The 55,042-nt window shown below is 66.2% G+C and carries 56 protein-coding genes (2 of these 56 cut by a window edge); 36 read left to right on the top strand and 20 right to left on the bottom strand.

Annotated elements, in window-relative coordinates:
- Positions 1-1,400: the 5' portion of a ligase-associated DNA damage response DEXH box helicase gene (locus I6N89_RS15110; RefSeq protein WP_207019256.1), read on the bottom strand. The gene continues 1,024 nt to the left of window position 1, outside the view; only the first 1,400 of its 2,424 coding nucleotides appear in the window; the start codon lies at positions 1,398-1,400; its stop codon lies beyond the left edge, outside the window.
- Positions 1,401-1,552: 152 nt separating this feature from the next.
- Between I6N89_RS15110 and I6N89_RS15105 the strand changes: the two genes are divergently transcribed.
- Positions 1,553-1,984: a CBS domain-containing protein gene (locus tag I6N89_RS15105; RefSeq protein ID WP_207019255.1), complete on the top strand. Its 432-nt coding sequence runs from the start codon at positions 1,553-1,555 to the stop codon at positions 1,982-1,984.
- A 6-nt stretch (positions 1,985-1,990) separates the two neighbouring features.
- On the opposite strand, the gene I6N89_RS15100 is transcribed toward I6N89_RS15105, so the two are convergent.
- From I6N89_RS15100 to I6N89_RS15090, 3 genes are all read right to left on the bottom strand, one after another.
- Positions 1,991-2,884: an SHOCT domain-containing protein gene (locus tag I6N89_RS15100; RefSeq protein WP_207019254.1), complete on the bottom strand. Its 894-nt coding sequence runs from the start codon at positions 2,882-2,884 to the stop codon at positions 1,991-1,993.
- A gap of 125 nt (positions 2,885-3,009) precedes the next feature.
- Positions 3,010-3,861: a DUF6920 family protein gene (locus I6N89_RS15095; RefSeq protein WP_207019253.1), complete on the bottom strand. Its 852-nt coding sequence runs from the start codon at positions 3,859-3,861 to the stop codon at positions 3,010-3,012.
- A gap of 21 nt (positions 3,862-3,882) precedes the next feature.
- The gene (locus I6N89_RS15090) at positions 3,883-4,509 is read right to left on the bottom strand and encodes a TetR/AcrR family transcriptional regulator (RefSeq protein ID WP_207019252.1); all 627 of its coding nucleotides are present in this window, start codon (positions 4,507-4,509) and stop codon (positions 3,883-3,885) included.
- 521 nt (positions 4,510-5,030) lie between these two features.
- Between I6N89_RS15090 and I6N89_RS15085 the strand changes: the two genes are divergently transcribed.
- The 4 genes from I6N89_RS15085 (at position 5,031) to I6N89_RS15070 (ending at position 9,278) form a co-directional block, all read left to right on the top strand.
- Positions 5,031-6,500 (top strand): DegQ family serine endoprotease, encoded by a 1,470-nt coding sequence (locus I6N89_RS15085; RefSeq protein ID WP_328805886.1) that lies wholly within the window; start codon positions 5,031-5,033, stop codon positions 6,498-6,500.
- A gap of 203 nt (positions 6,501-6,703) precedes the next feature.
- Positions 6,704-7,564 (top strand): glutathione-dependent disulfide-bond oxidoreductase, encoded by an 861-nt coding sequence (gene yghU, locus I6N89_RS15080; RefSeq protein ID WP_207019250.1) that lies wholly within the window; start codon positions 6,704-6,706, stop codon positions 7,562-7,564.
- Positions 7,565-7,650: 86 nt separating this feature from the next.
- Complete coding sequence (purE, locus tag I6N89_RS15075; RefSeq protein WP_207019249.1) at positions 7,651-8,145, top strand: 5-(carboxyamino)imidazole ribonucleotide mutase; 495 nt, start codon at positions 7,651-7,653, stop codon at positions 8,143-8,145.
- A gap of 62 nt (positions 8,146-8,207) precedes the next feature.
- Entirely contained in the window at positions 8,208-9,278 is a 1,071-nt protein-coding gene (locus I6N89_RS15070) for a 5-(carboxyamino)imidazole ribonucleotide synthase (RefSeq protein WP_207019248.1), read from the top strand.
- A gap of 13 nt (positions 9,279-9,291) precedes the next feature.
- Here I6N89_RS15070 and I6N89_RS15065 read toward each other — a convergent pair whose 3' ends face one another.
- Complete coding sequence (locus tag I6N89_RS15065) at positions 9,292-10,431, bottom strand: alpha-D-ribose 1-methylphosphonate 5-triphosphate diphosphatase (RefSeq protein WP_207019247.1); 1,140 nt, start codon at positions 10,429-10,431, stop codon at positions 9,292-9,294.
- A 164-nt stretch (positions 10,432-10,595) separates the two neighbouring features.
- On the opposite strand from I6N89_RS15065, the gene I6N89_RS15060 reads away from it, so the two are divergent.
- From I6N89_RS15060 to I6N89_RS15035, 6 genes are all read left to right on the top strand, one after another.
- On the top strand, positions 10,596-11,540 hold the full coding sequence (locus I6N89_RS15060; RefSeq protein ID WP_207019246.1) for an ABC transporter permease: 945 nt from the start codon (positions 10,596-10,598) through the stop codon (positions 11,538-11,540).
- Entirely contained in the window at positions 11,537-12,352 is an 816-nt protein-coding gene (locus I6N89_RS15055) for an ABC transporter permease (RefSeq protein ID WP_207019245.1), read from the top strand. The genes I6N89_RS15060 and I6N89_RS15055 overlap by 4 nt, the downstream gene beginning before the upstream one ends.
- The gene (locus I6N89_RS15050; protein WP_207019244.1) at positions 12,349-14,034 is read left to right on the top strand and encodes an ABC transporter ATP-binding protein; all 1,686 of its coding nucleotides are present in this window, start codon (positions 12,349-12,351) and stop codon (positions 14,032-14,034) included. Before I6N89_RS15055 ends, I6N89_RS15050 begins: the two co-directional genes overlap by 4 nt.
- Positions 14,009-15,454, top strand: coding sequence for an aldehyde dehydrogenase family protein (locus I6N89_RS15045; protein WP_207019243.1), 1,446 nt, complete (start codon positions 14,009-14,011; stop codon positions 15,452-15,454). The genes I6N89_RS15050 and I6N89_RS15045 overlap by 26 nt, the downstream gene beginning before the upstream one ends.
- 25 nt (positions 15,455-15,479) lie before the next feature.
- Entirely contained in the window at positions 15,480-16,220 is a 741-nt protein-coding gene (locus I6N89_RS15040) for a glucose 1-dehydrogenase (protein ID WP_207019242.1), read from the top strand.
- Between the two features lie 117 nt (positions 16,221-16,337).
- Positions 16,338-17,342, top strand: coding sequence for a P1 family peptidase (locus I6N89_RS15035; RefSeq protein WP_207019241.1), 1,005 nt, complete (start codon positions 16,338-16,340; stop codon positions 17,340-17,342).
- Positions 17,343-17,393: 51 nt separating this feature from the next.
- Here the strand turns inward: I6N89_RS15035 and I6N89_RS15030 are convergent, their stop codons facing one another.
- Positions 17,394-18,185 (bottom strand): SseB family protein, encoded by a 792-nt coding sequence (locus I6N89_RS15030; RefSeq protein WP_207019240.1) that lies wholly within the window; start codon positions 18,183-18,185, stop codon positions 17,394-17,396.
- Positions 18,182-18,778 (bottom strand): uracil-DNA glycosylase family protein, encoded by a 597-nt coding sequence (locus I6N89_RS15025; protein ID WP_207019239.1) that lies wholly within the window; start codon positions 18,776-18,778, stop codon positions 18,182-18,184. Before I6N89_RS15025 ends, I6N89_RS15030 begins: the two co-directional genes overlap by 4 nt.
- Before the next feature lie 106 nt (positions 18,779-18,884).
- Between I6N89_RS15025 and I6N89_RS15020 the strand changes: the two genes are divergently transcribed.
- The 4 genes from I6N89_RS15020 (at position 18,885) to I6N89_RS15005 (ending at position 22,736) form a co-directional block, all read left to right on the top strand.
- A complete protein-coding gene (locus tag I6N89_RS15020) occupies positions 18,885-19,235 on the top strand; it encodes an ArsR/SmtB family transcription factor (protein WP_207019238.1) in 351 nt (116 codons plus the stop codon).
- The gene (locus I6N89_RS15015; protein ID WP_207019237.1) at positions 19,228-20,250 is read left to right on the top strand and encodes a permease; all 1,023 of its coding nucleotides are present in this window, start codon (positions 19,228-19,230) and stop codon (positions 20,248-20,250) included. Before I6N89_RS15020 ends, I6N89_RS15015 begins: the two co-directional genes overlap by 8 nt.
- A 169-nt stretch (positions 20,251-20,419) precedes the next feature.
- Positions 20,420-21,079: an ABC transporter ATP-binding protein gene (locus tag I6N89_RS15010; RefSeq protein ID WP_076701005.1), complete on the top strand. Its 660-nt coding sequence runs from the start codon at positions 20,420-20,422 to the stop codon at positions 21,077-21,079.
- A complete protein-coding gene (locus I6N89_RS15005) occupies positions 21,057-22,736 on the top strand; it encodes a capsule biosynthesis protein (protein ID WP_207019236.1) in 1,680 nt (559 codons plus the stop codon). The genes I6N89_RS15010 and I6N89_RS15005 overlap by 23 nt, the downstream gene beginning before the upstream one ends.
- A gap of 73 nt (positions 22,737-22,809) precedes the next feature.
- Here the strand turns inward: I6N89_RS15005 and I6N89_RS15000 are convergent, their stop codons facing one another.
- From I6N89_RS15000 to I6N89_RS14975, 6 genes are all read right to left on the bottom strand, one after another.
- Positions 22,810-23,376 carry an NADPH-dependent FMN reductase gene (locus tag I6N89_RS15000; RefSeq protein WP_207019235.1) on the bottom strand — a complete coding sequence of 189 codons (567 nt, stop codon included), beginning with the start codon at positions 23,374-23,376 and terminating at the stop codon, positions 22,810-22,812.
- Positions 23,377-23,602: 226 nt separating this feature from the next.
- On the bottom strand, positions 23,603-24,529 hold the full coding sequence (locus I6N89_RS14995) for an electron transfer flavoprotein subunit alpha/FixB family protein (RefSeq protein WP_207019234.1): 927 nt from the start codon (positions 24,527-24,529) through the stop codon (positions 23,603-23,605).
- Positions 24,529-25,287 carry an electron transfer flavoprotein subunit beta/FixA family protein gene (locus I6N89_RS14990; protein ID WP_207019233.1) on the bottom strand — a complete coding sequence of 253 codons (759 nt, stop codon included), beginning with the start codon at positions 25,285-25,287 and terminating at the stop codon, positions 24,529-24,531. The genes I6N89_RS14995 and I6N89_RS14990 overlap by 1 nt, the downstream gene beginning before the upstream one ends.
- 190 nt (positions 25,288-25,477) lie before the next feature.
- Positions 25,478-26,608: a M48 family metallopeptidase gene (locus I6N89_RS25780; RefSeq protein WP_207019232.1), complete on the bottom strand. Its 1,131-nt coding sequence runs from the start codon at positions 26,606-26,608 to the stop codon at positions 25,478-25,480.
- A 3-nt stretch (positions 26,609-26,611) separates the two neighbouring features.
- Positions 26,612-27,835 carry a DUF898 family protein gene (locus I6N89_RS14980; RefSeq protein ID WP_207019231.1) on the bottom strand — a complete coding sequence of 408 codons (1,224 nt, stop codon included), beginning with the start codon at positions 27,833-27,835 and terminating at the stop codon, positions 26,612-26,614.
- Between the two features lie 65 nt (positions 27,836-27,900).
- Complete coding sequence (locus tag I6N89_RS14975) at positions 27,901-30,324, bottom strand: DNA topoisomerase IV subunit A (protein WP_207019230.1); 2,424 nt, start codon at positions 30,322-30,324, stop codon at positions 27,901-27,903.
- Positions 30,325-30,516: 192 nt separating this feature from the next.
- Between I6N89_RS14975 and I6N89_RS14970 the strand changes: the two genes are divergently transcribed.
- From I6N89_RS14970 to I6N89_RS14955, 4 genes are all read left to right on the top strand, one after another.
- Positions 30,517-31,065 carry an SH3 domain-containing protein gene (locus I6N89_RS14970; protein WP_207019229.1) on the top strand — a complete coding sequence of 183 codons (549 nt, stop codon included), beginning with the start codon at positions 30,517-30,519 and terminating at the stop codon, positions 31,063-31,065.
- Positions 31,066-31,128: 63 nt separating this feature from the next.
- Positions 31,129-31,962, top strand: a complete 834-nt coding sequence (locus I6N89_RS14965; protein WP_207019228.1) for an SDR family NAD(P)-dependent oxidoreductase — start codon at positions 31,129-31,131, stop codon at positions 31,960-31,962.
- A 59-nt stretch (positions 31,963-32,021) separates the two neighbouring features.
- Positions 32,022-32,225, top strand: a complete 204-nt coding sequence (locus I6N89_RS14960) for a twin transmembrane helix small protein (RefSeq protein ID WP_076701047.1) — start codon at positions 32,022-32,024, stop codon at positions 32,223-32,225.
- Positions 32,226-32,227: 2 nt separating this feature from the next.
- The gene (locus tag I6N89_RS14955; protein WP_207019227.1) at positions 32,228-32,800 is read left to right on the top strand and encodes a cob(I)yrinic acid a,c-diamide adenosyltransferase; all 573 of its coding nucleotides are present in this window, start codon (positions 32,228-32,230) and stop codon (positions 32,798-32,800) included.
- 301 nt (positions 32,801-33,101) lie between these two features.
- Here the strand turns inward: I6N89_RS14955 and acpS are convergent, their stop codons facing one another.
- Together acpS and I6N89_RS14945 are read right to left on the bottom strand one after the other, a co-directional pair.
- A complete protein-coding gene (acpS, locus tag I6N89_RS14950; protein ID WP_076701056.1) occupies positions 33,102-33,512 on the bottom strand; it encodes a holo-ACP synthase in 411 nt (136 codons plus the stop codon).
- Positions 33,513-33,531: 19 nt separating this feature from the next.
- Complete coding sequence (locus tag I6N89_RS14945) at positions 33,532-34,284, bottom strand: pyridoxine 5'-phosphate synthase (protein ID WP_207019226.1); 753 nt, start codon at positions 34,282-34,284, stop codon at positions 33,532-33,534.
- Positions 34,285-34,479: 195 nt separating this feature from the next.
- Here I6N89_RS14945 and I6N89_RS14940 point away from each other — a divergent pair, with 195 nt between their 5' ends.
- Positions 34,480-35,637 carry a muconate cycloisomerase family protein gene (locus I6N89_RS14940; RefSeq protein WP_207019225.1) on the top strand — a complete coding sequence of 386 codons (1,158 nt, stop codon included), beginning with the start codon at positions 34,480-34,482 and terminating at the stop codon, positions 35,635-35,637.
- Positions 35,638-35,768: 131 nt separating this feature from the next.
- On the opposite strand, the gene I6N89_RS14935 is transcribed toward I6N89_RS14940, so the two are convergent.
- The 3 genes from I6N89_RS14935 to I6N89_RS14925 all read right to left on the bottom strand — a co-directional run bounded on the left by I6N89_RS14935 (position 35,769) and on the right by I6N89_RS14925 (position 38,725).
- Entirely contained in the window at positions 35,769-36,599 is an 831-nt protein-coding gene (locus tag I6N89_RS14935; RefSeq protein ID WP_207019224.1) for a hypothetical protein, read from the bottom strand.
- A 264-nt stretch (positions 36,600-36,863) separates the two neighbouring features.
- Positions 36,864-37,754 carry a LysR family transcriptional regulator gene (locus tag I6N89_RS14930; RefSeq protein ID WP_207019223.1) on the bottom strand — a complete coding sequence of 297 codons (891 nt, stop codon included), beginning with the start codon at positions 37,752-37,754 and terminating at the stop codon, positions 36,864-36,866.
- 95 nt (positions 37,755-37,849) lie between these two features.
- A complete protein-coding gene (locus I6N89_RS14925; RefSeq protein WP_207019309.1) occupies positions 37,850-38,725 on the bottom strand; it encodes a dioxygenase in 876 nt (291 codons plus the stop codon).
- A 195-nt stretch (positions 38,726-38,920) separates the two neighbouring features.
- Here I6N89_RS14925 and I6N89_RS14920 point away from each other — a divergent pair, with 195 nt between their 5' ends.
- The 13 genes from I6N89_RS14920 (at position 38,921) to I6N89_RS14860 (ending at position 51,540) form a co-directional block, all read left to right on the top strand.
- Entirely contained in the window at positions 38,921-39,292 is a 372-nt protein-coding gene (locus tag I6N89_RS14920) for a hypothetical protein (RefSeq protein ID WP_076706006.1), read from the top strand.
- Entirely contained in the window at positions 39,289-40,125 is an 837-nt protein-coding gene (locus I6N89_RS14915) for an alpha/beta fold hydrolase (protein WP_207019222.1), read from the top strand. The genes I6N89_RS14920 and I6N89_RS14915 overlap by 4 nt, the downstream gene beginning before the upstream one ends.
- Entirely contained in the window at positions 40,122-40,958 is an 837-nt protein-coding gene (locus I6N89_RS14910) for a 3-keto-5-aminohexanoate cleavage protein (protein WP_207019221.1), read from the top strand. The genes I6N89_RS14915 and I6N89_RS14910 overlap by 4 nt, the downstream gene beginning before the upstream one ends.
- Positions 40,959-41,059: 101 nt before the next feature.
- On the top strand, positions 41,060-42,712 hold the full coding sequence (gene cydD, locus I6N89_RS14905; RefSeq protein ID WP_207019220.1) for a thiol reductant ABC exporter subunit CydD: 1,653 nt from the start codon (positions 41,060-41,062) through the stop codon (positions 42,710-42,712).
- Positions 42,709-44,388: an amino acid ABC transporter ATP-binding/permease protein gene (locus tag I6N89_RS14900; protein WP_207019219.1), complete on the top strand. Its 1,680-nt coding sequence runs from the start codon at positions 42,709-42,711 to the stop codon at positions 44,386-44,388. The genes cydD and I6N89_RS14900 overlap by 4 nt, the downstream gene beginning before the upstream one ends.
- A 173-nt stretch (positions 44,389-44,561) precedes the next feature.
- On the top strand, positions 44,562-46,202 hold the full coding sequence (locus I6N89_RS14895; protein ID WP_207019218.1) for a cytochrome ubiquinol oxidase subunit I: 1,641 nt from the start codon (positions 44,562-44,564) through the stop codon (positions 46,200-46,202).
- A 5-nt stretch (positions 46,203-46,207) separates the two neighbouring features.
- Positions 46,208-47,371 (top strand): cytochrome d ubiquinol oxidase subunit II, encoded by a 1,164-nt coding sequence (gene cydB / locus I6N89_RS14890; RefSeq protein WP_207019217.1) that lies wholly within the window; start codon positions 46,208-46,210, stop codon positions 47,369-47,371.
- A gap of 15 nt (positions 47,372-47,386) precedes the next feature.
- The gene (cydX, locus tag I6N89_RS14885) at positions 47,387-47,524 is read left to right on the top strand and encodes a cytochrome bd-I oxidase subunit CydX (RefSeq protein ID WP_076701099.1); all 138 of its coding nucleotides are present in this window, start codon (positions 47,387-47,389) and stop codon (positions 47,522-47,524) included.
- Between the two features lie 189 nt (positions 47,525-47,713).
- A complete protein-coding gene (locus I6N89_RS14880; protein ID WP_207019216.1) occupies positions 47,714-49,033 on the top strand; it encodes an NAD(P)/FAD-dependent oxidoreductase in 1,320 nt (439 codons plus the stop codon).
- A gap of 12 nt (positions 49,034-49,045) precedes the next feature.
- The gene (locus tag I6N89_RS14875) at positions 49,046-49,399 is read left to right on the top strand and encodes a DUF5368 domain-containing protein (RefSeq protein WP_207019215.1); all 354 of its coding nucleotides are present in this window, start codon (positions 49,046-49,048) and stop codon (positions 49,397-49,399) included.
- A 3-nt stretch (positions 49,400-49,402) separates the two neighbouring features.
- The gene (locus I6N89_RS14870) at positions 49,403-50,404 is read left to right on the top strand and encodes an SLAC1 anion channel family protein (protein WP_207019214.1); all 1,002 of its coding nucleotides are present in this window, start codon (positions 49,403-49,405) and stop codon (positions 50,402-50,404) included.
- A 29-nt stretch (positions 50,405-50,433) separates the two neighbouring features.
- Positions 50,434-50,874: a hypothetical protein gene (locus I6N89_RS14865; RefSeq protein WP_207019213.1), complete on the top strand. Its 441-nt coding sequence runs from the start codon at positions 50,434-50,436 to the stop codon at positions 50,872-50,874.
- Positions 50,875-51,081: 207 nt separating this feature from the next.
- Positions 51,082-51,540 carry an NUDIX hydrolase gene (locus I6N89_RS14860; protein WP_207019212.1) on the top strand — a complete coding sequence of 153 codons (459 nt, stop codon included), beginning with the start codon at positions 51,082-51,084 and terminating at the stop codon, positions 51,538-51,540.
- 44 nt (positions 51,541-51,584) lie between these two features.
- Here the strand turns inward: I6N89_RS14860 and I6N89_RS14855 are convergent, their stop codons facing one another.
- Complete coding sequence (locus I6N89_RS14855; RefSeq protein WP_207019211.1) at positions 51,585-52,826, bottom strand: cytochrome-c peroxidase; 1,242 nt, start codon at positions 52,824-52,826, stop codon at positions 51,585-51,587.
- A gap of 42 nt (positions 52,827-52,868) precedes the next feature.
- Between I6N89_RS14855 and I6N89_RS14850 the strand changes: the two genes are divergently transcribed.
- Positions 52,869-53,345, top strand: a complete 477-nt coding sequence (locus I6N89_RS14850) for a tetratricopeptide repeat protein (RefSeq protein WP_207019210.1) — start codon at positions 52,869-52,871, stop codon at positions 53,343-53,345.
- A gap of 50 nt (positions 53,346-53,395) precedes the next feature.
- Here the strand turns inward: I6N89_RS14850 and I6N89_RS14845 are convergent, their stop codons facing one another.
- Positions 53,396-53,902 (bottom strand): flavin reductase family protein, encoded by a 507-nt coding sequence (locus I6N89_RS14845; protein ID WP_207019209.1) that lies wholly within the window; start codon positions 53,900-53,902, stop codon positions 53,396-53,398.
- Positions 53,903-54,293: 391 nt separating this feature from the next.
- Here I6N89_RS14845 and I6N89_RS14840 point away from each other — a divergent pair, with 391 nt between their 5' ends.
- Entirely contained in the window at positions 54,294-54,566 is a 273-nt protein-coding gene (locus I6N89_RS14840) for a hypothetical protein (RefSeq protein WP_207019208.1), read from the top strand.
- Between the two features lie 289 nt (positions 54,567-54,855).
- Positions 54,856-55,042, top strand: the start of a protein-coding gene (locus I6N89_RS14835) for a DMT family transporter (RefSeq protein ID WP_207019207.1). Its footprint extends 788 nt past the window's final position; 187 of the gene's 975 nt are visible here — the first part of the coding sequence; its start codon is at positions 54,856-54,858; its stop codon lies off the right edge, out of view.

The raw sequence follows: 55,042 nt of genomic DNA, 5'->3' as shown, positions 1-55,042 counted from the left end.
CGGATGCGCGTCGCCGAGCGCGGATCGCGCAACTGCCAGAGCCCGTCCGGGCGCTGCAAGAGGCGTTGCCAGCGGTCATAGGCGCGCAGCGCATAGCCCCCGGTGGCGCAGAAATCGAGACAGGCGTCGAACTCCTCCCGCGTCAGATCCGCATAGGCGCCCGCCGTGATCATCTCGGCATAAAGCGCGTCCGCCTCGAACGGCCCGGCGCAGGCGGCGATCAGGATATGCTGGCAGAGCACATCGCGCGGCCCGCGCCCGCGCGTCTCGCCATCCAGATCGCGGTCGCGTACCGCCTCCAATGCGGCGCGGCACTCCACCACTTCAAAGCGGTTGGCGGGGACCAGCAGCGCCTTTGACGGCGCGTTGTAGCGGTGATTGGCCCGCCCGATCCGCTGCACCAGCCGCTTGACGTTTTTCGGCGCGCCGATCTGGATCACCAGATCCACATCGCCCCAGTCGATGCCCAGATCCAGCGAGCCGGTGCAGACGATGGCGCGCAAATCGCCGCGCACCATCGCCGCCTCGACCTTTTCGCGCTGTCCGCGATCCAGCGAGCCGTGATGGATGCCGATGGGCAGCGCGTCCTCGTTGGCGAGCCAGAGCTTGTGGAAAAAGATCTCGGCCTGGGCGCGGGTGTTGTGAAAGATGAGCGTGGTCCGGTGGCGTTTGACCTCTTCCAGCACGGCAGGAATGGCATAGGCCGCGCCGCCGCCGGACCAGGGCGGCGCCTCCTCGGCGACCAGCATGGAGATATCGGGCTCCGGCCCCGGATCGGCCTGAAGGATCTCGCAAGGGTCGGGGTGGCGCGCCAGCAGCGTGGCGATGGCCTGCGGGTCTTCGACCGTGGCCGAAAGCCCCACCCGCCGCAGGCCGGGGCACATGGATTGAAGCCGCGCCAGCGCCAGCATGAGCTGGTCGCCGCGCTTGCTTTCGGCCAGCGCGTGGATCTCGTCGACCACCACCCGTTGCAGCCCGGCAAACATGCGCGGCGCGTCTTCGTAGGAGGTGAGCAGCGCCAGCGATTCCGGCGTGGTCAGCAGGATCTGCGGCGGGTCGGCACGCTGGCGCTTCTTGCGGCTCGACGGCGTGTCGCCGGTGCGGTCCTCGACCCGGATCGGCAGCCCGGCCTCCTCGATGGGGATCAGCAGGTTGCGCCGGATATCGGCGGCCAGCGCCTTCAGCGGCGAGATATAGAGCGTGTGCAGCCCGTCGCGCGGCGCCTCGGCCAGTTCCGTCAGCGTCGGCAGGAACCCCGCCAGCGTCTTGCCGCCACCGGTGGGCGCGATGAGCAGCAGGCAGGGCGCATCGGCGCGATCCAGCATGTCGCGCTGATGCGGATGGATCTGCCAGCCGCGCCGGTCGAACCAGCCCTGAAGGGAAGCGGGAAGCTCTGTCATGCCCCGATAGATAGGACGGCGCGAACAAAAGCGAAACATGCTTCTTTGCCGGAACAGGCAGCGAGGTCGGGAATCCCGGACTGCCGCGCTCCGAGGGCACGGCTATGATGAAGCTCTGACATTTCAGATCTCATTATTTTTCGGAGACCATTATGACCATCACGTCGATAGAGCAGTTTTTGCAGGGGCGGCAACTGTCCGCCATTGGCCCCGAAGACAGCGTCGAGGCCGCGTGCAGCCTCATGGCGCGGCGCAATATCGGCGCGCTCGCCGTTCTGCGCGACGGCAGGCTTGTCGGAATCCTGAGCGAGCGCGATGTGCTGCGCCGTTGCGTGTCGGCCCGGCGCCCGGTGTCCAAGACTCGGGTGGAGGAGATCATGACGACCGATCCCGTCACCGTGCGGCGGCGCGACAGTCTGGCCGAGGCGCAGACACGCATGAGTGAGGGCGGATTTCGTCACCTGCCCGTGGTTACCGCCGAGGGTGTGCCCGTGGGCATGGTTTCGATGCGTGACATCCCGACGGAATACCGGCTCATGGTCGAGCGCTTCCGCGACTGCCGCCGCAGCGTGCTGGCGGGCTGACGCAGCTCAGAGGCGGGAAAGCAGTTCCTGCTTTTTCGCCTCGAATTCCGCATCGGTGAGGATGCCGCCCTCGCGAAGATCGGCGAGCTTGCGGATCAGGGCAATGATCGCGTCGGAATCCGTTTCCATCGTCTTTGCCTGCGGTGCCGCGGGCTGCTGCTCCTCTGCAAGAGGCTCTGCGGCGAACGGTTCGGGTGCGGCCGGTGGCTGCGGCTCCGGATCGGCTGGGGCGGGTGCAGGTGCCGCCGGCGCGGCCTGCTGCGGCGCGGGCGTTGCGGGTGCGGGCTCTGCCGCACCCAGATCGACCTTGGGCAAGTCAGCGAGCCGGACCAGACCGTACTGGCTGACGAAGGTCAGCGACTGATCGCCGCTTTGCTGTTGCGACACGCCAGAGATCCGGTGATCGCCGGTGTCGAAGATCTCCATCCGACCGGCGATATCTATGGCCAGCCGGTGGGTTTCGGGAAAGAAGGCGTAGCGCAGATTGTTCTGCGCGCCGGTGGAGGAGGGCATGCCCAGCTCTGCGGGCCAGGCGGAGGCCCCGGCGCCGCCGGGCAGGAACAGGCTGCTGTTGCCGCCGTTCGATTGCGACTGGCTCTGCATCCCCGTGGCCGCAGGCCTGTGGATCAGCGGCGGGTGGTTGGCCAGCACGCCCGCAAGTTCCGAGCACAGCGCATCGACCCGTGCCTTGAGCGCATTGTCGAACATATTGCCGACCATGGTCATGCCGCCCTGCGACCACTGACCCATGCCGCCGAGATCCGGGTGATCGAATTGCGCCTGCGTGCCGTTCCCGGCGACCAACGCAAAGAGCAGGGTCTCGACCGCGCCGGTCGACACGCCGTGGCGTGCCGCGATCTCGGAAACGAGCTTGGTGCCTTCGGGGGTGAGGCCGGGCATGGGACTGGTCCAATCGACAAGGGATCTAGGCCGGGCTTACCATCTATGCGCCCAAGCGGCCATAGCGTTCTGGGGCGCGGCGGATGAGAGAGGATATGCCTCCCCGACCCGTCGCGCCCGGTGCCTTATTCGAAAGCGATCTCGGTCACCTCGCCCTGCCAGAACGGAAAGGTTTCGCCGCCCGCCGCGCGCGCGGTGATGAAACTGTGCGGGATCATCATCCCCTGAACCTCCCGATAGTCGCCGCGCCAGGAATATTCGCCGGACCCGTGATAGGGCGTGTTCAGATCCCCGTCCTCTTCGGCCAGGAAGCTCTCCAGGCTGCCATCCTCGCGGAATTGCGCGACCATCGAGGCTTCGAGCCCGAAACCCGATACCGTGGCGCGGGCGTGGTGCGCGTCGACGGCTTCCCAGCTGACCGGGCCGCCGGGCAGCAGCGCCATGGGGAAGAGCGGGCTTTCCAGTAGCCAGCGACGCAGCGAGATGCGGTTCAGCACCTCGCTTTCGCGCTCGTCCACCACGGTGAGGGTCGAGGCGATCTTTGCCCGCATCACCATCTTGCCCTCGGCAAAGTAATCGTAGGGCCGCGCCCAGAGCACCGTCATCATCGGTGTGGTGGCATCGAACATCAGCGCGGGCGTCGCTACGGCGATGTTCTGTGAGGCGCGGGTCGGCTCGAACGCCTCCATCAGCGGGCGCCGGAAGTCGCCGCGTTCGGCCACATGCACGAAGTGATAAGGCGAGGACAGTTCGGGCACGGCAAAGCGCAGATAGCGCTGAACGGGTGCCGGCAGCTCGGCAAAGGCATCGGCCTTGACCGCAACGGGGCCGTAATCTTCGGCGATCTGGCGGACCGAGGCGACGCGGCCGGCGATCTCGCGCTCGGTGAGCAGGGTCGAGATGCCGATCCAGGTAGCGAGGCCGAGCACGGGCAGGGCGATGACGGTGGCGGCAATGGCCAAGGGGCGGCGGGTCATGACGGTGTCTTTCGGTTGGTGTCAGGAAAGCGGGGGCCGGGTGGCGCCGATAAAGCCCATCAGCATATCGACGGTGGCCATGGCGGCGGCACGGGCGCCGTCGCGGTCGGCGGCCGGTGCGCGGTCCTGCAAGACCAGCGAGGCCGCGCCATGGACCGCCGCCCAGAGTGTGAAGGCCGTCTGCGCATCGTCTTCGGCGGGCAGATAGCCCGCCGCCTGACAGCTGCGCACGGCGGAGCGCAGGGCGGCGAGGCAGGCGGCGCCGGCATCGGTGGCGAATGGGTTCTCGTCTGTGACGACGAGAGGCGGAGGGGAGAACATCAGCCGGTAGAGGCCCGGTCGCTCGAAGGCAAAGCGCAGATAGGCATGGCCGCCCTCGCGCAGACGGGCGAAGGCGTCGCCCTCGTGACGCGCGGCGAGGGCGAGCTTTTCCTCGAGCATCATGCGGAATCCGGCGTCGTGAACGGCGCGCAGCAGCGCATCCTTGTTGGCGAAATGGGTGTAAAGGGCAGGCGCGCGGCATCCGACCGCCACAGCCACCTCGGAAAGCGTGATCGCCGTTGCCGCCTTTTCGTCGAGCAGGCGGATGGTTTCCGCGATGGCGCGGGCGCGAATGTCGATCTGCTGGGTCTTGCGGGGGCGGGCCATGGGAGATGCTCTGATGAAACTTAACAAAATTAAATTAATTGAATTAAGTTAATTGATCAAGGATCGTTCGGATGCGCCGTGACACTTCCCGGTCGGGGCGGCCATGCGCTCACAGCGCGGAGAAGCGCCTTTAAGAACTTGATTTAACGAGTATTCTGTCGGTGATCCGCTCGCACGACGCTTTCGGAGGTCGCGCAAGGCCGGTTGCGGCGGTCGTAACGGCAGGCTTTCTCAGCCTGCCCGATATCCGTTCCCTGCGTCCGTGATTCCCGCCACTGAGGCTGTTTCGGGGCGCTGGTCGCGAGCCTGCTGTCTGATCGGAGCAGCGACCCTGTTCAACGCGATCGGGCAGCCCTAGACGCCGATCTCGGAGCATCACCGGCGTTTCACATGGGGTTGATCCTCTGCAACCTTTTCTTTGGTGGCGCTCGGCGCGTCCTATGTTAGCCTCATTACAGAGGAGGCTGAGGAGCTGCACGCGCCCTCACGCGCGGCCCTCCGCCGCAAAGAAGGAGACCCAGGTGAAACCCCAAGCACTTGCTGTGACACGCGACAACGCCACGCCGCTTCGGCTGTTCTGGCTTGCGACGCTGTCGATGTTCCTCATCATATCCCAGACGCTCATGGCGCAGGCGCGCGGCGTTCCGGAGAGCTTTGCCGATCTGGCCGAGCGCATCAGCCCCTCGGTGGTCAATATCACCACCTCTACGATGGTGGCCGGGCGCACCGGGCCGCAGGGCATCGTTCCCGAAGGCTCGCCCTTCGAGGATTTCTTCCGCGAATTCCAGGACCGCAACGGCCCGCAGGGCGAGCGTCCGCGCCGCTCCTCGGCGCTGGGGTCCGGCTTCGTGATCTCCGAAGACGGATATATCGTCACCAACAACCACGTCATCGACGGCGCCGACGAGATCGAGATCGAGTTCTTCGAGGGCTTCACCCTGCCTGCAACGCTGGTCGGCACCGACCGCAACACCGATATCGCCCTGCTCAAGGTCGATGCGGACGAACCGCTGAAATTCGTCAATTTCGGCAATAGCGACGAGGCCCGCGTCGGCGACTGGGTGATGGCGATGGGCAACCCGCTGGGCCAGGGCTTTTCGGTCTCGGCCGGCATCGTTTCCGCCCGCAACCGGGCGCTCTCGGGCACCTATGACGATTACATCCAGACCGATGCCGCCATCAACCGTGGCAACTCGGGCGGGCCGCTCTTCAACATGAACGGCGATGTGATCGGCGTGAACACCGCGATCCTGTCGCCCAATGGCGGCTCCATCGGCATCGGCTTCTCCATGGCCTCCAACGTGGTGACCAAGGTGGTCGACCAGCTCAAGCAATATGGCGAGACCCGCCGCGGCTGGCTGGGCGTGCGCATTCAGGACGTGACCGACGATGTCGCCGAAGCGCTGGGCCTCGCCTCCGCCAAGGGCGCGCTGGTCTCCGACGTGCCCGAGGGCCCGGCGATGGAAGCCGGCATGGAAGCGGGCGACGTGATCGTGAGCTTTGATGGTCGCGAGATCGAGGATACCCGCCAGCTCGTCCGCATCGTCGGCAACACCGAGGTCGGCAAGGCCGTCCGCGTGGTGGTGAACCGCAACGGCAAGACCGAGACACTGCTGGTGACGCTGGGCCGACGCGAAGAGGCGGAGCGCACCTTCCCCGCCTCGCAGGAAGTGACCCCGGAAGAGCCCTCGGAAATGGAGATGCTCGGCCTGACGCTGAGCCCGCTGACGCAGGAGCTGCGCGACGAGATGGACCTGCCGGTGAGTGCCAAGGGGCTTGCCGTGACGGCGGTGGACGAGACCTCGGAAGCCTTCGAGAAGGGGCTGCGCGCCGGTGACGTGATCACCGAGGCGGGCCAAGTCCAGGTTCTGACGGTCGCGGATCTGGAAGGCCAGATCGAAGAAGCCGAGGCCGCCGGGCGCAAGTCGCTGCTGCTGCTGGTGCGCCGGGGCGGCGATCCGCGCTTCGTGGCGCTGTCGCTGGAGCCGTAAGCGGCCCGACACACCGGATGAAAAGGGGGCGGGCCTGCGGGTCCGCCCTTTTTCCTGTGTGCTCGACGCTCGGGCGAGGCAGCCCCGGTCTGTCTGTGCGTCCAGCAACAGCCGCTTTGCGCAAATCGGCATATCGCGGCGTCTGGCAATCCGGGATTCCGGAGTTAGGTTCATCGGGCGAACAGAAATAGGGAAACGCAGCCATGAGCGAAGACTACACCCCGCCCCGGGTCTGGACCTGGGATCAGGAGAGCGGCGGCCAGTTCGCCTCGATCAACCGGCCCATCGCGGGGCCCACCCATGACAAGGAACTGCCGGTCGGCAAGCATCCGTTCCAGCTCTATAGCCTCGCCACCCCCAACGGGCAGAAGGTGACGATCCTCTTCGAAGAGCTGCTGGCGGCGGGCTATACCGGGGCCGAATACGACGCCTGGCTGATCCGCATCGGCGATGGCGATCAGTTCGGTTCGGGCTTTGTCGGGATCAACCCGAACTCCAAGATCCCGGCCCTGCTGGATCGCTCCGGCACGGCGCCGGTGCGGGTGTTCGAATCCGGCGCCATCCTGCTGCATCTGGCGGAGAAATTCGGAGCCTTCCTCGGCAAGGCGGAAGACCGGCCCGAGATGCTCTCCTGGCTGTTCTGGCAGATGGGCAGCGCGCCTTATGTCGGCGGTGGCTTCGGGCATTTCTACGCCTATGCGCCCTACAAGATGCAGTATCCCATCGACCGCTTCGCGATGGAGACCAAGCGCCAGCTCGACGTGCTCGACCGTAACCTGGCAGAGCGCCGCTATATGACCGGCGACGATTACACGATTGCCGATATCGCGATCTGGTGCTGGTACGGCAATATGGCGCTGGGCCGTTCCTATGAGGCGGGTGAGTTCCTCGACGTTGAGAGCTATAAGAACCTCCAGCGCTGGGCGAAGGAGATCGACGCGCGTCCGGCGGTTGTCCGCGGCCGCATGGTGAACCGGGTCTTCGGAGAGCCTTCGGAGCAGCTGCACGAGCGTCACGAGGCCTCGGATTTCGACACCAACACCCAGGACAAGCTGGCAGGCTGAGCGCCGCCTGCCTTGGCCGCCCCTGCCGATGGACAAGGGGCGGCCAGCCGCTATAGTGCGTGTTTCGTGACAAACGGGGGCACGCGATGGCGGAAGAGACGGTCAAGGTCGGCATCATCATGGGCAGCCAGTCGGACTGGCCCACCATGGAAGAGGCGGCGAACATTCTGGACGAGCTGGGCGTGGCCTATGAGGTCAGGATCGTCTCGGCCCACCGCACGCCCGACCGGCTCTGGAGCTATGGCAAGGAGGCCGCCGGGCGCGGTCTTCAGGTGATCATCGCCGGTGCCGGTGGGGCCGCGCATCTGCCGGGCATGATGGCCTCGAAAACCCGCGTGCCGGTGATCGGCGTGCCGGTGCAGACCCGGGCGCTTTCCGGCGTCGACAGCCTCTATTCCATCGTGCAGATGCCGCGCGGCTTTCCCGTCGGCACCATGGCCATCGGCGGGGCCGGGGCGGCCAATGCCGGGCTGATGGCGGCGGGTATCCTCGCGCTTCAGGATTCCGCGCTCGCCGACCGGCTCGATGCCTGGCGCGCGGCGCTCTCCGCCTCCATCCCCGACGAGCCGCAGCGCGACTGAGCGCTTGCGGCGGGCGCCGTTTCGCGACAGAACCGCCGCAGATACGTGACCGGAGGCAGATCATGACCGACCAACTCCCTCAGGGCGCCACCATCGGCATTCTCGGCGGTGGCCAGCTCGGCCGCATGCTGTCGGTCGCGGCCAGCCGTCTGGGCCTGCGCTGCCATATCTACGAGCCGGGCATGGCGCCACCCGCCGGTCATGTGGCGGATCGGGTCACCACTGCCTCCTATGACGACAAGGCCGCGCTCGAAGCCTTTGCCGCCTCGGTCGATGTGATCACCTACGAGTTCGAGAACATCCCCACCGACGCGCTCGACACGCTTCAGGCGCTCTGTCCGATCCGCCCCGGGCGCGAGGCGCTTCGGGTCAGCCAGGACCGGCTGACGGAAAAGACCTTTCTCACCGATCTCGGCCTCACCACCGCGCCTTTCGCCGATATCACCGATGCCGAAAGCCTGACCCAGGCGCTGGAGATCATCGGCACCCCGGCGATCCTCAAGACCCGGCGTTTCGGCTATGACGGCAAGGGGCAGGTGCGCATCCAGAGCTCCGACGAGGCGGCTGCCGCGCTGGGGGAGATGCGTGGTGCGCCGGCGATCCTCGAAGGCTTCGTTACCTTCACGCACGAGGTCTCTGTCATCGCCGCGCGCAGCGCCGATGGCGCGGTTGCCTGCTACGATCCGGGCGAGAACATCCATCGCGAGGGCATCCTGCGCACCACCACCGTGCCCGCACGGCTGAGCACGGCGCAGCGCACCGACGCGGTGCTGCTGGCGGCCAAGATCCTCAATGCGCTGAACTATGTGGGCGTCATGGGGGTGGAGCTTTTCGTGACGCCGCAGGGCCTGCTGGTGAACGAGATCGCGCCGCGCGTGCACAATTCCGGCCACTGGACGCAGAACGGCTGCACCATCGACCAGTTCGAGCAGCATATCCGCGCCGTCGCCAACTGGCCGCTGGGCGATGGCAGCCGCTATGCCGATGTGCAGATGGAGAACCTGATCGGCGACGATCTCGACAAGCTGCCCGAGCTTGCGGGCGAGGCGGATACGGCAATCCACCTATATGGCAAGGAGGCGGTGAAGCCGGGCCGCAAGATGGGCCATGTGAACCGAATCGTGCGCGGCTGACGCGCCGCGCGCTTTAGATCAGCCGCTCGGCGATCCCGCCCGACAGCCAGGCCACCTCTCCGCCCGCCACGGTCATCACGATCCGCCGGGTTTCGCGCGCCATCACCACCAGATCGGCGCGCAGCCCGGGCTCCAGCCGCCCCCGGTCCTCCAGCCCCAGAAGCCGCGCCGGCCCTTCCGAGACCAGCCGCCAGGCCGCCACCTCGTCGAGCAGGCCCAGCTCGACGCAGCGCCAGGCGGCGCGCGCCGGGGCGGGGTAGTGGTAATCCGAGGCCAGCGCGTCGCAGAGCTCCGCCGCGATCAGCTCGGACGCGGCGATATTGCCCGCATGGCTCGCCCCGCGCACCACGTTGGGCGCGCCCAGCACCACCGAATCGCCGCCCTCGCGCGCCGCCCGTGCCGCCTCCAGCGTCTCCGGAAACTCCGACACATGGGCGCCGCGCCCGCGCCAGAGCGCGCGGGTGTCCGCATTGCGGTCGTCATGGCTGCCCATGCGCACGCCCCGCGCCGCCAGCCGCGCGCAGAGTGCATCCAGCGCGGTGGGCACCTCGTCGCGGCGGCCATGCAGCGCCTGCATCAGCGCCAGATGCGCCTCGGGCGAGCGCCCGGATTTCAGCGCCTGCCCGGTCAGGCGCGGCGGCTTGCGCCCCTCGGCGAGCCGGGCATGCGGCAGGTGGTCGTTGAACACCACATAGCCGATCCCCCAGCGCGCCATTGCCGCCTCCGCCGCGTCGAAACTGTCGAGGAAATGCGTCTCCAGCCGCAATTGCAGCCGCAGGTCCACCGGCACCGTGGGCGCCACCTCGGCCACCGAGGCAAAGACCTCCTCGGCAAATTCCGGCCCGCGCATGCCGCCTTCCCAGGACCAGAACTGCGCCAGCATCGCCGTGGTGATGCCATTGGCCGCCAGCTCCGCCGCGCAGGCCACCACCCCGGAGGCCCTCTCCCGCAGCGCGCCCCGGCGCGGCGCCATGTGCCGCTCGAACCCGTCGCCATGGGCGTCGACGATGCCGGGCAGGATGTCATAGCCCGTCAGATCCACCCGCCGCGCATCCGACTCATCGACAATCTTGCCGTCGGCGATGGCGAGCGGCGCATGATCCCAGCCACCGGGCCGCAGCACGCGGGCGTTTTCGAAACACAAAGCGATCATGTCGGGGCTCTTGCAGACGGGAAGGGGGCGGCGATCGGGTGCATGGAGAGCGGGATACGGGCTTCGGCGATCCGGCGAAAGCCGCAAAACGCTGTCCCGCCGCCGTGGTGCCTGCGCCGGCGATCCCGCTGGACCCGCGCCGCGCTGCCGCATAGGCTCGGCCCATGCTCTCTTATGCGCTGAAACGACTGGCCATTCTCGCTGTCAGCCTCGCGGTCGCCTCGCTGGTCATCTTTCTGGTGGTCGAGGTCGCGCCGGGCGATCCGGCGAGCTATATGCTGGGCATAAATGCGCGCCCCGATACGGTGGCGGCGCTGCGCACGGAGCTCGGGCTCGACCTGCCGAAATGGGAGCGTTACCTGGCGTGGATCGGCGGCATGCTCCAGGGCGATTTCGGCACCTCCTACACCTATCGCGCGCCAGTGGCGCAGATGGTGACGGAGCGGCTCTGGGTGTCGCTGCCGCTGGCGCTCTACGCGCTGACGCTCTCGACGCTGATCGCCTTCCCGGCGGGGATCTATGCCGCCGCGCGGCGCGGGCGGGCGGGCGATATCGGGGTGATGGGGGCGACGCAGCTCGGCATCGCGGTGCCGAATTTCTGGTTCGCCATGCTGCTGGTGCTGCTCTTTGCGCTGAAGCTGCGCTGGTTCAGCGCCGGCGGCTTTCCCGGATGGGAGACGCCGCTGGCCGCGCTCAAGGCGCTGACCCTGCCGGCGGTGGCACTGGCGCTGCCGCAGGCGGCGATCCTGGCGCGGGTCATGCGCTCCTCGCTGATCGACATCCTGCACGAGGATTTCATCCGCACCGCGCGGGCAAAGGGGTTGTCGCGCCGGCAGGCGCTCTGGCGCCACGGGGTGCGCAATGCGCTCATTCCGGTGCTGACGATCCTCGGTCTGCAATTCTCCTTCCTGCTGGCGGGCGCGATCATCATCGAGCAGGTGTTCTTTCTGCCCGGGCTCGGGCGGCTGATCTTTCAGGCGATCACCCAGCGTGACCTGATCGTGGTTGAATCGGTGGTGATGCTGCTGGTTTTTGCGGTGATCTCGGTGAACTTCCTCACAGATCTCGCCTATGCCGCCGCCGATCCCCGGCTGAGGGCGGCGCGATGAGCCGCAACCTGATCCTCGGCACGCTGCTCACCGCGCTCTTCACCGGCGCGGCGCTGCTCTCCTTCCTCTGGACGCCTTACGACACCGGCGCGCTGGTGATCGCCGAGCGGCTGCAACCGCCCTCGGCGGCGCATTGGCTGGGCACCGATCATTTCGGTCGCGATATCCTGTCGATGATCATGGTCGGCGCGCGTACCTCCATTGCCGTGGCGCTTGTGGCGGTGGGCATCGGCATGGGGGCGGGTGTGCCGCTGGGCCTGGCGGCGGCGGCGCGCAGGGGCGGCTGGCTCGACGAGGTCATCATGCGCGGCAACGACCTGATCTTTGCCTTTCCGAGCCTTGTCATCGCCATTCTGATCACCGCGATCTTCGGCCCCGGCGCCACCAACGCGATCATCGCCATCGGCATCTTCAACATCCCGGTCTTCGCCCGTCTGGCACGCGGCGCGGCGCTGCCGCTCTGGACGCGCGAATTCGTCATGGCGGCGCGGGTGGCGGGCAAATCCGCGCCCCGCATCAGCGCCGAGCACATCCTGCCCAATATTGCCAACCTGCTGATCGTGCAGGGCACCATCCAGTTCTCGCTGGGCATCCTCGCCGAGGCGGGGCTTTCTTATGTCGGGCTCGGCGCGCAGCCGCCGGTGCCCTCCTGGGGGCGGATGCTCGCGGATGCGCAGACCATGGTGGCGCTGGCGCCGCATGTGGCGATCCTGCCGGGGCTCGCCATCGTGCTCATGGTTCTGGGGCTGAACCTTCTCGGCGACGGGCTGCGCGACCGGCTCGATCCCCGCCTGCGGGTGGTGCGCGCATGAGTGTTTCCATTGGCTCCAAATATCCCGGGGAGTCGCGGCAGGGCCGCGACGGGGCAGCGCCCCGGCTGCTCGAAATCGACCGCCTGTCGCTGCATATCCATGGCAGGCAGATCCTCGACGATATCTCGCTGGAGATCGCGCCGGGCGAGATCGTCGCGCTGACCGGCGAGAGCGGCTCGGGCAAGTCGATGACGGCGCTCGCCACCATCGGGCTCCTGCCGCCTGCCGCCGAGACCCGGGGCGCGTTGCGGCTGGGCGGGGCCGATCTTCTGGGCCTATCCGAAGCGCGGCTTTGCGCGCTGCGCGGGCGCGAGATCGGCATGATCTTTCAGGAACCGATGACCGCGCTCAACCCGGTGATGCGGATCGGCGATCAGGTGGCCGAGACCATCCTCGTGCACAAGGCGATGCCGCGCGCCGCCGCGCGTGTGCGCGCGGCGGAGGTGCTGGCGCGGGTGGGGCTGCCGGCAGAGCGGGTGCCGCCCTCGCGCTTTCCGCATGAGCTCTCGGGCGGGCAGCGTCAGCGGGTGGTGATCGCCATGGCCATCGCTTTGCGCCCGCGCCTGCTGATCGCCGACGAGCCGACCACGGCGCTCGATGTGACGACGCAGGCGCAGATTCTCGATCTGCTGCGCGATCTGGTGCGCGAGGAGCGCATGGGGCTGATGATGATCACCCATGACCTCGCGGTGGTCTCGGAAATGGCCGACCGGATCGCGGTGATGAAAGCGGGGCGAATTGTGGAGCAGGGTGAGACGCGGGCGCTGTTCCGGGAGATGCGTCACCCCTATACCCGCCAGCTTTTCGAGGCGTCGCGGCACCGGGCCGATCTGCCCGGGGCGCGGGCCGAGGCGCCGCTGTTGCGCGTGGACGAGGTTACCCGCCGCTATCCCGGGCGGCGGGCGCTCTTCGCCCCGGCACCGGGGCTCATCGCGGTGAACGGCGTAAGCTTCGAGATCCGGCGCGGGGAGCGCGTCGGGCTGGTGGGCGAGTCGGGCTGCGGGAAATCCACGCTCGCCCGCGCGATCCTCGGACTGGAACCGGTGCAGGCGGGGGAGATCACGCTCGACGGCATGCCGGTCTATTCGCAGGGCCGCCCGGACCCGTCGGTGCGCCGCCGAGTGCAGGTGGTGTTTCAGGACCCCTATGGCTCCTTCAATCCGCGCCACAAGGTGGGCCGGCTCATTGCCGAGCCGTTTCACCTGCTGCCGGATCCGCCAAAGGGCGCCACCCGCGAACACGCCATCGCCGAGGCGCTCACCGCCGTCGGGCTGCAACCCGCGCATGCGGAGAGCTATATCCACGCCTTTTCCGGTGGTCAGCGTCAGCGCATCGCCATTGCGCGGGCGCTGATCATCCGGCCCGAGCTGGTGATCTTCGACGAAGCGGTCTCGGCGCTGGATGTGCGGGTGCGGGCGCAGATCCTCGATCTGATCGCCGATCTCTCGCGGCAATACGGGCTGACCTATCTCTTCATTTCGCACGATCTGAGCGTGGTGCGCGGCATCACCGACCGGGTGCTCGTCATGCGCGCGGGCGAGATCGTCGAGCAGGGGCCGACCGAGGCGGTGTTTGACAGACCCGGGCATTGCTATACCAAATCCCTATTGGCCGCGGCGCCGAGCCTGCCGCAGCCACCGGGAGGAGGAGAGAGCGATGCTGGACAGCCTGAGGCGCGATAGCGCCCGGATGCTGATTGGCGGGGTATGGCGCGACAGCGCCGAGACGCTGCCGCTGAGCGACCCATCGACGGGAGAGGAGATCGGCCGCATCGCGCGCGCCACAAGCGCGGATGTCGATGACGCTGTGGCCGCAGCGCGGGCGGCGCTGGAGGGCGACTGGGGACGGATGAGTGCGCTGGAGCGCGGGCGCCTCCTGACGCGGCTGTCTGCCCTGGTGCTGGAGCATGCCGAGGCGCTGGCGGAACTCGAAGCGATGGATGTGGGCAAGCCGCTGAGCCAGGCCCGGGCCGATGCGCTGGCGCTGGCGCGCTATTGCGAGTTCTATGGCGGGGCGGCGGACAAGGTGCATGGCACGACGATCCCCTATCTCGACGGCTACACGGTCTACACGTTGCGCGAGCCGCATGGGGTGACCGGCCATATCGTGCCCTGGAACTATCCGATGCAGATCATCGGGCGCTCGGTCGGCGCGGCGCTGACCATGGGCAATGCCTGCGTGCTGAAACCCGCCGAAGACGCCTGCCTCACGGCGCTGGCCTTTGCCCGGCTGGCGCAGGAGGCGGGGCTGCCTGCGGGCGCGCTGAATGTCGTGCCGGGGCTCGGCGCAGAGGCCGGCGCGGCGCTGGCCGGGCACAAGGGCATCGACCATGTGAGCTTTACCGGCTCGGTCGGCACCGGCGCGGCGGTGCAGCAGGCGGCGGGCGCCAATGTGGTGCCGGTGACGCTGGAGCTGGGGGGCAAGTCGCCGCAACTGGTGTTCTCCGATGCCGATCTCGACGAGGCGCTGCCGTTTCTGGTCAATGCCGGCTTGCAGAATGCCGGGCAGACCTGCTCTGCCTCCTCGCGCATTCTGGTGCAGCGCGCGCTGCTGGACGAAGTCTGCGCGCGCATGGCCAAGGCCTATGCTGCCAAGCGGGTCGGCCCGGCGATGGCGAATCCCGATGTCGGGCCGCTGATCAGCGCGGCGCAAAAGGCGCGGGTCGAGGGGTTTCTGGCGAAAGGCGCCGACCTGCCGCTGCTGGCGCGGGCAGCGCTGGCGGAGGATCTGCCGGAGGGTGGGCACTACGTGCAGCCCTGCCTCTTCGGTCCGGTGCCGCCGGAGCATGTGCTGGCGCAGGACGAGGTCTTCGGCCCGGTGCAGGTGATCGTGCCCTTCGAGACCGAGGAGGAGGCCCTGCGCATCGCCAACGGCACCGATTACGGGCTGGTGGCCAGCGTCTGGACCCGTGACGGCGCGCGGCAGATGCGGCTGGCGAAGAAGCTGCGCGCGGGGCAGGTGTTTCTGAACAATTACGGCGCCGGGGGCGGGGTGGAGCTGCCCTTTGGCGGTGTCGGGAAATCCGGCCACGGGCGCGAGAAGGGGTTCGAGGCGCTCTACGGGTTTTCGGTGCTGAAGACAGTGGCGGCACGGCACGGTTAGGCAGGGATCGAGGGAGGAGAACGATATGAGATTGCAGGGAAAATGCGCCATCGTGACCGGCGGCGGCTCGGGCTTTGGCGAGGGAATCGCCATGCGCTTCGCCGCCGAGGGCGCGCGGGTGATGGTGGCCGATATCAATGCCGAGGCCGCTGCACGCGTGGCGGAGGCTTGCGGCGGCATCGCGCAGCCGGTGGATGTCTCGGACGGCGACAGCGTGACGGCCATGGCGGGTCATGCGCTGGAGGCGCTGGGGCAGGTGGATATTCTGGTCAACAATGCCGGGGTGACGCATCTGCCGGCACCGATGGAGGAGATCGGCGAGGCGGATTTCGACCGGGTCATCGCGGTGAACTGCAAATCGGTCTACCTGACCGCGCGTGCGCTGGTTGGGCACATGAAGGCGCGCGGGGCCGGCGCGATCCTCAACGTGGCCTCCACCGCCGGTGTCTCGCCGCGCCCGCGGCTCAGTTGGTACAACGCCTCGAAGGGCTGGATGAACACCGCGACCAGGGCCATGGCGGTGGAGCTGGCGCCGGCGGGCTTGCGGGTCAATGCGATCAACCCGGTGGCGGGAGAGACGCCGCTGCTGGCGAGCTTCCTGGGAGAGGACACGCCGGAGATGCGGGCGAAATTCCTCTCGACCATTCCGCTGGGCCGGTTCTCGACGCCGCAGGACATGGCCAATGCGGCGCTCTATCTCTGTTCCGACGAGGCGTCGATGGTGACGGGCGTCTGCATGGAGGTGGATGGCGGGCGCTGTATCTGAAGGCGCCGCCTGTGGCACGGTCGCAAAGGGGCGTATTTGCAAAGAGAAGACGCGCAGAGGCTTGCGCGGGGGCGGTGGGCGTCGGACAAAAGGGGGAGAGCAGACAGGAGGAACGTCATGCGCCCCGGACCCCGCAATCTGATCACCGATGTGCCCGGCCTGAAGGTCGGCAATGCCGAGGATGTGACGCTGAAATCCGGGGTGAGCGTGGTGACGGCGGAGGCGCCGTTCACGGCGTCTGTGGCGGTGATGGGCGGTGCGCCCGGCACGCGCGAGACCGATCTTCTGGCCCCCGACAAGACCGCGCCGGGGGTGGATGCGCTGGTGCTCTCGGGCGGCAGCGCCTTTGGCCTCGCCGCCGCGCAGGGCGTGATGGATGCGCTGCACGAGGCCGGGCGCGGGTTCGAGGTGCTCTCGGCACGGGTGCCGATCGTGCCGGCGGCGATCATCTTCGACCTGCTCAATGGCGGTGAAAAGGGTTGGGGGGTGAACCCCTATCCGGCGCTGGGCCGCACGGCGCTGGCGGCGGCGGGCGAGGGCTTTGCGCTGGGCGCGTCGGGGGCGGGCTGCGGCGCGCAGACGGCGATGCACAAGGGCGGGCTCGGCTCGGCCAGCCTTGTGCTGGAGGACGGCATCACCGTGGGCGCGCTGGTGGCAGTGAACCCGATGGGCAGCGTCACCACGCCCTCGGGGCGGCATTTCTGGGCGGCGCCCTTCGAGATCGGCGATGAGTTCGGCGGGATGGGGGCGGATCCGGCGGGGTTTGCCGCGCTGCCGGAGAGTCGCAAGATTTCGGCCATGGCAGGGATCGGCAACACCACGATTGCTGTGGTGGCAACCGATGCGGTGCTGGACAAGGCGCAATGTCACCGCATGGCGGTGGCGGCGCATGACGGGATCGGGCGGGCCATCGTGCCGGCGCATTCGCCGATGGACGGCGATCTGGTCTTTGCCGCCGCGACAGGGACGCAGGATCTGGTGGTGCCGTCGGTGCAGCTCTCGGCCATCGGTCACGCGGCGAGCGTCTGCCTGGCGCGGGCGATTGCCCGGGCGGTGTGGGAGGCGAGGCCCGCGCCGGGCGACACGCTGCCGACGTTGCGCGAGGAGCTGGGGCGTCTGTGATGTCTTGCGGTTTGGTGGGTTGGAAACTCGCCCTACGGAGGGCGGTGCGTCCTAGCGCAGGATCGGCGGGTTGTCGGGATCGGAGCCGGGGGCGATGCGTTCGACCCGTTCGGGTTCGGCGATCTCGGGCAGATCGAAGCGCAGCCCGACCCGGGTGAGCGAGGCCGCGAGCGGGTCGCTGTCGCGGATGAAGAGCACGTCGAGCGCGCCCGCCTCGATGCCGGAAAAGACCAGAGCCTCGTTCACCGCGCGGGCCAGCGCGCCCTCGGCGCCGGGCACGGTGCCGGCAAAGGCCAGCAGGTGGCTGCGCACACCGTCGGAATAGGCGACGCCGGCCAGCCAGGCGCAGCGGGCAAAGCCGGCGGCGGTGGCAAGCTTGGTGTCGAGCGCGGTGACCAGGACCTCCGGCAGGCCGGCGGGCGGCAGGACCTCTTCGATCTGCGCCTCGGCCTCCTGCGGGCCGTGACCCAGCGTCTCGGCCAGCCAGTCCACCGCCTGCTCGGGGAGCAGGATCGCCGAGGGCGCGACCTCGAGATTGACCGCCAGACCGATGCCCTGACCGGCCAGCATGTTGACCGCCGCGCGCCCGGACAGCGCCGCATAGGGCGCGGGCCCGCCGACGAATTGCGACAGCCGGTCCTCGCGGTCGAAGACCAGCACGAAGCTGGCATCGGCCAGTTCGAAGATCTCGGGCTCCACCTGATCGCCCTCGGCCTCCTTGGTCAGCAGCACAAAGAGCTCGGAATCGGCGAGCCTCTCGTAAAAGCGCAGCCGGGCGGCATCGTCCTCGGGGGCGGCCTCCATGGCGGCATGGGCGATATCGAGCGGGGTGTTTTCGGTCATTCCAGGGCCTCGCGGACGCGGGTGCGCAGGACGGGCAGCAGCTCGTCCCCGAACCACGGGTTGCGTTTCAGCCATGCCGTATTGCGCCAGGACGGATGGGGCAAGGGAATTGCACCCGGAAGGCTGTCGCGCCAGTTCCGCACCGTCTCGGTGACGCCGGTTTTAACACCCATGTGATAGCGCTGCGCATAGCCGCCGACATAGATCCGCAGCCGCACCTCGCCGAGCGCCGCAAAGAGCGCATCGTGCCAGGTGTCGCGGCAGATCGGTGGCGGCGGCAGGTCGGCGCCCTTGGCATCGTAGCCGGGAAAGCAGAAGGCCATGGGCACGATGGCGACGCGGCTCTTGTCCCAGAACGTGGCCTCGTCGATCCCCAGCCATTCGCGCAGGCGCTTGCCCGACGGGTCGTCGAAAGGCCGGCCGCTCTCGTGCACGCGCAGCCCGGGCGCCTGTCCGGCGATCAGCAGCCGCGCACCGGGGGCGAACCAGACCACCGGGCGCGGCGCGTGGCGGGTCTTGGTCGCGGCGAAGCGGTCGGCGCAGAGCGTGCAGGCAGAGAGCTTTTGCGAGAGATCGGCAATCGGGGCGGTCATAGCCAAGAGCTAAGCGTGACGGGGGCGGGATGCCAGAGGCGGGATCATTTCGAAGGTTATCGAAATAAAACTTGCCGAAGGCATTCATTTCGACGATGCTAGAAATATGAAACATGAGTCTCCCCCCGATCTCCTCCCCGACATGGCGCTGGAAGTTGCTGCCTCGAAATTCGCCGCGCTTGGTTCCGAGCAGCGCCTCAGCGTGCTCAAGGCGCTGGTGCGCTCCGGTCCTGCGGGGCTGAGCATCGGCGATCTGGGTGCACGTACCGGCGTCACCGGCTCCACACTGACCCACCATTTGCGCATTCTCACCCAGGCCGGTCTGGTTCAGCAGAGCCGGCAGGGCCGCAGCACCATCTGCGCCGCCGCGGCTTATGACGAGGTGCGGGCGCTGTCGGAATTCCTTCTCACCCAATGCTGCGCCGATTGCGCCGCGCCGGAGCACGATCATGGCTGACACCACAACCCTCACCCGGCGCCTGCCGAAGATCGACAAGGCCTGGGCGGCAAGCGCCCTCATTCTATTGGCGGTCGCTTTGGCAGAGCGCGCGCAGCTCTGGCCGATGGTGGCTTTCGCGGCAGAGGCGCTCTCGGGTACGGCGCCCTTCATCCTCTTCGCGGTGCTGGCGGTGGCCTATGTCAAGGCGGCGGGGGCGGAGACGCTGTTGTCGCGCGCCTTCGAGGGGCGCGAGACGCGGATGATCGTCTTTGCCGCGCTCTTGGGCGGGCTCTCGCCCTTCTGTTCCTGCCAGGTGATCCCGTTTATCGCCGCGCTACTCGCGGTTGGCGCACCGCTGAGCGCGGTCATGGCGTTCTGGCTGGCCTCGCCGCTGATGGATCCGGCGATGTTCCTCATCACCTCGGGCACGCTGGGCTGGAATTTTGCCGTGGGCAAGACCGCGGCGGCGGTGGGAATCGGCCTGCTCGGCGGCGTCGGCACCATGGCGCTCAAGAACAGCCCGGTCTTTGCCGATCCGCTGCGCGAGAAACCGCAGATCGGCGGTTGCTGCGGCGTGAAGAAGCCCTTTCAGGGCAAGCCGGTCTGGCGCTTCTGGCAGGAGAGCGCACGGCGCGAGACCTTCCGCGACGAGGCGCTCACCAATCTGGTCTTTTTGCTGAAATGGCTGCTGCTGGCCTATTTGCTCGAAGCGGTGATGCTGCGCCACTTGCCCGCCGACGCGATTGCCGGCCTGCTGGGCGGCGAAGGGCTGTGGCCGATCCTGCTGGGGGCGTTCGTCGGCGCGCCGGCCTATCTCAACGGCTATGCTGCGGTGCCGCTGGTGGATGCGCTGCTGCAACAGGGCATGGCACCGGGCGCCGCGATGAGCTTTGTTGTGGCCGGCGGCGTGAGCTGCATTCCCGCCGCCGTCGCGGTCTGGGCGCTGGTCAGGCCCCGGGTCTTTGCCGCCTATATCGGCTATGCGGTCACCGGCGCGGTGATCGCCGGGCTCGCCTGGGGCGCGCTGGCCTGATCCTGTCGCGCCCCGCATAGCTGCCTGGCACAAAGCAATCGTCCGCCTGATGTGACGGACGATTGTTCTTTGTTTCCAATTTGGGCCATAATGTCACCAAATTCCTCACCTAAGACATGTTTAAGGCGCTTCTGCTATGAGCGGGGCGAACCAGAGCCGGGGCAGGGTGATGTTAGAGTTCGACATGGTCAGCAAGTCCTTCTGGACGGGCACACAGCGCAAGGTGATCCTTGACCGTGTCTCGTTTCAGGTGGAGCTTGGTCAGTCGCTGGGCATTCTCGCGCCGAACGGCACCGGCAAGACGACGCTGATCCGCATGATGGCTGGCCTTGAAAAACCCGACGAGGGCGAGATCCGGCGCGGCTGCCGGGTGTCCTTTCCGCTGGGCTTCATGGGCGGGGTCGTGTCGAAGATCTCGGCGCGGGAAAACGCCCGTTTCATCGCCCGCATGTACGGCATCGACCCGGATTACGTGGAAAGCTTCTGCCGCTGGCTCTGCGGGCTCGGCGAATATTTCGACCAGCCCATCGGCACCTATTCCAGCGGCATGCGGTCGCGCTTCACCTTTTCATTGATGCTGGCGCTGGATTTCGACATCTATTTGATCGACGAGGGGATGCCGAATTCCACCGATGCCGAGTTCAACAAGAAGGCCGGTGATATTCTCGCCGAGCGGCTGCGCACCACGACGATCATCATCGTCTCGCACCAGCCGCCGATTCTCGAGAAATTCGCGCGCAAGGCGGCTGTCCTGATGGATGGCAAGTTGCATATGTTCGAAACCTTGGAAGAAGCGAAACAGCTCTATGACTACGAAACCCAAGGCTAAAAAGTTCCGAGTCCGCCGCAGTGCCGCAATCGAGACACCTGCGCCTGAGGCGCCGGCCAACGAGGCCGCTGGTGGCGCAGCGTCGGAAACGCAGCCCCAGGCACCTTCACAGAAAGGTGCTGCCGCGCCGCGCGCCGGCGAGGTGAGCTCGGCCGCCCAGGTTGCGGGCGAAACCGATATGGATGCGATCCGGCGCGAGGGGCTGACCGGGCGTCAGCTGCGCATGGCGCGCCGGGTGGCGCAGAAACACGGTCTTGCCCCGACCTCCGATTTCGACGCGGTGCGGCTGCTGCGTGCCCGCGGCATCGACCCGTTCCAGCGCACCAATATGCTCGAACTCGTCGTGCCGGAGGCTGGAGGTTTCGGCGGTGGGGGCGCGAAACCGCCCGCGCCCGGACAGGCCGCGCAAGCCCCCGCGCCGCGTCCCGACCCCAAGATCCAGCTGCCGCAAACCGTTCCCGCCGGCGGCAAGGCGCAACTGCCCTCTACGCAGATGGCCAACCCGGCAGAGCGTCGCGCTGCCGAGATCATGAAGATTCAGAAGGATCTCGCCGCGCGCCGCCGCAAGAAGCTGATGCTGCTCCTGACGCGGCTGGCGTTCTTCGTCTTCCTGCCGACGATCATCGCGGGCTATTATTTCTACATCGTCGCGACTCCGATGTATTCGACCAAATCGGCCTTCCTCATCCTGAAGGCCGAGAACGCGGCCAGCGGCATGGGCAGCCTGTTCTCGGGAACGCAATTCGCCACCAATCAGGATGCGATCGCGGTGCAGAGCTATCTTTTGTCCAAGGACGCCATGCTGCGGCTCGATGAGGACGAGGGGTTCAAGGCGCATTACGAACAGGACTGGATCGACCCGATCCAGCGGCTTGAGGAGGGCGCATCGAACGAAGATGCCTACAAGCTCTACAAGCGGAATATCGAAATTGGCTACGACCCCGCCGAGGGCGTCGTCAAGATGGAGATCATGGCCGCCGATCCCGAGACCGCCGCGCGGTTCAGCAATGCGCTGATCGGTTATGCCGAGGAGCGCGTCGACAATCTCTCGTTGCGCAAGCGGTCGAACGCGGTGACCGACGCCGAAGAGGGGCTGGAGGATGCGCAGGAGGCTCGCTACGAGGCGCAGGAACGGCTGGTCCGTCTGCAACAGGAGGGCGCGGTGATCGACCCCGAGGGCCGCATCGCGGCGCTGCGCGGCCAGATCAACAATGTCGAGATCCAGCTTCAGGAGAAGCGGCTGGCCCTTCAGGCGCTGCTCGACAACGCCCGGCCGAACCAAGCCAAGGTCGATGGTGCGCAGGGGGATGTCCGGCGGCTGGAAAACCTCTTGGCCGAGCTGAATTCCGAGATGACCACCGCCACCACGGGCGAGGATTCGCTGGCCGAGGTCGCAGTGCAGATCAAGCTTGCCGAGGCCGATCTCGGCACCCGCGACATGATGCTGCAAACCGCACTCGAACGGCTGGAACAGGCGCGCCGCGATGCGGTCAGCCAGGCGCGCTACCTCACGACCTCGGTGGTGCCGGTCGCGTCGGAGGATCCGAGCTATCCGCGTAAGTTCGAGAACACGATCCTATCGTTCCTGATCTTCTCGGGCATTTACCTGATGATCTCGCTCACCGCCTCGATCCTGCGCGAACAGGTCTCCAGCTGAGCAAAGCGCGCCCCGCATGAAAAAACGCCCGGCCGGAGCGGTCGGGCGTTTCGTATTTCTGAGGTCCGAAAGCTCAGCCGCGCGCGGGTTTCAGGGCTTCGGCCCAGTCGGTCAGCTCGGCCAGCATGCCTTTCATGCCATCGAGCACCGGCTGTTCCGGGCGCAGCACGCCGTCTTCGCCGATGAAGTTGAAGACGAAGGGCAGCGGCACCGATTGCGGCAACGGCATCATGTTGAGGTTGGAAATCAGCGTGCGGATTTCCTGCATCGCGCGCATCCCGCCCGAGACACCGCCCCAGCTGACCACGGCGGCCGGCTTGCGGTTCCACTCCAGCGACAGGCATTGCAGCGCATTGACCAGCGCGGCGGAGGGGAAATAGCTGTATTCCGGCGTCAGGAAGATAAGCGCATCGGCCTCTTCGGCAACGGCCGCCCAGCGTTTGGTATGCGCGTGCTCATAGGCCTGCGCGCGCGGGTGGTTCGGCTCGTCGAGCAGCGGCAGGTCGATTTCCTTGAGATCGACGAGCTCGACATCGAACTCGCTATAGTCCTTGGCGATCTCTTCGGCCCATTTGCCGACGATAGGGCCGATACGGCCGGGGCGGGTGCTGCCGATGATGATTTTCAGTTTCAGTGCCATGGGGCATGTCCTTCGAATGGGGGATGGAGTGCTGGCAGCCAAGCTATGTATATGCTGCGTCGCGGCAACAGCCGCCATCGCACATATCGCGTGCACAGTTGCACGTCAGTCCGGCGAGACGAACAAGGCCCGCCAGTTGGCGGGCCTTGTCTCGGCATCCTGTCTTTGCTGCCCGGGCAGATGAGCGCCGCGTCGTAGGGTGGGCAATGCTGCCCACCCCTCGCGCTCAGAGCTTCTCCGTCAGTTCCGGCACCGCCTGGAACAGGTCGGCAACGAGGCCGTAATCGGCGACCTGGAAGATCGGCGCCTCTTCGTCCTTGTTGATCGCGACGATGATCTTGCTGTCCTTCATCCCCGCAAGGTGCTGAATCGCCCCGGAAATCCCGCATGCAATATACAGATCCGGCGCCACAACCTTGCCCGTCTGACCAACCTGCCAGTCGTTCGGCGCAAAGCCCGAATCCACCGCCGCCCGCGACGCGCCCACGGCGGCGCCCAGCTTGTCCGCAAGCGCCTCGATGATCGCGAAATCCTCTTCCGAGCCCACGCCGCGCCCGCCGGAGACCACGATCCCCGCCGAGGTCAGCTCCGGCCGGTCGCTTTCCGCCAGCTTGTCCTCGACCCATTCCGAAAGCCCGGGGTTCTCGCCCGCCGCTACGTCCTCCACCGGCGCTGCGCCGCCCGTGCCCGCCGCGTCGAAGGTCGAGGTCCGGAAGGTGATAACCTTTTTTTCATCCTTCGATTTTACCGTCTGCATGGCATTGCCCGCATAGACCGGCCGTTCGAACGTATCCACATCAACCACAGAGGTGACATCCGTCAGAACCATCACATCGAGAAGCGCCGCAACACGCGGCAGGATGTTCTTGGCATCGGTCGTCGCCGGCGCCACGATATGGCTGTAATCGCCCGCAAGCGACACAACCAGCGCCGCAACAGGCTCTGCCAGGCGGTGGCTGTAAAGCGCATCCTCCGCCACCAGAACCCTGGCCACGCCTTCGATACTCGCGGCCTCTGCCGCCGCGTCCTTCGCCTGCGCGCCCACCGCCAGCACGGTGACCTCGCCAAGCGTCGCGGCCGCGCTCACAGCCTTTGCGGTGGCGTCCATCGCCAGCGCGCCGTCATTGATCTCTGCCAGAAGAAGAACCGCCATCACACCGCCCCCGCGTCTTTCAGTTTCGCAATCAGCTCATCGACCGAGCCGACCATCTCGCCCGCCTTGCGCGCCGCAGGCTCCGCCGTGCCGACGATCTTAAGCCGCGGGCTGACATCGACGCCGTAATCGCCGGGCGTCTTCTCCTCGAGCGGCTTTTTCTTCGCCTTCATGATGTTGGGCAGAGAGGCATAGCGCGGCTCGTTGAGGCGCAGGTCGGTGGTCACGATCGCCGGCAGACCGACCCTGATGGTCTGCAAGCCACCATCGACCTCGCGCGCCACCACCGCGCTGTCGCCGTCGAGCTCCAGCGAATTCGCATTGGTGGCCTGCGCCAGACCCGCCAGCGCCGCCAGCATCTGGCCGGTGGCATTCAGGTCGTTGTCGATCGCCTGCTTGCCGCAGATCACCAGCCCGGGCTGCTCTTCCTCGACGATCTTGGCGAGGATCTTCGCCACCGCCAGCGGCTCGATATCCTCGTGCACATCCTCGGCGGCCACCACCAGGATCGCCCGGTCCGCACCCATGGCGAGCCCGGTGCGCAGCGTCTCCTGCGCCTGTTTCACCCCGATGGACACCACGATCACCTCATCGGCCTTGCCGGCCTCCTTCAGCCGGATCGCCTCTTCCACCGCGATCTCGTCGAACGGGTTCATCGACATCTTCACATTCGCCAGATCGACACCCGATCCGTCCGCTTTCACACGGACCTTCACGTTGTAGTCGATCACGCGTTTCACAGGCACCAGGACCTTCATGCGGTTCTCTCCCTTGTGTGTGTCGCGCCTCGGCACGACTCCTGAACTTTGCTCTCCCACGGGGTGATATCGAACTGGACGCAGGGGAAACAGGCCTAAAACGACCTGTTAGCGTCAAACAGACGCCGCGTTCCTCGTGCAAATGTCCGATTGCTGCGCGCCGGATAGAGCCTGCACCCGCCGGACGGTCTCAGCCGCGCCCGTCGCAGATCGTCTTCAGCGCCTGCCACTCGGCGGCGTCGAGCACCGGACGGTCGGGCAGGCCCTCGGGGGTGGCGGCGCGCGCGGCGGCGATGCGCGCGGAGAGCTGCGGATGCGAGGCGAAATGCGCCATCGGCCCCTCGCGGTCGCCGAATTCCGCGCGGAAGGTTTCGAACATATCGCCGAGCGCGGAAGGCGGCAGGCCGGCGGCCAGCAGCGCCTCATGGGCATAGGCGTCGGCCTCAGCCTCGGCGCTCTGGCTGTAGCTCGCGTTGATCAGCCGCTCAGCCAGAAACACCATCGCCGCCCCGCCGGTGAAATCGCCGAAGACCAGCCCCAAGAGCCCCACCGAACCTGCCGAGCGCAGCGCGTGGCGGGTGGGGTCGCGATGCACCACATGGCCGATCTCATGCGCCAGAACGGCGGCGACCATGTCCGGCCCGTCGGCCTTGTCGAGCAGCCCGCGCACCACCACGATCTGCCCGCCGGGCGCTGCGAAGGCGTTCATCATCTTGTGGTCGATCACGCTGACCTCGAGCGGATAGTCGAGATCCTGCCCTTCGGTCAGCCGCGCAACCATCCGGTCGAGCGCCGCTTGCCCATCGGGCTCATCGCAATCCAGCGCACCGACCTCGGTGGCGCCGAGAAACCGTTCCATCTGCGCCTTGACGCTGCGCCCGAAGGCGATCTCCTTCTCCAGCGGCAGGAGGCCGGCCAGTGTATTGGCCAGCGCCGGCAGGATGACGAAGAGCATCAGCGCCACCGCCGCCAGCGCACCGCCGAGACGCAGCGCGATGCGCCGCCCGGTGCCGGTGCGCAGATCCTTGCGGTTGAGGCGCGGACGGGTGCGGCGCAGCCAGGCAACCATCTCGGGGTCTTCGACCACCAGCCGCGCCGGGTCGCGCAGCGATTCGTCCTCGGTCTCGCGGTGCCGTGCCAGCACGATCTGGCTGTCATCGGCGTGATCGCCGAGGGCGCGCAGGTCGGGCAGCGGCCAGACCAGCGGTTCGGGCAGCGCCTCGCCGGTGATCACCAGCGCCTGAAGGTCGCGCGACAGCTCCACATGCACCGCGTGCCGGGCTGCCGAGCGTCCGTCATAGAGATGCGCGTCGCCCTTCACGGCTCAGATCGCCCCGCCGATATCGAGCGCGTCGGCAAAGCCCTCGGCATCGGCGCCCTGATCGGCGTCGCGCTGCTGGATCTCGGCGAGCGCGGGCAGGTTGATGACGGTGATCGTCTGCACATAGTGCTTTAGGATCGGCTGGGTGATGGCCGCCAGCGCTCCGGCCTGCGCGGCGGTCAGGGTCAGCAGATAGCCGGCGACGGTGATGATCGCGGGCAGGATCATACCGGGCTGAAACTGGCCGTTCATCGTCTCGAAATCGATGCCCGAAAGCGTCATGGCGACAATGCCACCAAAGATCCCGGTGGCGACCGAGAGGCAGATCCCCAGCACGATGCTGCCGAGGATATAGGTCAGGATGACGGTCTTGGTGCTGGGATGGGCGTGAAAGGCCACCTTGCCACTCAGCATCTTGTTCTGCGCCAGATAGGCAAAGCTCTGCACCCGGTAGGAGATCACACCGATCACGAACCAAACCACGCCCACCGGAATCGCGAGGGCGCTGAGCACCCCGAGCAGCGGACCCGACTGCGCGGCGAGCGCGGCGGCCAGCACGCCGAGCGCGATCAGCGCGAGCCCGACAAAGATATGCTTCATCTTGCCGTAAAGCGCCGTCCAGCGGCCCTGCTGGTCGAAACGTGCGTCGCCGAACCAAGTGCGATCGGTCATGTATTTTTCCAGCCGGAAGGTCATCAGCGGCGTCAGAAGCCCGAGCGAGACCAGCGTCAGCAGCCAGTAGCCGATGGCCCGGAACGCATAGCCCCAGGCATCCTTGTCCATGCCGAAGCGGATGCCGCGCCAGCGGGTGCGGGCGAGCTTGTAGCGGCGGGCGCGGTAGATGGCGAAGAAGATGAACGGCATCAGCGCCAGCGCGGAGACAGAGACGCCGGCGGTCTGCGCCAGCGCCTGTTCCGGCGTCTGCGGCGCGGCAAAGATCGTCAGGCCGAAATAGAACAGCACGATCTGGATCAGCCCGAGATAGACCGCAAGGAACACCACTGCCATCAGGAAGCCGAGGAATTTCTCAAGCCCCGTGCCGGTATATTCGAAGCGCGAGCCGTCGAGCCGGGAAGAGGTCCAGATATAGCGGCGAACGCGGGTCTTGGCCCAGAACCGGTAGATGCCGAGCGTGAACAGCGTCAACAGCCCGGTGCGCAGTGCCAGCCAGAACAGCGCCTTGCCGTCGCCGGTATAGTCTCCATGGGCATAATTGCCGTCACTCATGGCTCAAATCGCCTTGTCGAAACCCGTTGCGGGCGCAGCCTAACAGAGCCTGCGCCCGGGCGATATCAGGTAAAGCTGTTATCCCGCGGGAAGCCGCGCGGCGCCATCCGGCCCGAACTGGCGCGCTTGCCGATCCACTCGTCAAGCACGGTTTCGGTGCGGGTGCGGCCTGCCGGATCGTGCCAGGAGAGCCCGTCGGCCAGTGTGAAGGTGGTGGCGTCGGAAAGGCCGCCATCCTTGTATTTTTGCATCCGCACACCCTTGCCCCGGCCCATCTCGGGCAGCTCGTCGGCCATGAAGACCAGCACCTTGCGGTTCTCGCCCACCACGGCCACGGCATCGCCTTTGACCGGTTTGCAGATCTTGGCCTTTACCCCGTCCTTGACGTTGAGCACCTGTTTGCCGGAGCGGGTCTGCGCCAGCACCTCGTTTTCCGGCACGATGAAACCATCGCCGGCGGAGGAGGCGACCAGCAGCCGCCGGTCGGGCACATGGATGAAGAGATCGACGATCTCCACATCGTTGGGCAGGTCGACCATGATGCGCAGCGGTTCGCCCATGCCGCGCCCGCCGGGCAGGTTGGCGGCGGAGACCGTGTAGAACCGCCCGTTGCTGCCAAAGACCAGCAGCCGGTCGGTGGTCTCCGCGTGGAAGATGAAGCGCGGGCCATCGCCATCCTTGAACTTCAGCTCGCGGTCGAGTGCGATATGGCCGGTCATGGCGCGGATCCAGCCCATCTGGGAGCAGACCACAGTGATCGGCTCGCGCTCGATCATCGCCTCGAGCGGCACCTCTTCGGCCTCGCCCGCCTCGGCAAAGGAGGTCAGTCGGGCGCCGCGGTCGAGATCCTTGGCGAATTTCTTGCGCACCTCGCGCAGCTCTTCAGAGATGCGCTTCCATTGCAGATCGTCGCTGTCGAGCAGGTCTTCGAGCCCCGCGCGCTCTTCCATCAGCTTGTCGCGCTCGTTGACCAGTTCCAGCTCTTCGAGGCGGCGCAAGCTGCGCAGGCGCATATTGAGGATCGCCTCGGCCTGCACATCCGAGAGCCCCTCGGAGCGGCCGATGAAGCGGTGCGGGATCTGCGCGGGGCCGCCCTCGTCGGCCAGCACGCCGCGCGCCACCGCTTCGGGATCGGGTTGCAGCTCCAGCGACTTGACGTCGATGCCGGTCAGCGGCGAGCGGTAATCGCGCTCGTCCGTGGCGCGCGCGATGGTGGCCTGGTGCGGTTTCGACCAGTCCTCGTACATCAGCGCGGCCTTGGGGTCGTCGTCGTAGCGGATGATGTCGATCACCCGGTCGAGATTCAGGAAGGCGACGATCAGGCCTTCGAGCACTTCCAGCCGGTTGTCGATCTTGGCCATGCGGTGGCGCGCCCGCCGGATCAGCACGTCGCGGCGGAAATCGAGGAAGGCGCGCAGCACCTCTTTCAGCGAGCAGACCTTGGGGGTCACCCCGTCGATCAGCACGTTCATGTTGAGTGAGAAGCGGATTTCCAGATCGCTGTTCTTGAACAGCAGGTTCATCAGCAGATCGGGGTCGATATTCTTGGATTTCGGCTCCAGCACCATGCGGATGTCGTCGGCGCTCTCGTCGCGGATATCGGCGAGGATCGGCACTTTCTTGGTCTGGATCAGCTCGGCCAGACGCTCGACCAGCTTGGATTTCTGCACCTGATAGGGGATCTCGGTTACCACGACCTGCCATTGACCGCGGCCCAGATCCTCGACCTCCCATTTGGCGCGCAGCCGGATGGAGCCGCGCCCGGTGCGATAGGCCTCGGCGATATTGTCGCGCGGCTCGACGATCACCCCACCGGTGGGGAAATCGGGGCCGGGCACGTAGTTCAGCAGTGTCTCGTCGCGGGCGTCGGGGGTCTTGATCAGATGCAGGCAGGCGTCGATCAGTTCGCCGATATTGTGCGGCGGGATATTGGTCGCCATGCCCACCGCGATGCCGCTGGAACCGTTCGCCAGCAGGTTGGGATAGGAGGCGGGCAGCACCGAGGGCTCTTCCAGCCGGCCATCGTAGTTCGGGCGGTAATCGACGGCGTTCTCGTCGAGCCCGTCGAGCAGCGCCTCGGACATGATCGTCATGCGCGCCTCGGTGTAGCGCGAGGCCGCCGGGTTGTCGCCGTCGATATTGCCGAAATTGCCCTGACCGTCGACCAGCGGATAGCGGATGGTGAAATCCTGCGCCAGCCGCGCCATGGCGTCATAGATCGCCGCGTCCCCGTGCGGGTGGAAGTCCCCCATGGTGTCGCCAGAGATTTTTGCGGATTTCAGGAACCCGCCGCTGGAACTAAGTCGCAGCCTGCGCATTGCATATAGGATACGTCGATGCACGGGCTTGAGGCCGTCCCGCGCGTCCGGAAGGGCGCGGTTCATGATCGTCGACAGCGCATAGGTCAGGTAGCGCTCGCCAATGGCTCGGCGCAGCGGCTCGGCCACATCACGGGGGTTCATGTTGGGGTCATCGACGATATCGCTCATAGATGCTGTGATATCTTCGCAGCCGCCGCCGGTAAAGCGATCCCGGCATGCGACGGCGAAATTTTCCGCTTTTCGCTTCGGCAAGGTCGGAGAATCGGGTAGAGCTTACTCTGCGCCACGTTGTCTGCCCGTGGCTGGAAGATTGATTTTAGAGACAGTGGTACTGCGTGCGGTCGGGGGGCCGGATTTGTCATGACGCGATTTATTCTTTTGACGTTCGGATTTCTCGGTTGGGCCTGGTATGAAATGTCCGGGGGCTCAGCATATGAGGCCGGCACCTCGGCCAAGGCCGTGTCGGTCGCCGAGGCGATGCAGCTGCCCGAGGTGGCGCGGGCCGAGACCGGCGCCGCCGATCTGACCTCTGTCTCGCTGGCACGGGCCACCACTGCCGAGATCCCGGCGCCGAAGCTCGACCTGACGCTCGCCGCCGCCGCTGCGGAAACGCCCGCCAAGATAGAGCCCGCGCCGACGGTGACCGTCGCCGCCGTCAATGTTCGGAGCGATGCCGCCCCCGCCGCGCCCGAGCTCGAAATCCTGCCGGACATGCGGCAGGTGACCGGAAGCCGTGTCAATATGCGCAACGGGCCGGGCACCGAATACTCGGTGGTCTCGCAGCTTCTGCGCGGCGACAGGGTCGAGGTTCTCTCTGATCCGGGACTTGGCTGGGTTAAGCTGAAAGTTGCAGAGACCGGTCGCGTCGGCTGGATGTCCGACGACTTCCTGCGCATCGTCCTGAACTGAGCGCCGCTTGCGCCGCCCGGGGCTTTGGCCTAGGCCGCCCCTGACGGGCAGGGAAGGGCGCGCATGACCGGAAAATCCGTTCTTATCACCGGTTGTTCCTCGGGGATCGGCTATGATGCGGCGCATGGGCTGCGGGCGCGCGGCTGGCGCGTATTCGCCTCCTGCCGTCAGGAGGCCGATTGCGAACGGTTGCGCGGTGAGGGGTTCGAGAGCCCGCAACTCGACTATGCCGACGAAGACAGCATTCGCCGCGCGCTGGACGATGTGCTGGCGGCCACCGGCGGCACGCTGGATGCGCTTTACAACAACGGCGCTTTTGCCGTGCCCGGCGCGCTGGAGGATCTGCCCACCGGCGCGCTGCGCGAGATCTTTGAGGCCAATCTCTTCGGCTGGCACACGCTGACACGGGCGGTGATCCCGGTGATGCGGGCGCAGGGGTACGGGCGCATCGTCAACTGCTCTTCGGTGCTGGGTCTGGTGCCGATGCCCTGGCGCGGGGCGTATGTCTCGACGAAATTCGCTCTCGAAGGCCTCACCGACGTGCTGCGGATCGAGATGCGCGACACGCCGATCAAGGTCATCCTGATCGAGCCGGGTCCGATCACCTCGCGCATCCGGGCGAATTCGGTGCCGCATTTCGAGCAATGGGTCGACTGGCGCGCCTCGCCGCGCCGGGCGCAATACGAGGGTTCGTTGCTCAAGCGGCTCTATGCGGCGCCGTCGAAAGATACGTTCGAGCTGCCGCCCTCGGCGGTGACGCGCAAGCTGATCCACGCGCTCGAACATCCCAGACCGCGCCCGCGCTACTACGTGACCTTTCCCACCCATCTGATGGGCCGGCTGCGGCGGTTGCTGCCGACCCGGGCGCTGGATGCGCTGATCGACCGCGCCAGATAACCGGTTCGCTTTTTTGAGCGGAGCCGCTATGTCTCGGGCAAAGCCCGGAGGGAGACCCGATGCGAGACGATCCTTTGTTCATGGTGATGGCCGCGGCGATGCTGGTCGTGGTGGCGATCCTGCTCTTCGGCATCGGCAGCTTTGCCAAGGGCGGCGAGTTCAACAAGAAATACGCGAACAAGGCGATGCGCTGGCGCATCATCGCGCAATTCGTCGCGGTGGTGCTGATCGTGCTGTTCGTACTGATCCGCAGAGGAGGCTGAGCATGGTCGTTCTGAACAAGATCTACACACGCACCGGCGACAAAGGCGAAACCGCGCTGGTCAATGGCACCCGCGTGCCTAAATTCGCCCCCCGGGTCGAGGCCTATGGCACGGTGGACGAGCTGAATTCGGTGCTGGGCGTGACCCGGCTGCATGCCGAGGGCGATCTCGACGCGGCGCTGGCGCGGATCCAGAACGACCTCTTCGATCTCGGCGCCGATCTGGGCCGGCCCGAGATGGAGAAGGACGGCGAGGCGGGCTATCCGGTGCTGCGCATCATCGCGTCGCAGGTCGACCGGCTGGAGGCGGAGATCGACGCGATGAACGCCCGGCTGGAGCCGCTGCGCAGCTTCGTGCTGCCGGGCGGATCGGCGGCAGCGGCGCATCTGCATCAGTGCCGCACCGTGGCGCGCCGTGCCGAGCGTCGCGCGGTCGAACTCGCCTCGGTCGAACAGACCAACGAGCATGCGGTGAAATATCTCAATCGTCTGAGCGATTGGTTCTTCGTCGCCTCGCGCATCTGCAACGACGACGGCAAGGCCGATGTATTGTGGGTTCCGGGGGCGAACCGCTGAAAGCGGCGGGGCGTCCAGTGGACGGCCCGGCCCGCGGAAGCGCCGCGAGGCGCCGGCCCGTGAGGGCAGGGGCGAACCGCTGAAAGCAGCGGGGCGTCCGGTGGACGGCCCGGCCCCCGGAAGCGCCGCGAGGCGCCGGCCCGCAAGGGCGGGAGCGAACCGCTGAAAGCGGAAGCGGTGGCGGTGTTCAGACGATACGGTATTCACAGCCGCTCCGGCGCTTGCGCGGCGGCCTTCGGGCTTGTCCCGCGCTGGGGATCTGTTCGACCGTAACCCTTGCGCCAAATGCCACGCGGTGCCGTCAGCCCGCCCCAGCCACCGGTCGCGCCTCGATCACCACAAAGGCCTGCGCCCAGGGGTGATCGTCGGTCAGCGTCACATGGATGATCGCCTCGTGCCCCTCCGGGGTCATCGCGTCGAGACGCTCCTTCGCCCAGCCGGTCACATGCATCACCGGCTGACCGCTGCGCAGATTGGTGACCGCCATGTCCTTCCAGGCGATGCCCATGCGCAGCCCGGTCCCCAGCGCCTTGGAACAGGCTTCCTTCGCCGCCCACCGCTTGGCATAAGTGCCGGCCACATCGGCGCGGCGTTCGGCCTTGCGCTGCTCGGTCTCGGTGAAGACGCGGTTGCGGAACCGGTCGCCAAAGCGGTCGAGCGTGCGCTCGATCCGCTCGATATTCGCCAGATCTGTGCCGATGCCGAGGATCATGCCGCCGGGGCGCGCCGCGTCACGCCCGCGCCTCGTCCATCAGGCGGCGCATCTCGGCGATGGCGGGGACGAGGCCCAGAAAGATCGCCTCGCCGATGAGGAAATGGCCGATATTCAACTCCATCACCTCGGGGAAGGCCGCCACCGGTTTCACCGTCTCATAGGTCAGCCCGTGGCCCGCATGCACCTCCAGCCCAAGCGAATGGGCAAAGGCGGTCATCTCGCGCAGGCGCTCCAGCTCGGCATCGCGCTCGGCGAGATTGCCCTCGGCGTGGAAATCGCAATAGGCGCCGGTGTGCAGCTCCACCACCTGCGCGCCGATCCGGGCAGAGGCCTCGACCTGCCGCTTGTCGGCGCCGATGAAGAGCGACACCCGGCAGCCCGCCGCGCGCAGCGGCTCGACGAAATGGCCCAGCCGGTTCTCGTCCTGCGCCACGTCGAGCCCGCCCTCGGTGGTGCGTTCCTCGCGCTTTTCCGGCACGATGCAGACCGCATGCGGCTTGTGGCGCAGGGCGATGGCCTGCATCTCGTCGGTCGCCGCCATCTCAAGGTTCAGCGGCAGGGTCAGCCCGGCCATCAGCCCGTCGATATCGGCATCCGAGATATGGCGGCGGTCTTCGCGCAGATGCGCGGTGATGCCGTCGGCGCCCGCCTCCTGCGCCAGTTGCGCGGCGCGCAGCGGATCGGGATAGGCGCTGCCACGCGCATTCCGCACGGTGGCGACGTGGTCGATATTGACGCCCAGCCGCAGGCGTCCGGCAAAATCACTCATTTCGTCCTCGTGAGGCATCGCGTTTGGCGCGGAGACTAGACCGCAAAACCGGGCTAGGAAACCGCTTTTCACGGTCAGACCGCGCTGCGGCCGGCTGCAGGGAACGGTATCACACCAGACCCGGGCGGTATTAGACTTGGCCGCGCAAAGCCCTGAAAATCGTTGCAACACGTCCTCCACGCAAAAGGCACCGCAATGACCAAGATCGACCGGATCGAGACCACGCTCATCGACCTCCCGACCATTCGCGGGCATGTGCTGTCGATGACCACGATGATGGTGCAATCCATCGTTCTGGTGCGGGTCCGCTTCTCCGACGGGTCGGTGGGGCTGGGCGAGGGCACCTCCATCGGCGGCATGAGCTATGGTGCCGAGAGCCCGGAAAGCATCAAGCTGGCCATCGACACCTATATCGCGCCGGTGCTCGAAGGGCTCGACGGCGATCAGATCAACGCCGCCATCGACGCGATGCAGCGCGCGGTCAAGGGCAACCCGATTGCCCGCTGTGCGGTCGAGACGGCGCTCTGGGACGGGCTGGCCAAGCGGCTGGGTGTCTCGGTGGCGCAGCTCTTCGGCGGGCCGGTGCGCCGGGCGATGCCGGTGGCCTGGACGCTGGCCTCGGGCAAATCCGAGACCGATATCGAAGAGGCGCAGGCGATGCTGGAAAACCGCCGGCACAACATCTTCAAGCTGAAGATCGGCAAGCGCCCGGTGAGGGACGACCTCGCCCATGTCGCGGCGATCTGCGACGCGGTGGGCGACCGCTCGTCGATCCGGGTGGACGTCAATCAGGCCTGGTCGCTGAGCGAGGCGCGCTGGGGGCTGAAGGGCTTGCAGGAGATCGGCGTCGATCTGGTCGAGCAGCCCATCGGCGCGCGCTATCGCGAGCAGCTGAAAGCGCTGACCGACGGGTACGAGATCGCGGTGATGGCCGACGAGGCGCTTCAGGGGCCCGAGGATGCGATGGCCTATGCCGCCGGGCGCTCGGCGGATGTCTTCGCGGTGAAGATCGCGCAGTCCGGCGGGCTGAAACGCGGCTCCGAGGTGGTCTCCATCGCACAGGCGGCAGGCATCGGGCTTTACGCGGGTACGATGCTGGAGGCCGGCGTGGGCACGGCGGCGGCCTTGCAGCTCTTTTCGACCTTCCCGGAGCTCGACTGGGGTACGGAGCTCTTCGGTCCGCTGCTGATGAAGCACGACATCCTGGCCGAGCCCATCCGCTACGAGGATTTCTCGGTGCATCTGCCCGAGGGTCCGGGGCTGGGTGCGGAGCTGGACGAAGACCGCATCGCCCAGTTCCGCCGCGACCGCAGCACGCAGGTGGCTGGGGTGGCGGTGCCGAGCGGGGCGTGAGGCCTCTACGTTGGCCGGGTGCGAGCGCTCAGGTGAAACGCCGCGGGTCAGGCTGGCTGGCCATGGCTGCTTGGATCCTACGTTGACAGAGGCCGCAACCTCGAGGAGGCTCCGCTCCCATAGTTTTGGTGTCAATCAGTATTTTGTTGATCTTCGCTTTCGAAGCGAAGTTCTGATGGAGATCCAACATCTATTTTGATTGAGCTATCTGGGAACATATCCCTAACGGAATTATTCAAAAAATCCAAGACACTGGATGGGGTTTCTTGCCAGACTTCAATCGGAAATCCAGTCAAGCTTATCTCGAAATTCTTCATCCGAAAGAAAAAGGTCATCGAGAGCACGCTATTGGACTTCCCTTTGGTGACCTCAGCTTTACCAACAATACCTTCAGAAGTAACAATAAAATAGTGCTCTGATTTATGCAGCAGAGACACACATCCGATGAATTCATTTGGAAGTGAATGGATTGTGCCTTCGGCACTTTTCCCAGCCCTCCGCACGACCTCCGCGACCCATTCCAAGAACTCATGCTCCGAGCAACTAGACAATGCCCCAAGGGCTTCAATTGGTCGGTTGTCAAGGTAGGATCGAATGCGTCGTGGAATAAAGGCGTCGTCGTCCGTCGTCCGACCTTCCTGTTCGCCGTAACTCTTCATTGGGGCAATATTAACAAACACGAGAGCCTGGCAGGTCTTTTCAGAAAACAAATTTCTGCACTCCGGATAGAACTGGCCGAACCTAAAGCTATCGATGACAGAAGAGACCAAGGTTTCGCGCTCTCCAGCAGAGATCGATGGAGTGACCGCGCACAAGAGCGCAGTAACAGATATGTAGAGAAACCGAATGAGGCCCGCGTTCACACCAGCGCCACGCCGATACTGTCTGCGATCCAGGTCGTGCCCGATTTCGATTTCTTCCATGTCTTCCTGGCTGGTCTGGATATGGTCTTTGATCGTCATCGAGCCGCTCGCGCAGATGTCTACGCGCAGGTCACTTCCGCCAAAGCGGATCCCGCGCGTCGCTACCGCTGGTGGAGGCCGAGGGGCCAAAGTCCGACCTGCCTGGCGCCGCGGTTGCGTGCCTGGCGAAAACCTAGCACTTGCGGTGAACGGCAGGAAGGCGCCGCGTTACAGAAAAGCAGTGTGAAAACTGCTCTCGAGTCCCTACCCGGGGAATTTCCATCATATGTTGGTGTCGGATGCGGCACCCATCCGGATCCGCCCTCAAAACGCCTTTCGCGCCACGCTTTGTGCGATCTGCACGAAGGCCTTCACATGCGGGCCCTGTTCGTCGAGCCGGTAGTTGAGCGACAGGGATGTCTCGCCGATCGGCGGGGCGATCTCGCGGAAGCGCACGCCGTTGCGGGCGCCGGAGGCGACCGAGGCGGGCACGATGCAGATGCCCTCGCCGATGGCCACCAGGCTGAGGGCGGTCAGAAGATCCATGGTGAAGAGCGTCTTGCCCACCTCCAGCCCGTGCGCGGCGCAGCTCTCCAGCACCAGATCGGCATAGGAGGGGCGGGGGAATTCCGGATAGAGGATGAAGCTCTGTCCGCGCAGCTCGTCGATGGTGACGCGGCCCTGCTTTTCGGTCTCCATCGTGTCGGGCATCGCGGCGACCAGCGGCTCGACGCCCAGGTGGATCGTGCGGAACTCGGCGTCCTTCAGCGCCGGGCGGGCGAAGGCCACGTCGATCTCGCGGCTGACGAGGCGGCGCTGAAGCTGGGCATTGTTCATCGGCGTCAGTGTCAGGTTCACATCGGGCCGGTTGGCGCGGAAGGATTTGACGATATTGGGCAGGATGCCGAAGGTCGAAGAGCCCACGAAACCGATGCGCAGCCGGCCCTCGGCGCCTTCGCCGAGCCGGCGCACCTCGAGCTGCATATCCTCGAAATCGCGCACCAGCCCCCGTCCGCGTTCCAGCAGACGCTCGCCTGCCTGGGTCAGGCTTACCGCGCGGCGGCCCCGGTTGAAGAGCACCGCGCCCAGCTCGTCCTCGATCTGCTTGATCTGGCGCGACAGCGGCGGTTGCGCCATGCCCAGCCGCTCGGCGGCGCGGCCGAAATGCAGCTCCTCGGCCACTGCGATGAAATAGGTCAGTTGCTTGAGATTCATGATCGGCGCTCCCCGCCGCCATTCTCGCGCGCGGGCGGCAAAAGAAAAACCCCCGCCGAAGCGGGGGTTTCGCGCCGAATGTCGCAGGGATACGCTTATTCGGCAGCGATCCGGTCCTCGGCGGCGACGCGCTTGAGGACGAAATCGAATTGAACGTGCAGCTCGGTGTCGAGCTCGGGACCGGCCTTTTTGAACTCGGCCACGAGGCTGTCCTTCACCGCAAAGACGCTGTCGTCGTCGAGCCAGGCGGAGGAACTGTCATAGACCTGGCTGATGAGCGGGCGGTAGCCGTCCTTGGACAGAATGAAATGCATGTGACCGGGGCGGTTGGGGTGGTGCCCCATATAGCGCAGCAGCTCGCCGGCGGTTTCGTTGTCGGGGATTGGATAGGGCACCGGGCGCACCGCGCGGAAGGCGTAATGGCCGTTCTCGTCGGTCTCGAACCGGCCACGCAGGTTGTAGTCGGGCTGATCGGGATCGTGATTTTCGTAGAGCCCGTTGGGCGCGTCTTCCCAGACATCCATGATCACGCCGGCCAGCGGCGTGCCATCGGCATCGCGCACATAGCCTTCGAAATAGGCGGTTTCCTGATCGTCGAAATTCTTCAGCACGGTCGAGGCGCCCTTGGGCAGAACCGGCGGGTTCTCGCGGTAGAACGGCCCCAGCACGGTGGATTCGCTCTCGCTGCCGCTGACCGGGTTCGACAGCATGTCGACCAGCACCTCGACGCCGAGGATATCGCCCAGCAGGATGAATTCCTGACGCTTGTCGTCGCAGATCTGCCCGGCGCGGGCGAGGTAGTCACAGGCGGCGAGGAATTCGTGGTGCTGGAGCTTCACGTCCTTGCAGAAGGCGTGCAGGTGCTTGATCAGCGCGGTCATGATCTCGCGCTGACGGGCGTCGATCTCGCCGTTCCGGCCCAGCGACGCGGTGACCACGTCGGTGACGTTTTCCAGGGTGATTGCCATGATGATCTCCTCCCGAGATGACATATTCAAATCATGGCAGACAGTCGCGCTTTGCGGGACGCAATCCAATATCCGCGAAGGTATTGCGCAATACTCTGCTGTATTCGCCCGCTTGGGTATCGGCTGATACTCGTGCCGTCATTGCTGTGACCAAGCGGCGCGCGCATGGTCCGCGCGACGCAAGGCATGGGAGGCGAAATGCTGCAAGAGATCCAAGCGATGCCCGCCGGGCTGGCGGCGCGCCCGCATCTGCTGCGCCTGGGGCGGCTGGTGTCGGAGACGGTGCTGCTCAAGGTCGGCGATATCGAGCACTATCTGGTCTTCGACAAGGGCGCGCTGGCCGAGATCGTGCCGGGCCCGTCGAAAAAGATCCCCTACCGCGTGGCGCTGGTCACCGACCGCGAGGCGCTGGAGAAATTCTGGCAGCCGATCCCCGAGCCGGGCTTTCACGACATCTTCGGGCTGGTGAAGATCGGCCGCGCCGAGATTCTCGGCGACATCCTGTTTCTGGTGAAGAACCTGCGCTTCTTCAAAGAGCTTCTGGCATTGCCGCGGGAGGGCCGGGCATGAGCATCGAACCGATCATTGGCCGCTATCTGACCGTCGAGGTCGCAGGCCGCGCGCAACGCATCTATTTCGAAGAGGCCGGGCAGGGCCGCCCAGTGCTCTGCCTGCACACGGCGGGCGCCCATACCGGCCAGTGGCGGCATCTGATGAACGATGCCGAGGTGACCGGCGCCAACCGCCTGATCGCCTTCGACATGCCCTGGCACAGCAAATCGCTGCCGCCCGAGGGCTTCCAGACCGAGGAATACCTGCTCACCACAGACGCCTATATCGAGACCATCCTGGCGGTGATGGACGGGCTGGGGCTGGAGAAACCGGTGCTGGCGGGCTGTTCCATGGGCGGGCGCATCGCGCTTCAGCTCGCGGCGCTGCATCCCGAGCGCTTTGCCGGCTTCATCGCCATCGAGGCCAGCGACTTCCAGCCCGCCTGGTACGATATCGACTGGTTCCACCGTCCCGACGCCCATGGCGGCGAGATGGGGGCGGCGCTGGTTTCGGCCAATATCTCGCCCTACGCACCGGAGGCGGAGCGCTGGAATACGCTGTGGATGTTCATGCAGTCGGGGCCGGGCGTGTTTCGGGGCGATCTGAGTTTTTACACTAGGGATGGCAGCCTGATCCAGCGTCTGGGGCAGATCGACACCGGCAAAACGCCCGTGCATATCATCGCCGGCGCCTACGATCTCACCTGCACGCCCGAGGATGCAAAACGCACGGCGGATGCGATCCCCGGTGCGACGCTTGCGATCATGGACGAGCTGGGTCATTTTCCGATGAGCGAGCATCCGCAGGGTTTCCGCCCGTATTTCCTGGATGCGCTATCGAGGATGTCATGAGCGAAACCCCCTGTATCATCTGCGTGGCGATTACCGGATCGCTGCCCACCAAGGCGGACAACCCCGCCGTGCCGATCACCGTCGAGGAGCAGGTCGCATCGACCCGCGAGGCCTTTGAGGCGGGGGCGACCATCGCCCATTGCCATGTGCGCGACGACGACGGCAAGCCGACCTCGGATCCCGAGCGGTTCGCGCAGCTGAAGGCGGGGATCGAGGCGGCATGCCCCGGCATGATCGTGCAGCTTTCCACCGGCGGGCGCTCCGGCGCCGGGCAGGCGCGCGGCGGCATGCTGCCGCTCGCCCCCGACATGGCCTCGCTCTCGGTGGGCTCGAACAACTTTCCGACGCGGGTCTACGAGAACCCGCCGGATCTGGTCGAGTGGCTGGCCTCCGAGATGAAAACCTACGGGGTGAAGCCCGAGATCGAGGCGTTCGACCTCTCGCATATCTATCAGGCCAAGGCGATGGCCGACCGGGGCGCACTCGAAGGCACGCCCTATGTGCAGTTCGTCATGGGCGTGAAGAACGCCATGCCCGCCGACAAGCGGGTGTTCGACATCTATGTCGATACGGTGAAGCTGCTATTCGGCGCCGAGGCGCCCTGGTGCGCGGCGGGGATCGGGCGGCATCAGATCGAGGTCAACGAATGGGCGGCGGCGGCCGGTGGCCATCTGCGCACCGGGCTCGAGGACAATATCCGGCTCGACCGCGACACGCTTGCCCCCTCCAACGCGGCGCTGGTGACGCGGGCGGCGGAGGTGGCGAAACGCCATGGCCGCCCCATCGCGACGCCGGAACAGGCGCGGCGCATGCTGGGGCTCCGCGCCGCCTGATCGCGGCCCCGAAGGGCGGCGCTGTGACGCGGGCAGGCCGTTTGCCTCGGTTCCGTGCGGGGGCTAAGACAGGCCGATAGCGGAACTTTTCGGGGCATCTCTTGGCCAAACGCACGTCACCGGACCGGCTGTTGCCGAAACAGGCTCAGGGCACGCTGCGCCGCGCCGCGCTGCTCTCGGCGCTGGCCGCCGCGCTCTGGCCCTTGCAGGCGCTGGCGCTGGCCTGGGGCATTGGCGGCTGGGTGACAGAGGCCGCGCCGCAGGCAAGCCTTGCCGCCGCCGGGGCTTTTGCGGTCATCGGGATTGTCCGCGCGGTCGCTGACCGCATCGCCGCGCGGCTGGCCTTTCACGCCGCCGATGGCGTCATCCACGATCTGCGGCAGGCGCTGCTGACCCGCGAGGCTCGGCGCCCGGGCGCGGCGGCCTCCTCCGCTGCGCTGGCGGCGATGCTGACCGAAAAACTGGCCATTCTCGGACCGTGGATCACCCGTTACCGCCCGGCCATGGCACGCACCAAACTGGTGCCGCTCTTGATCCTGGCGCTGGCCTTTTACGTGTCCTGGGCGGTCGGGGTGATTTTCCTCGTCGCCGGGCCGCTGATCCCGGTCTTCATGGCGCTGGTGGGCATGGCCGCGAAAGAGGCCAGCGCCCGCCAGATGGTCGAGATCGGCGATATGAACACGCTGCTGATCGACCGGATTGCCGCGCTGCCCGATATCCTGCTGCTGAACGCGGGCGACGCATCGCGCGCCGCCTTCGAGGCGCGGGCAGAAGGGCTGCGCGCGCGCACCATGGCGGTGCTGCGGGTGGCGTTCCTGTCGTCGACGGTGCTGGAGCTGTTCTCGGCCATCGGCGTGGCGCTGGTGGCGGTCTATGTGGGGTTCTCACTGCTGGGCGAGGTGAATTTCGGCACCTGGGGCACCGGGCTGACGCTGGCAGAGGGTGTCTTCCTGCTGCTGCTGGCGCCGGAGTATTTCCAGCCGCTGCGCGATCTCGCCGCCGCCTGGCACGACAAGGCCGCCGCCGAGGCGGTGGCCGACGAGCTGGATGCGCTGGAAGCGGACGAGACGACGCCGGTGCTAGGGCAGGGCGCCCGCGCCGAGCCGCTGGCCGGCCCGGCCTCCGTCGCGTTGCATGGCGTATCGGTGCGACGCGGAGACCAGTTGCTCGCGCTGCCGGATCTCGACGTGGCGCCGGGCGAGAGCGTGGCGCTCTCGGGCCCCAGCGGCACCGGCAAATCCACCGCGCTCGATCTGATCGCCGGGCTGCTGACGCCGGAAGAGGGTCAGGTAACGGTGGCCGGGCAGGCGCTGGCCTGCGAGATCGCCGATGCCTGGCGCGCGCGTGTCGCCTATGTGCCGCAGAGCATACATGTGCCCGACATGACCCTGCGCCGTTTTCTCGATCCGCATGAACTTGGCGCCGACATGGACGCGGCGCTGCGCAAGGCGCGCGCCGAGGGCATCGTCGCGGCGCTGCCCGAGGGGCTGGAGACCGTGCTGGGCGAGACCGGCGCCGGTGTTTCGGGCGGCGAGGCACGGCGGCTGCTGCTCGCCCGCGCCTTCCTGACCGGGGCCGATGTGATCCTCGCCGACGAGCCGACCGCCGATCTGGATGCCGCGAACGGGGCGGCGATCATCGACGCGCTGGCGGCGCTCGCTGCCGAGGGCTGCACGGTGATCGTGGCCACCCACGACCCGGCGCTTTCGGGTGCCATGGGGCGCATCGTGACCATCGGGGAGGGCGCGACATGAGGCGGCTCTGGCAGGTTCTGCGGCTGCTCTGGAAGGCCGAGCCCTGGGCGATGTGGCGCGGCGCGGCTCTGGCCGTGGCGGTGCTGATCATGGGCGCGGCGCTGCTGGGTCTTTCGGGCTGGTTCATCACGGCCACCGGCATCGCCGGGCTCGCGGGGATCGGCATCGCCTTCGACGTGTTCCGCCCCTCCGCCGGCGTGCGCTTTCTCGCGCTGGGCCGGGCGGCGGCGCGCTATGGCGAGCGGCTGCTGACCCACGATGCCACGCTGCGGGCACTGGCGCGGCTGCGGGTGACGCTGCTGGCGCGGCTGGAACGCTTTTCCATGCCTGAGCTGCGCCGCCTGCGCGGGGCGGCGGCGCTGACCCGGATCACGGCGGATGTGGATGCGCTCGACGGCGTGGTGCTGCGGCTGGCGCTGCCGGTGGCGGCGGCGCTGATTACCCATGGCGCGGCCTTCGTGGCGCTCTGGGCGCTGACCTCGCATGCGGTCGCGGCCTCTGTTGCGCTGGGTTATCTGCTGGGCGGAGGCGTGGTGCTCTGGCGGGTGGGGCGCGCGACGCTGACGCCCTCCAGCCAGGCCGAAGAGGCGATGCAGACCCTGCGCCAGCGCGCCATCGGGATGTTCCGGGGCCGGCGCGAGGCGATCCTTCAGGGCGCGCTGCCGCGCTGGCGGGGGGCGCTCGACGACACCGAGGCCGAGGCGCGGGGCGCCATGGACCGGCTCGACGCCATCGACACCGGCGCGGGCATGATCCTCGCGGTGATCGTCGCTCTGGTGACGGCGGCGGTCTTTGCGCTCGCGGGCTGGCTGGTGGTCGATAGCGGGCTCGACCCGGCGCGGGCGGCCATCGGGGTCTTTATCTCCATCGCGCTGGCCGAGACGCTCTTGCCGCTGCGCCGGGGCATGGCCGAGATCGGTCGCATGCGCGACGCCGCCGAGCGGGTCATGGCCGACCCCGCGCCGCACCGCCTGCCGAAACGCACCGGCCCGGCAGAGCCCGCGCAGCCCGGCGCGGCGCTGGAGGTGCGGCACCTGTCGCTTGCCCGCCCGGGCTGGACGCGGCTGCTGTTGCACGATCTGTCCTTTACCGTGATGCCCGGCGAGATGCTGGCGATCCGGGGCGAAAGCGGCGCTGGCAAGAGCACGCTCTTCGACGTGCTGGCGGGGCTGGAGCCCGCCACGGCGGGCGAGGCCTTGCTGCTCGGCAAACCGTTGCCCGACTGGGAGACGGTGGCGTTGCGCGATGCGCTGACGCTGGTGCCGCAGCGTGCGGCGCTGCTCTCTGGCAGCATCCTGGAAAACCTCGCGCTCGCCGATCCGGATCTGACCGAAGACAAGGCGCTTACGGTGCTGCGCGCCGTGGCGCTCGACGAGGCGGTTTCCGCGCGCGGCGGGTTGAGGTCACAACTCGGTGAGGGCGGTGCCGGATTGTCGGGCGGGCAAGCCCGCAGGCTGGTGCTGGCGCGGGCACTTCTGCGCCGCCCGGCGGTGCTGTTGCTGGATGAGCCGACCGAGGGTCTCGACGGCCCGACCGCACGGCAAGTGCTTTCCGGCGTTCGGGAATTTCTGCCTGAGGCTGCTATTGTGACGGCCTCTCACAGGGCGGCAGAGCTGGATGCGGCAGACCGGGTTCTGACCCTCGAAACCTATATTCCAAAAAACCGATATTTTTGATCCAGATCAAATCATGAGCCTTTGAGTCGGGTGTAGCAAACCCTCAAATCTGACTCTGCGAAATAGGTTTTTTGCGCAAAGATAAATATGAATCTGTGGTGCATGTTTTTTCGCAAAGCTGAGACAGTGATCTGCGAAGCTGACAGGGGCCACCTAAACCGAGGAGACGAAAAATGGAGCTCGATATCGTCGAGCTGTCGCGCCTGCAATTTGCGATGACGGCGATGTATCACTTCCTGTTCGTGCCGCTGACACTGGGTCTGTCGATCCTCGTGGCGATCATGGAGACGGTCTATGTGATGACCAACCGTCCCATCTGGCGGCAGATGACGAAATTCTGGGGCACCTTGTTCGGCATCAACTTTGTGCTGGGTGTCGCGACAGGGATCACCATGGAATTCCAGTTCGGCATGAACTGGAGCTATTACAGCCACTATGTCGGGGATATCTTCGGCGCGCCGCTGGCGATCGAGGGGCTGATGGCCTTCTTCCTGGAGGCGACCTTTGTGGGCCTGTTCTTTTTCGGCTGGGACAAGCTGTCGAAAGTGGCGCATATGATCGTGACCTGGCTGGTCGCCATCGGCTCGAACTTCTCGGCGCTGTGGATTCTGATCGCCAATGGCTGGATGCAGAATCCGGTCGGCGCGCAGTTCAATCCCGACACCATGCGGATGGAGATGACCTCGTTCTTCGAGGTGCTCTTCAACGAGGTGGCGCAGGCGAAATTCGTGCACACGGTCTCCGCCGGTTATGTCACCGCCTCGGTCTTCGTGCTGGGGGTTTCGGCCTGGTACATGCTCAAGGGCCGGCATACGGAGCTGGCGCGCCGCTCCATCGCGATTGCGTCAAGCTTTGGCCTCGCGGCGGCGCTCTCGGTTGTGGTGCTGGGCGACGAGTCGGGCTACTCCGCTTCGCACACCCAGAAGATGAAACTCGCCGCCATCGAGGCGATGTGGGAGACCGAAGAGGCCCCCGCGAGCTTCACCCTCGTCGGCTTCCCCGACAAGGCCGCGCGCGAGACCCATTATGCCATCCATATCCCCTGGGCCATGGGCCTGATCGGCACCCGCTCGCTGACGCAGGAGATCCCCGGCATCAACGAACTGGTCATCGAGGCCGAGCGCCGCGTGCGCTCTGGCATCATCGCCTACGACAACCTGATGACGATCCGCGAACAGCGCGATGCGACCCCCGAGGCGGTGCGGCTGAGCTTTGAGGATCATTCTGCGGATCTCGGCTTTGCCTTCCTGCTGAAACGTTATGTCGACGACCCGCGCGAGGCCACCGAGGCGCAGATCGTGCAGGCCTCGGAAGACACCATTCCCGGCGTCGCGCCGCTGTTCTGGGCGTTCCGCATCATGGTCGGGCTGGGCTTCGGCTTTATCGCGGTGATGCTCTATTTCTTCGTGATGTCGAATTTCCGCACCATGCAGTTCCCGCGCTGGGCGCTGCGCACAGCGGTGATCATCATCCCGGCGCCCTGGATCGCGGCGGAGCTGGGCTGGTTCGTGGCCGAGTTCGGACGCCAGCCCTGGACGGTGGACGGCGTGCTGCCGACGGCGCTTTCGGTCAGTCATCTCAGCATCGGCGATCTGCTGATCACACTGGCAGGCTTCGTGATCTTCTACACGGTGCTGTTCGTCATCGAGATGAGCCTGATGATCAAATACATCCGCAAGGGCCCGTACATGGATGTCGAGGAAACCGACCATTGGCTGGAGCGGCACGAGCACCGGCTGCGCACCCATGATGGCAAAGGGCCTTTTGCCGATCCTTCTGATCCGCGCACCTCTGGTGCGACACCGGCGGAGTAAGTCACATGATCCTGCATGAATTTCTGAGTTTCGAGTTTCTGCGCGTGGTCTGGTGGGTCCTGCTGGGCGTGCTGCTGATCGGCTTCGCGCTCACCGACGGGTTCGACATGGGCGTCGGCGCGCTGCTGCCCTTCGTCGGCAAGACCGATGTGGAGCGGCGCGTGGTGATCAACACCATCGGCCCGGTCTGGGAAGGCAACCAGGTGTGGTTCATCCTGGGCGGCGGCGCGATCTTTGCCGCCTGGCCACCGCTCTACGCGGTGAGCTTCTCGGGCTTCTACCTGGCGATGTTCGCCGTGCTCGCGGCGCTGATCCTGCGGCCCGTGGGCTTCAAGTACCGCTCCAAGCGCGACAGCCAGCGCTGGCGCAACAATTGGGACTGGGCGCTGTTTGTCGGCGGCGCGGCCCCGGCGCTGCTCTTTGGTGTGGCGGTGGGCAATGTGCTGCTGGGCGTGCCGTTTCATCTGACCGAAGACCTGATGCCGATGTATGACGGCACGTTCTACGGTAAGTTCCTCGGCCTGCTGCGGCCTTTCGCGATTCTCTCGGGCGTGGTGTCGCTGTCGATGCTTCTGATGCATGGCGCCGCCTGGCTGACGCTGAAGACCGAAGGCATGGTGCAGATACGTGCCCGCAACATCGGCACGGTTGCCGGCATCGTCGCTGCGGTGACCTACGCGCTGGCGGGGGTCTGGCTTGCGTTCGGTGTGGACGGTTTCGCCATGGTCGGCGAGGTGGTCACCGACGGACCGTCGAACCCGCTCTACAACGAAGTCTCCCGCGGGGGGTCGTGGCTGGCGGCCTATGGCGAGCGGCCCTGGATCGCCATCGCGCCGCTGATGGGCTTTGCCGGCATCGCCATGGCGGTGCGTGGGCTACGCGAGGGGTACGAGGTCTCGACCCTGCTGTGGTCGAAATTGGCCATCACCGGCATCATCGCCAGCGTCGGCCTGACCATGTTCCCCTTCGTGCTGCCCTCGACGGTCGATCCCACCAGCTCGCTGTCCGTGTGGGATGCCACTTCCTCGCATCTGACGCTGTTCGTGATGCTGGTGGCGGCGGTGATCTTCATGCCGCTGATCATGCTCTACACGGCATGGGTCTACAAAGTGCTCTGGGGCAAGGTCACCGAGGATGAGGTGACCGGCAGCTCTGACAGCGTCTACTGAGAAAGGAGACAGAACATGTGGTATTTTGCCTGGCTTCTCGGCCTGCCGCTGGCCGCGCTCTTCGCGGTTCTGAACGCGATGTGGCTGGAACTGCGGGTCGATGCCTGCCTCGCCGACGAGGGCGAGTGCCCGGTCGGCAAGCACAAGCGCTGAGGCGCAGAATTCCGCTGTCACTTCGTCCCTGACAGCGGGAGCAGGGGCGGGGCGGGCCACGCGTGCGGCTCGCCCGGCTCCGGTAAAAACTCCAGCAAGAAAAACAAGCAAACGAAACTCGACATTGATCTGGGTCATCGCGACACCGGATAAAAATTCCAAAAATTATATATGTCGAGGAGGGTAACAATGACCGACATGAAAGATTTCAGGCCGAGCCGCCGGGGGTTCCTGGGGCTGGCCGCTGGTGCCGGGGCGCTGGCCGCCGCGGGCACCGCGCAAGAGGTGCAGGCACAGGTCGCCACAAGCGCCCATATCGTTATTCTGGGCGCGGGGGCCGCTGGCACCGCGCTGGCCAACCGGCTGGTGCGCCGCCTCGACGGCGCCCGCATCACCATCGTGGATGGCCGCAAAGAACACTGGTATCAGCCGGGCTTTTCGCTGATCGCGGCGGGCCTCAAGGCGCCCAACTATTCCGTGAGCCAGACCACCGACTGGCTGCCCTCGGGCGTGGAACTGAAGCAGGACTTCGCCGCCAATATCGACCCGGAGGCCAAGACCGTCGCGTTGCAGGGCGGTGAGGTACTGAGCTACGATTACCTCGTGGTCGCCACCGGCCTGACGCTGGACCATGCCGCCATCGAAGGCTTCGACCTCGATCTCGTGGGCAAGGAAGGCATCGGCGCGCTTTATGCCGGGCCGGACTACGCCGCGAAGACCTGGCAGGCGGCGCAGGCCTATACCGAGACCGGCGGCGTGGGGCTTTTCACCCGTCCCGTGACCGAGATGAAATGCGCCGGCGCGCCGCTCAAGCACACCTTTCTCATCGACGACATCGCCCGCAAGGCCGGTGGCCGCTCTAAGATGGATGTGCATTACATGGCGCAGAACGACACGCTCTTCGGCGTGCCGATCGTGTCGGAAAAGGTGCGGATGCTGTTCGGTCAGCGCCAGATCACACCGGAATATTCCCATGTGCTGAAGGCGATGGATCCCGGCGCCAAGCGCGCCACCTTCGCCACGCCGCAGGGCGATGTGGAGATGGATTACGACTATATCCACGTTATCCCGCCGCAGCGCGCGCCGCAGGTTATCCGCGACAGCGGGCTGAGCTGGGCCGACAAATGGGTCGGTGAGGGCTGGATGGAGGTCGATATGGCCAATCTCCGCCACCTCCGCTACCCCGAGGTCTTTGCGGTGGGCGACATCGCCGGCGTGCCCAAGGGCAAGACCGCCGCCTCGGTCAAATGGCAGGTGCCGGTGGTCGAGGATCATCTCGTGGCGCAGATCGCGGGCACCACCGCCGACAGCGCCTATGACGGCTATACCTCCTGCCCGCTGATCACCCGCGTGGGCCGCGCCATGCTGGTCGAGTTCGACTATCACAACAACCTCGTGCCCAGCTTCCCGGGCATCATCGCGCCGCTCGAAGAGCTGTGGGTCAGCTGGCTGATGAAGGAGATCGCCCTCAAGGCGACCTATAACGCCATGCTGCGCGGCCGGGCCTGAGGAGGAGAGATCATGCAAGAGCTTACTTTCGGCACCCTTATCGCCGTCTTCGAAGAGATCTTCGGTCAGGCCCTGTTCTGGGCCATGGTTGTGGTCGCGGGGCTGATCACGCTGGCCTATCTCTATGTGCTGATCCGCGACCGCGCGGTGAGCTGGCACAAGTTCCTCTGGGCGCAGCTCTCCATGCCCGTGGGCGCGGTGCTGGCCGTCTGGTTCGTACTGTTCGAGACCCGGTCGAGTCTCGCCGATATCGGCGGGCCCATCGACGTGATCCTGCTGCTGGCCATCGCGGTTGCCGGGGCCATCGGTCTCGCGATCCTGGTCTACACGCTCGAATCCCTGTTCCTGCGCAAATCCGAGGACTGAGCCATGTCCGACGTCACCCTCCAAGCCTCCGCGGCGCCGGTTGCCGATGCGCCGCATGGCCGGCTCGTGCATTTCCCGGTCACCTTCTTTGCGTCGGTGATGGGGCTTGCGGGGCTGGCGTTGGCGCTGCACCGGGCCGAGCTCAGCTTTGGCTGGCCGCAATGGCCGAGCCAAGTGGCGCTCTGCGCGGCGATTGCCGATTTCCTGGTGATCTCCGTATTCTTCGCACTGAAGGCGCTGCGGTTGCCAAAGGCCTTCGCGGCGGAGTGGAACCATCCGGTGAGAATCGCCTTCTTTCCGGCGATCACGATCTCGGTGCTGCTCATCGCCACGGCCCTGCGACCGGTCACTGAGGAGGCGGCGCGGGTGGTCTGGCTGGCCGGGATGCTCGGTCAGGGCGGGCTGACCCTTGCAGTGCTGTCGGGCTGGATCGGGCACCGCCCGTTCCAGCATATCCATATCTCGCCCGCCTGGTTCATTCCGGCTGTGGGCAATATCGTCGTGCCGGTGGCCGGGGTCGCTCTGGGCTTTACCGAGATCTCCTGGCTGTTCTTCTCCGCCGGGCTGGTCTTCTGGGTCGTGCTGCTGACGCTGGTGATGAACCGGCTGATTTTCCACGATCCGCTGCCGGGCCGGCTGCTGCCGACGCTGGTGATCCTGATCGCGCCGCCCGCCCTCGCCTTCCTGAGTTGGCTGCAACTCAATGGCGGCGTGCTCGACGGGTTCGCCCGCGTGCTCTTCTACACCTCTGTGGTGTTTCTCGGCCTCGTGGCGACGCAGGCGCCGAAGATCCTCAAGCTGCCCTTCGCCATGTCCTGGTGGGCGCTGAGCTTCCCGGTCGCCGCGCTGACGATCTCGACCCTGCGCTATGCCGAGCTGGCACAGCTGCCGGCGCTGACTGTGCTGGGCGGTGTGTTCCTGGCGCTGCTGGTGGGGATCGTGGGCTATCTGATCGCGCGCACCGGCCTCGCCATCCTGCGCGGCGAAATCTGCCAACCCGAATAAGCTTCCGGACAGACAGAAAGGACGATCCGATGACCCGTTTCCTCACTGCCGCCCTCGTGGCCGCCACCTGCCTCGCGGCGCCGCCGGCCCGTGCCGACAGCGCCGAAAAGCTGGTAACGGTGCTGACCTCGCCCGAGCCGCAGACCCAGCTCATGGCGATGGTGCTGGCCTTTCAGGCCGCCAAGCAGGGTGCCGTGCCGCATATCCTGCTCTGCGGTCCTGCCGCCGATATCGCGCTGAAAGAGGCGCCCGAAAGCGCCACCGCGCCGCAGCCGCCCAAGGGCATGAGCCCGCAGGGGCTGATGCAAACGATCATGGCCGAGCCCGGTGCCCGGGTCGAGGTCTGCGCGATCTACCTGCCCAGCAAGGGCGCGGATGCCAGCGCGCTGCTCGACGGCGTGGGGGTGGCACAGCCGCCGGCCATGGCCGCGGCGATCATCGGCGACGACACCGAAGTCGTCAGCTACTGAGCGATTCACGTCCGGCTGTCCCAAACGGTCGGACGATGAAGGGCCCGGACGATCCCTCCTGTCCGGGCCCATTTTCATTTTCCGGCCATACTCCGGAGCGCGCACAGGTTTTTCGGTGCGCGGGAAGGTTTTGTTAACCAAATTGTCATAGAGGGTTTACGGTCCATCTATATCAAAGAACGATAATTCCGAGCGGTGCGTATTTTCATGGCCACGATTGGCGAACAGATCGCCGCCCTTCCCATGCATTGGGACAAGAAGGGCAATCTCCAGGTCTTGATGGTGACCTCGCGCGATACCGGGCGCTGGGTGATGCCCAAGGGCTGGGAGATGGACGGCAAGAAACCCTGGCACGCCGCCGAAATCGAGGCGCTGGAGGAGGCCGGGGTCAAGGGCTATGTCAGCCGCGAGGAACTCGGCACCTATCGTTATGACAAGCTGTTGGACGACGGCACTGCGCTGCCCTGTCAGGTGCGGGTCTACCCGATGATCGTCGAAAAGCTCCTGCGCAACTGGAAAGAGCGTCACCAGCGCAAGCGGAAATGGTTCTCGCCCAAGGCAGCGGCCAAGCGCGTGCACGAGCCCGAATTGACGGAGCTACTGCTGATGCTGGCCAAGAAACCCAAGAAACAGCCGGTGATCCAGGAGATGCTGCGCGCCTGCTGAGGCGCAGGGGCGGTGGGCAGGATTGCCCACCCTACGTTGTGGGCTCAGTCCACGGGTAGGCCGCTGGGCACCCTGTCGGGCCGCCCGAGCGGGCGGTCGGCGGCGCCGGTCCCGGTGAGGGCGTTGAGGAAAGCCTCGATCTCGCCTACCTCCGCGTCGCTCAGCGGCACCCGCTGTACGTCCACCGTTTCGAGCTGTCTGGCGGTCTCCAGCCGATCGTCGAGCAGCACGAAATCGTAGTCTTCCAGCGCCGCGACCTGCGGCAGATGCGCAAGCTGCGGCTGCCAGCGCAGCCGCTCGCCCACGGGGTTGGCCATGTGGCGGATCATCCCGCGCAGGGTCGGGTAGGCACCGTTATGGCCATAGGGCGCGGTCAGCGCCACGTTGCGCAGCGGCAGGGTGCGAAAGCGATAGGCGTCTTGCGGGTCATCGGTCACGCCCATGCGCCCGACATCGCGGGGGATCGGATCGTGCTTGCGGATGCGCCCCGGCCCGAAGCCGGGCAGCCCCATGGCGTGAAAGGACTGGTCGCTGAAGAGCGGTCCGGAATGGCAGCCCGCACAGCCCGCTGCGCCGAAAAACAGCTTTCGTCCGCGTTCGGCATCCTCCGGCAATGGCGTGCCGTCGTGGAGATAGGCGTCATAGGGGCTGTCGTAGCTCTGCCACTCGGTGCCGATGAAGGCCGCCAATGCATTGGCGATCTGCACCACGGTGATCTCGTCAGGGCGGTCGATTTCGGGAAACGCCGCGACCATCGTCTCTGCGTACCCTGGTATCTCCGCCACCCGCGCGGCGATCAGCGGCCAGCCCTGCCAGACCGCGCCGCTCACCGCATCGGCCACCGGGTTCTCGCCGGCATTCCCCGCCATCTCGAATTCGGCGGTCATCGGAAACAGCGCCTGCGCGGCCAGTGGCGAATTCAGCCCCTCGGGCAGATGTTGGCCTGCCGGTGTCGCGAAACCGCTGGGAAAGCGCGGGTCATGCTCGACCCGCCCGTCATGGAACAGCACCGACACCTCGCGATGCCCGAGATTCCACAGCCCCGGCGCGTTGCGCGGAATGCGCTTGGCGATGTCCCCGGGGCGACGCTCCGGTCCGAGCCCGCTGCCGCCTTCGCCGATTCCGAGGCTCAGCCGGTCGGTGCCGTCGAGGTCGTGATGGTGGCAGGTGGCGCAAGAGATGTTGCGGTTGCCACTCAGGATCTTGTCGTAAAATAGCCGCTGACCGATCTTGGCTTGCGCCGGATCGAAGGGCAGGAAATCATCGGGCGCGATGGTCTGGGCCATGGCCGCCCCGCCCGTCGCCAGACATATCAGGCCCGCCAGCGCATGCGTTTTCTTGCTACCGCCCTTTTGCTCAGTCTTGCGACGCCGCTTGCGGCCGGGCGCATCGACGAGGCGCGTGCGCTGCTGGCCGAGGGCCGCACCGAAGAGGCGCTGGCCGCGCTCGACCCCGCTGCACGCTCCGGCAATGCCGATGCCGAAGAGATGATCGGGGTGATCTACAGCCTGGGGTTGGGCGGTATGACGGACGAGGTGCGCGCCTTCGAATGGCACCAGCGCGCCGCGCTCAAGGGCCATGCCGGGGCGCAGATGTCGCTCGGCTGGTGCTATGAGCTCGGCATGGGGCTGCCGGCGGCCGATCCTGCCCGCGCGTTTCTCTGGTACAGGCTCGCGGAGATCGGCGGCCATCCTGACGCGGCGGAGGCGGTTGAGGCGCTGCGCGCGAAACTGGCGCCGGAAGAGATCGAAAAGGCTCATGCGATGATCGCCGATTACAAGGGCTGGCTCTATCCCTATCGCTGAGTCTGCGTGCCCGGGCGCGCTTGGGCAAGCGCCGATTTCAGGCCCCTCGATCAGGATCCCGCCGCGAAGCCGCCATAGCGCCCGCCGCAGAAGATCAACGGATCGCCGGGCAGGGTTGCGACGCGATGCACCTTTCCGATCAGGATCGTATGGTCGCCGCCGTCATGCTCGGCCACCTTTTCGCATTCGAACCGCGCCACGCAGCCCTCGATAAGCGGCACACCCTCTGGAGAGCTCTGCCAGTTCGCCAGATCGAAGGACTCGCCGGATCTTGCGAAGGCGCGGCAGATCGCTTCCTGATCGCTGCTCAGAATATGGATCGCAAAATGCTGCGCGGCAACGAAGAACGGATAGCGCCCCGAGCTCTTGGCCGGCGACCACAGCACCAGCGGCGGGTCCAGCGACAGGCTGGCAAAGCTGTTCGCGGCGATGCCCAGCGGGCCGTCTTTGGTGGCGCAGGTGATCACGGCGACACCGGTAACGAAGCGCCCCAGCGCGTCGCGGAAGGCACGCGGATCGGCCGCTGCGGGATCGAAGCTTTGATGGGTCTCGCTCATACCGTTTCTGCGGGTTGCATCCGCTGCATCCCGTCTCTCCTTGTTGCGCTTTCGGCGCCATCCTTACGCATGCGCTCGGCAGGGTCCAGATCGCGCGTGCTCCGATCTGCCCGGTAGCGACGGGGCGGTCCGCGATACCCGGTCTGCTATCGTCCTGCCGGGCCGGGCAGGAATGCCACGTTAGAAATGCGTAAATTTTCAGCACCTTAAGGACATACACGCTTTGCGTGTTTGGTGTGTTGATTTTGGACAACAGCCCAACGCGGAGAGGCTCAATGCGTTGTCACGGCGTGGTTGACGCTGGCGACCGTCGCGGAAATAAGGTAGCTGAATACCAGAATAAGAAAGCCGCCAAATAAAAAACGAGCGGTACTCAGAGGTAGAGGGTGTAATGACGAACGTGATTGATTTCGCGATCCGTACCCGTGCGGGTACGGTTTCGAAGATCCGCGTCAGCGTCGCGGGGCGTGGTGTCGGGGTCGATGCGGCGAACCATGGCTGGGCATGGCGCAAGCTTTTCCAAAAGGGGAGCGCAGGGGGCAAATGCGGCGGCACAGGCGCATTTGTGAGCACGACCCTATCCGAATGCGACACCATCTACCCGTTTCCGCGAACGCCTTCAGCAGCCAGTAACGATAGTCTGGATTCGCGGTTCATTGGCTAGAGCGCACCGAATTCGTGTCTTGGGTGTTTCGGGGGCAATGTAAGGTTATCCGGTGTGCAGAGGCCGGCCGTGATGGGGAGGTGCGCCAAGGCGTCTTCCGACGGCACCGATCAGTATGTTGATGAGGACTCACCGTCGTGGTGAATTAAGGTACGAGTGACTTGCCGGAGGCCGGGCGGTTTCGCCGGGCCTCCGGTTTACAATTCAAGGCGGTCGCGCTGGTCGGGTGTTGCTGCTATCTTTCGCGCCAACCTTGAAAAGCGGTGGGCGAAAGCGCAAAGCATCCGCCATGACATTGCGCCCCGACCCGCTGCTTGCCGCCACTCTCACGCTTTGCGCGTCCGCATTCGTGGCGGCGACGACGCTGCTTGCCAAAATGCTGGGCACGGGCGTGCTTGGTCCGCCGTTGAGTCCTTTGCAGGTGAGCCATAGCCGTTTTATCTTTGCGCTGCTTGCGTTTTCCGCCGCTGCGCTGG

This window comes from Salipiger abyssi, assembly GCF_017311415.1.
Lineage (GTDB): Bacteria > Pseudomonadota > Alphaproteobacteria > Rhodobacterales > Rhodobacteraceae > Salipiger > Salipiger abyssi_A.
This window is presented reverse-complemented; position numbering and strand designations above follow the sequence as displayed.

Excerpts from the sequence above, each read along its gene's own strand:
- I6N89_RS15105 (WP_207019255.1), top strand. The coding sequence starts at position 1,553 with ATGACCATCACGTCGATAGAGCAGTTTTTGCAGGGGCGGCAACTGTCC.
- I6N89_RS15100 (WP_207019254.1), bottom strand. The coding sequence starts at position 2,884 with ATGCCCGGCCTCACCCCCGAAGGCACCAAGCTCGTTTCCGAGATCGCG.
- I6N89_RS15095 (WP_207019253.1), bottom strand. The coding sequence starts at position 3,861 with ATGACCCGCCGCCCCTTGGCCATTGCCGCCACCGTCATCGCCCTGCCC.
- I6N89_RS15090 (WP_207019252.1), bottom strand. The coding sequence starts at position 4,509 with ATGGCCCGCCCCCGCAAGACCCAGCAGATCGACATTCGCGCCCGCGCC.
- yghU (WP_207019250.1), top strand. The coding sequence starts at position 6,704 with ATGAGCGAAGACTACACCCCGCCCCGGGTCTGGACCTGGGATCAGGAG.
- purE (WP_207019249.1), top strand. The coding sequence starts at position 7,651 with ATGGCGGAAGAGACGGTCAAGGTCGGCATCATCATGGGCAGCCAGTCG.
- I6N89_RS15070 (WP_207019248.1), top strand. The coding sequence starts at position 8,208 with ATGACCGACCAACTCCCTCAGGGCGCCACCATCGGCATTCTCGGCGGT.
- I6N89_RS15065 (WP_207019247.1), bottom strand. The coding sequence starts at position 10,431 with ATGATCGCTTTGTGTTTCGAAAACGCCCGCGTGCTGCGGCCCGGTGGC.
- I6N89_RS15060 (WP_207019246.1), top strand. The coding sequence starts at position 10,596 with ATGCTCTCTTATGCGCTGAAACGACTGGCCATTCTCGCTGTCAGCCTC.
- I6N89_RS15055 (WP_207019245.1), top strand. The coding sequence starts at position 11,537 with ATGAGCCGCAACCTGATCCTCGGCACGCTGCTCACCGCGCTCTTCACC.
- I6N89_RS15050 (WP_207019244.1), top strand. The coding sequence starts at position 12,349 with ATGAGTGTTTCCATTGGCTCCAAATATCCCGGGGAGTCGCGGCAGGGC.
- I6N89_RS15045 (WP_207019243.1), top strand. The coding sequence starts at position 14,009 with ATGCTGGACAGCCTGAGGCGCGATAGCGCCCGGATGCTGATTGGCGGG.
- I6N89_RS15040 (WP_207019242.1), top strand. The coding sequence starts at position 15,480 with ATGAGATTGCAGGGAAAATGCGCCATCGTGACCGGCGGCGGCTCGGGC.
- I6N89_RS15035 (WP_207019241.1), top strand. The coding sequence starts at position 16,338 with ATGCGCCCCGGACCCCGCAATCTGATCACCGATGTGCCCGGCCTGAAG.
- I6N89_RS15030 (WP_207019240.1), bottom strand. The coding sequence starts at position 18,185 with ATGACCGAAAACACCCCGCTCGATATCGCCCATGCCGCCATGGAGGCC.
- I6N89_RS15025 (WP_207019239.1), bottom strand. The coding sequence starts at position 18,778 with ATGACCGCCCCGATTGCCGATCTCTCGCAAAAGCTCTCTGCCTGCACG.
- I6N89_RS15020 (WP_207019238.1), top strand. The coding sequence starts at position 18,885 with ATGAAACATGAGTCTCCCCCCGATCTCCTCCCCGACATGGCGCTGGAA.
- I6N89_RS15015 (WP_207019237.1), top strand. The coding sequence starts at position 19,228 with ATGGCTGACACCACAACCCTCACCCGGCGCCTGCCGAAGATCGACAAG.
- I6N89_RS15010 (WP_076701005.1), top strand. The coding sequence starts at position 20,420 with ATGTTAGAGTTCGACATGGTCAGCAAGTCCTTCTGGACGGGCACACAG.
- I6N89_RS15005 (WP_207019236.1), top strand. The coding sequence starts at position 21,057 with ATGACTACGAAACCCAAGGCTAAAAAGTTCCGAGTCCGCCGCAGTGCC.
- I6N89_RS15000 (WP_207019235.1), bottom strand. The coding sequence starts at position 23,376 with ATGGCACTGAAACTGAAAATCATCATCGGCAGCACCCGCCCCGGCCGT.
- I6N89_RS14995 (WP_207019234.1), bottom strand. The coding sequence starts at position 24,529 with ATGGCGGTTCTTCTTCTGGCAGAGATCAATGACGGCGCGCTGGCGATG.
- I6N89_RS14990 (WP_207019233.1), bottom strand. The coding sequence starts at position 25,287 with ATGAAGGTCCTGGTGCCTGTGAAACGCGTGATCGACTACAACGTGAAG.
- I6N89_RS14980 (WP_207019231.1), bottom strand. The coding sequence starts at position 27,835 with ATGAGTGACGGCAATTATGCCCATGGAGACTATACCGGCGACGGCAAG.
- I6N89_RS14975 (WP_207019230.1), bottom strand. The coding sequence starts at position 30,324 with ATGAGCGATATCGTCGATGACCCCAACATGAACCCCCGTGATGTGGCC.
- I6N89_RS14970 (WP_207019229.1), top strand. The coding sequence starts at position 30,517 with ATGACGCGATTTATTCTTTTGACGTTCGGATTTCTCGGTTGGGCCTGG.
- I6N89_RS14965 (WP_207019228.1), top strand. The coding sequence starts at position 31,129 with ATGACCGGAAAATCCGTTCTTATCACCGGTTGTTCCTCGGGGATCGGC.
- I6N89_RS14960 (WP_076701047.1), top strand. The coding sequence starts at position 32,022 with ATGCGAGACGATCCTTTGTTCATGGTGATGGCCGCGGCGATGCTGGTC.
- I6N89_RS14955 (WP_207019227.1), top strand. The coding sequence starts at position 32,228 with ATGGTCGTTCTGAACAAGATCTACACACGCACCGGCGACAAAGGCGAA.
- acpS (WP_076701056.1), bottom strand. The coding sequence starts at position 33,512 with ATGATCCTCGGCATCGGCACAGATCTGGCGAATATCGAGCGGATCGAG.
- I6N89_RS14945 (WP_207019226.1), bottom strand. The coding sequence starts at position 34,284 with ATGAGTGATTTTGCCGGACGCCTGCGGCTGGGCGTCAATATCGACCAC.
- I6N89_RS14940 (WP_207019225.1), top strand. The coding sequence starts at position 34,480 with ATGACCAAGATCGACCGGATCGAGACCACGCTCATCGACCTCCCGACC.
- I6N89_RS14935 (WP_207019224.1), bottom strand. The coding sequence starts at position 36,599 with ATGACGATCAAAGACCATATCCAGACCAGCCAGGAAGACATGGAAGAA.
- I6N89_RS14930 (WP_207019223.1), bottom strand. The coding sequence starts at position 37,754 with ATGAATCTCAAGCAACTGACCTATTTCATCGCAGTGGCCGAGGAGCTG.
- I6N89_RS14920 (WP_076706006.1), top strand. The coding sequence starts at position 38,921 with ATGCTGCAAGAGATCCAAGCGATGCCCGCCGGGCTGGCGGCGCGCCCG.
- I6N89_RS14915 (WP_207019222.1), top strand. The coding sequence starts at position 39,289 with ATGAGCATCGAACCGATCATTGGCCGCTATCTGACCGTCGAGGTCGCA.
- I6N89_RS14910 (WP_207019221.1), top strand. The coding sequence starts at position 40,122 with ATGAGCGAAACCCCCTGTATCATCTGCGTGGCGATTACCGGATCGCTG.
- I6N89_RS14900 (WP_207019219.1), top strand. The coding sequence starts at position 42,709 with ATGAGGCGGCTCTGGCAGGTTCTGCGGCTGCTCTGGAAGGCCGAGCCC.
- I6N89_RS14895 (WP_207019218.1), top strand. The coding sequence starts at position 44,562 with ATGGAGCTCGATATCGTCGAGCTGTCGCGCCTGCAATTTGCGATGACG.
- cydB (WP_207019217.1), top strand. The coding sequence starts at position 46,208 with ATGATCCTGCATGAATTTCTGAGTTTCGAGTTTCTGCGCGTGGTCTGG.
- cydX (WP_076701099.1), top strand. The coding sequence starts at position 47,387 with ATGTGGTATTTTGCCTGGCTTCTCGGCCTGCCGCTGGCCGCGCTCTTC.
- I6N89_RS14880 (WP_207019216.1), top strand. The coding sequence starts at position 47,714 with ATGACCGACATGAAAGATTTCAGGCCGAGCCGCCGGGGGTTCCTGGGG.
- I6N89_RS14875 (WP_207019215.1), top strand. The coding sequence starts at position 49,046 with ATGCAAGAGCTTACTTTCGGCACCCTTATCGCCGTCTTCGAAGAGATC.
- I6N89_RS14870 (WP_207019214.1), top strand. The coding sequence starts at position 49,403 with ATGTCCGACGTCACCCTCCAAGCCTCCGCGGCGCCGGTTGCCGATGCG.
- I6N89_RS14865 (WP_207019213.1), top strand. The coding sequence starts at position 50,434 with ATGACCCGTTTCCTCACTGCCGCCCTCGTGGCCGCCACCTGCCTCGCG.
- I6N89_RS14860 (WP_207019212.1), top strand. The coding sequence starts at position 51,082 with ATGGCCACGATTGGCGAACAGATCGCCGCCCTTCCCATGCATTGGGAC.
- I6N89_RS14855 (WP_207019211.1), bottom strand. The coding sequence starts at position 52,826 with ATGGCCCAGACCATCGCGCCCGATGATTTCCTGCCCTTCGATCCGGCG.
- I6N89_RS14850 (WP_207019210.1), top strand. The coding sequence starts at position 52,869 with ATGCGTTTTCTTGCTACCGCCCTTTTGCTCAGTCTTGCGACGCCGCTT.
- I6N89_RS14845 (WP_207019209.1), bottom strand. The coding sequence starts at position 53,902 with ATGAGCGAGACCCATCAAAGCTTCGATCCCGCAGCGGCCGATCCGCGT.
- I6N89_RS14840 (WP_207019208.1), top strand. The coding sequence starts at position 54,294 with ATGACGAACGTGATTGATTTCGCGATCCGTACCCGTGCGGGTACGGTT.